Annotated in this window: 48 protein-coding genes; 23 read left to right on the top strand and 25 right to left on the bottom strand. The window is 73.1% G+C overall.

The window, feature by feature from the left end:
• The first annotated feature begins 100 nt into the window (after positions 1-100).
• A complete protein-coding gene (locus Pen02_RS25630; RefSeq protein ID WP_203868650.1) occupies positions 101-619 on the top strand; it encodes a hypothetical protein in 519 nt (172 codons plus the stop codon).
• A 126-nt stretch (positions 620-745) separates the two neighbouring features.
• On the top strand, positions 746-1,288 hold the full coding sequence (locus tag Pen02_RS25625) for a GNAT family N-acetyltransferase (protein ID WP_203868649.1): 543 nt from the start codon (positions 746-748) through the stop codon (positions 1,286-1,288).
• Between the two features lie 61 nt (positions 1,289-1,349).
• On the opposite strand, the gene Pen02_RS25620 is transcribed toward Pen02_RS25625, so the two are convergent.
• Positions 1,350-2,153, bottom strand: coding sequence for an aminoglycoside phosphotransferase/kinase family protein (locus tag Pen02_RS25620; RefSeq protein ID WP_203868648.1), 804 nt, complete (start codon positions 2,151-2,153; stop codon positions 1,350-1,352).
• 408 nt (positions 2,154-2,561) lie between these two features.
• On the opposite strand from Pen02_RS25620, the gene Pen02_RS25615 reads away from it, so the two are divergent.
• On the top strand, positions 2,562-3,272 hold the full coding sequence (locus tag Pen02_RS25615; RefSeq protein ID WP_239141301.1) for an alpha/beta fold hydrolase: 711 nt from the start codon (positions 2,562-2,564) through the stop codon (positions 3,270-3,272).
• Positions 3,273-3,376: 104 nt separating this feature from the next.
• Here Pen02_RS25615 and Pen02_RS25610 read toward each other — a convergent pair whose 3' ends face one another.
• Both Pen02_RS25610 and Pen02_RS25605 read right to left on the bottom strand, forming a co-directional pair.
• Positions 3,377-3,880, bottom strand: a complete 504-nt coding sequence (locus Pen02_RS25610) for an NUDIX hydrolase (RefSeq protein ID WP_203868647.1) — start codon at positions 3,878-3,880, stop codon at positions 3,377-3,379.
• Positions 3,881-3,950: 70 nt separating this feature from the next.
• Positions 3,951-4,451: a hypothetical protein gene (locus tag Pen02_RS25605; protein ID WP_203868646.1), complete on the bottom strand. Its 501-nt coding sequence runs from the start codon at positions 4,449-4,451 to the stop codon at positions 3,951-3,953.
• Between the two features lie 365 nt (positions 4,452-4,816).
• Here Pen02_RS25605 and Pen02_RS25600 point away from each other — a divergent pair, with 365 nt between their 5' ends.
• From Pen02_RS25600 to npdG, 3 genes are all read left to right on the top strand, one after another.
• On the top strand, positions 4,817-5,020 hold the full coding sequence (locus Pen02_RS25600) for a hypothetical protein (RefSeq protein WP_107261704.1): 204 nt from the start codon (positions 4,817-4,819) through the stop codon (positions 5,018-5,020).
• Positions 5,021-5,107: 87 nt separating this feature from the next.
• Positions 5,108-5,806 (top strand): histone, encoded by a 699-nt coding sequence (locus Pen02_RS25595; RefSeq protein ID WP_203868645.1) that lies wholly within the window; start codon positions 5,108-5,110, stop codon positions 5,804-5,806.
• Between the two features lie 113 nt (positions 5,807-5,919).
• The gene (gene npdG, locus Pen02_RS25590; protein WP_203868644.1) at positions 5,920-6,618 is read left to right on the top strand and encodes an NADPH-dependent F420 reductase; all 699 of its coding nucleotides are present in this window, start codon (positions 5,920-5,922) and stop codon (positions 6,616-6,618) included.
• A gap of 104 nt (positions 6,619-6,722) precedes the next feature.
• Here npdG and panB read toward each other — a convergent pair whose 3' ends face one another.
• Positions 6,723-7,580 carry a 3-methyl-2-oxobutanoate hydroxymethyltransferase gene (gene panB, locus Pen02_RS25585; protein WP_372445667.1) on the bottom strand — a complete coding sequence of 286 codons (858 nt, stop codon included), beginning with the start codon at positions 7,578-7,580 and terminating at the stop codon, positions 6,723-6,725.
• 126 nt (positions 7,581-7,706) lie between these two features.
• Positions 7,707-9,491, bottom strand: a complete 1,785-nt coding sequence (locus Pen02_RS25580) for an NAD+ synthase (RefSeq protein ID WP_203868643.1) — start codon at positions 9,489-9,491, stop codon at positions 7,707-7,709.
• 306 nt (positions 9,492-9,797) lie between these two features.
• Between Pen02_RS25580 and glnA (Pen02_RS25575) the strand changes: the two genes are divergently transcribed.
• Both glnA (Pen02_RS25575) and Pen02_RS25570 read left to right on the top strand, forming a co-directional pair.
• The gene (glnA, locus tag Pen02_RS25575; RefSeq protein WP_203868642.1) at positions 9,798-11,150 is read left to right on the top strand and encodes a type I glutamate--ammonia ligase; all 1,353 of its coding nucleotides are present in this window, start codon (positions 9,798-9,800) and stop codon (positions 11,148-11,150) included.
• 240 nt (positions 11,151-11,390) lie between these two features.
• Complete coding sequence (locus Pen02_RS25570; protein ID WP_203868641.1) at positions 11,391-11,816, top strand: DUF350 domain-containing protein; 426 nt, start codon at positions 11,391-11,393, stop codon at positions 11,814-11,816.
• 267 nt (positions 11,817-12,083) lie between these two features.
• On the opposite strand, the gene Pen02_RS25565 is transcribed toward Pen02_RS25570, so the two are convergent.
• Positions 12,084-12,608, bottom strand: a complete 525-nt coding sequence (locus Pen02_RS25565) for a hypothetical protein (RefSeq protein ID WP_203868640.1) — start codon at positions 12,606-12,608, stop codon at positions 12,084-12,086.
• Between the two features lie 277 nt (positions 12,609-12,885).
• On the opposite strand from Pen02_RS25565, the gene Pen02_RS25560 reads away from it, so the two are divergent.
• Positions 12,886-16,212, top strand: coding sequence for an NACHT domain-containing protein (locus Pen02_RS25560; protein ID WP_203868639.1), 3,327 nt, complete (start codon positions 12,886-12,888; stop codon positions 16,210-16,212).
• 42 nt (positions 16,213-16,254) lie between these two features.
• Here the strand turns inward: Pen02_RS25560 and Pen02_RS25555 are convergent, their stop codons facing one another.
• On the bottom strand, positions 16,255-17,184 hold the full coding sequence (locus Pen02_RS25555; RefSeq protein WP_203868638.1) for a S66 peptidase family protein: 930 nt from the start codon (positions 17,182-17,184) through the stop codon (positions 16,255-16,257).
• Positions 17,185-17,254: 70 nt separating this feature from the next.
• On the opposite strand from Pen02_RS25555, the gene Pen02_RS25550 reads away from it, so the two are divergent.
• From Pen02_RS25550 to Pen02_RS25530, 5 genes are all read left to right on the top strand, one after another.
• On the top strand, positions 17,255-18,070 hold the full coding sequence (locus Pen02_RS25550) for a type 1 glutamine amidotransferase (RefSeq protein WP_203868637.1): 816 nt from the start codon (positions 17,255-17,257) through the stop codon (positions 18,068-18,070).
• Positions 18,071-18,281: 211 nt separating this feature from the next.
• The gene (locus Pen02_RS25545; RefSeq protein WP_203868636.1) at positions 18,282-21,470 is read left to right on the top strand and encodes a bifunctional [glutamine synthetase] adenylyltransferase/[glutamine synthetase]-adenylyl-L-tyrosine phosphorylase; all 3,189 of its coding nucleotides are present in this window, start codon (positions 18,282-18,284) and stop codon (positions 21,468-21,470) included.
• On the top strand, positions 21,463-23,373 hold the full coding sequence (locus Pen02_RS25540; protein WP_203868635.1) for a hypothetical protein: 1,911 nt from the start codon (positions 21,463-21,465) through the stop codon (positions 23,371-23,373). Before Pen02_RS25545 ends, Pen02_RS25540 begins: the two co-directional genes overlap by 8 nt.
• 261 nt (positions 23,374-23,634) lie before the next feature.
• On the top strand, positions 23,635-24,855 hold the full coding sequence (locus tag Pen02_RS25535; protein ID WP_203868634.1) for an asparagine synthase-related protein: 1,221 nt from the start codon (positions 23,635-23,637) through the stop codon (positions 24,853-24,855).
• A 218-nt stretch (positions 24,856-25,073) separates the two neighbouring features.
• The gene (locus Pen02_RS25530) at positions 25,074-26,564 is read left to right on the top strand and encodes a pyridoxal phosphate-dependent decarboxylase family protein (RefSeq protein ID WP_203868633.1); all 1,491 of its coding nucleotides are present in this window, start codon (positions 25,074-25,076) and stop codon (positions 26,562-26,564) included.
• Positions 26,565-26,612: 48 nt separating this feature from the next.
• Here the strand turns inward: Pen02_RS25530 and Pen02_RS25525 are convergent, their stop codons facing one another.
• The 3 genes from Pen02_RS25525 to glnA (Pen02_RS25515) form a co-directional block, all read right to left on the bottom strand.
• Positions 26,613-27,794, bottom strand: coding sequence for a serine/threonine-protein kinase (locus tag Pen02_RS25525; protein ID WP_239141282.1), 1,182 nt, complete (start codon positions 27,792-27,794; stop codon positions 26,613-26,615).
• Positions 27,791-28,210, bottom strand: coding sequence for a PadR family transcriptional regulator (locus Pen02_RS25520; RefSeq protein WP_203868632.1), 420 nt, complete (start codon positions 28,208-28,210; stop codon positions 27,791-27,793). Before Pen02_RS25520 ends, Pen02_RS25525 begins: the two co-directional genes overlap by 4 nt.
• Before the next feature lie 198 nt (positions 28,211-28,408).
• Positions 28,409-29,833 (bottom strand): type I glutamate--ammonia ligase, encoded by a 1,425-nt coding sequence (glnA, locus tag Pen02_RS25515; RefSeq protein ID WP_203868631.1) that lies wholly within the window; start codon positions 29,831-29,833, stop codon positions 28,409-28,411.
• Between the two features lie 311 nt (positions 29,834-30,144).
• On the opposite strand from glnA (Pen02_RS25515), the gene Pen02_RS25510 reads away from it, so the two are divergent.
• The 3 genes from Pen02_RS25510 (at position 30,145) to Pen02_RS25500 (ending at position 31,959) form a co-directional block, all read left to right on the top strand.
• Positions 30,145-30,564 carry an RDD family protein gene (locus Pen02_RS25510; protein ID WP_372445666.1) on the top strand — a complete coding sequence of 140 codons (420 nt, stop codon included), beginning with the start codon at positions 30,145-30,147 and terminating at the stop codon, positions 30,562-30,564.
• A 97-nt stretch (positions 30,565-30,661) separates the two neighbouring features.
• Positions 30,662-31,735: a LacI family DNA-binding transcriptional regulator gene (locus Pen02_RS25505; RefSeq protein WP_203868629.1), complete on the top strand. Its 1,074-nt coding sequence runs from the start codon at positions 30,662-30,664 to the stop codon at positions 31,733-31,735.
• A 2-nt stretch (positions 31,736-31,737) separates the two neighbouring features.
• Positions 31,738-31,959 carry a hypothetical protein gene (locus Pen02_RS25500; RefSeq protein ID WP_203868628.1) on the top strand — a complete coding sequence of 74 codons (222 nt, stop codon included), beginning with the start codon at positions 31,738-31,740 and terminating at the stop codon, positions 31,957-31,959.
• 35 nt (positions 31,960-31,994) lie between these two features.
• On the opposite strand, the gene Pen02_RS25495 is transcribed toward Pen02_RS25500, so the two are convergent.
• Positions 31,995-32,687 carry a DUF4191 domain-containing protein gene (locus Pen02_RS25495; RefSeq protein WP_203868627.1) on the bottom strand — a complete coding sequence of 231 codons (693 nt, stop codon included), beginning with the start codon at positions 32,685-32,687 and terminating at the stop codon, positions 31,995-31,997.
• Between the two features lie 278 nt (positions 32,688-32,965).
• Here Pen02_RS25495 and Pen02_RS25490 point away from each other — a divergent pair, with 278 nt between their 5' ends.
• A complete protein-coding gene (locus tag Pen02_RS25490) occupies positions 32,966-33,151 on the top strand; it encodes a hypothetical protein (RefSeq protein WP_203868626.1) in 186 nt (61 codons plus the stop codon).
• A gap of 170 nt (positions 33,152-33,321) precedes the next feature.
• On the top strand, positions 33,322-36,261 hold the full coding sequence (locus Pen02_RS25485; protein WP_239141280.1) for a helix-turn-helix transcriptional regulator: 2,940 nt from the start codon (positions 33,322-33,324) through the stop codon (positions 36,259-36,261).
• A gap of 9 nt (positions 36,262-36,270) precedes the next feature.
• Here the strand turns inward: Pen02_RS25485 and Pen02_RS25480 are convergent, their stop codons facing one another.
• From Pen02_RS25480 to Pen02_RS25465, 4 genes are all read right to left on the bottom strand, one after another.
• The gene (locus Pen02_RS25480; protein WP_203868625.1) at positions 36,271-37,746 is read right to left on the bottom strand and encodes an NAD(P)/FAD-dependent oxidoreductase; all 1,476 of its coding nucleotides are present in this window, start codon (positions 37,744-37,746) and stop codon (positions 36,271-36,273) included.
• 201 nt (positions 37,747-37,947) lie between these two features.
• Complete coding sequence (locus Pen02_RS25475) at positions 37,948-39,027, bottom strand: lipoyl synthase (RefSeq protein ID WP_372445665.1); 1,080 nt, start codon at positions 39,025-39,027, stop codon at positions 37,948-37,950.
• A 225-nt stretch (positions 39,028-39,252) separates the two neighbouring features.
• Entirely contained in the window at positions 39,253-39,909 is a 657-nt protein-coding gene (lipB, locus tag Pen02_RS25470) for a lipoyl(octanoyl) transferase LipB (RefSeq protein WP_203868623.1), read from the bottom strand.
• A 170-nt stretch (positions 39,910-40,079) separates the two neighbouring features.
• Positions 40,080-41,912, bottom strand: a complete 1,833-nt coding sequence (locus tag Pen02_RS25465) for a DUF6311 domain-containing protein (protein ID WP_203868622.1) — start codon at positions 41,910-41,912, stop codon at positions 40,080-40,082.
• A gap of 118 nt (positions 41,913-42,030) precedes the next feature.
• Here Pen02_RS25465 and Pen02_RS25460 point away from each other — a divergent pair, with 118 nt between their 5' ends.
• Together Pen02_RS25460 and Pen02_RS25455 are read left to right on the top strand one after the other, a co-directional pair.
• Entirely contained in the window at positions 42,031-43,008 is a 978-nt protein-coding gene (locus Pen02_RS25460; RefSeq protein WP_203868621.1) for an ATP-binding protein, read from the top strand.
• A gap of 200 nt (positions 43,009-43,208) precedes the next feature.
• The gene (locus Pen02_RS25455) at positions 43,209-43,601 is read left to right on the top strand and encodes an SCO5389 family protein (protein ID WP_203868620.1); all 393 of its coding nucleotides are present in this window, start codon (positions 43,209-43,211) and stop codon (positions 43,599-43,601) included.
• Positions 43,602-43,817: 216 nt separating this feature from the next.
• Here the strand turns inward: Pen02_RS25455 and Pen02_RS25450 are convergent, their stop codons facing one another.
• The 6 genes from Pen02_RS25450 to lpdA form a co-directional block, all read right to left on the bottom strand.
• On the bottom strand, positions 43,818-44,246 hold the full coding sequence (locus Pen02_RS25450; protein ID WP_203868719.1) for a hypothetical protein: 429 nt from the start codon (positions 44,244-44,246) through the stop codon (positions 43,818-43,820).
• Positions 44,247-44,398: 152 nt separating this feature from the next.
• Positions 44,399-45,424: a hypothetical protein gene (locus tag Pen02_RS25445; RefSeq protein ID WP_203868619.1), complete on the bottom strand. Its 1,026-nt coding sequence runs from the start codon at positions 45,422-45,424 to the stop codon at positions 44,399-44,401.
• A 16-nt stretch (positions 45,425-45,440) separates the two neighbouring features.
• Complete coding sequence (locus Pen02_RS25440) at positions 45,441-45,986, bottom strand: hypothetical protein (protein ID WP_203868618.1); 546 nt, start codon at positions 45,984-45,986, stop codon at positions 45,441-45,443.
• Positions 45,987-46,124: 138 nt separating this feature from the next.
• Positions 46,125-47,033: a TIGR01777 family oxidoreductase gene (locus Pen02_RS25435; protein WP_203868617.1), complete on the bottom strand. Its 909-nt coding sequence runs from the start codon at positions 47,031-47,033 to the stop codon at positions 46,125-46,127.
• A 148-nt stretch (positions 47,034-47,181) separates the two neighbouring features.
• Positions 47,182-49,014: a 2-oxoglutarate dehydrogenase, E2 component, dihydrolipoamide succinyltransferase gene (gene sucB / locus Pen02_RS25430; RefSeq protein ID WP_203868616.1), complete on the bottom strand. Its 1,833-nt coding sequence runs from the start codon at positions 49,012-49,014 to the stop codon at positions 47,182-47,184.
• A gap of 72 nt (positions 49,015-49,086) precedes the next feature.
• On the bottom strand, positions 49,087-50,475 hold the full coding sequence (gene lpdA, locus Pen02_RS25425; RefSeq protein ID WP_203868615.1) for a dihydrolipoyl dehydrogenase: 1,389 nt from the start codon (positions 50,473-50,475) through the stop codon (positions 49,087-49,089).
• Positions 50,476-50,740: 265 nt separating this feature from the next.
• Here lpdA and Pen02_RS25420 point away from each other — a divergent pair, with 265 nt between their 5' ends.
• Positions 50,741-51,064, top strand: coding sequence for a hypothetical protein (locus Pen02_RS25420; protein ID WP_203868614.1), 324 nt, complete (start codon positions 50,741-50,743; stop codon positions 51,062-51,064).
• A 133-nt stretch (positions 51,065-51,197) separates the two neighbouring features.
• Here Pen02_RS25420 and Pen02_RS25415 read toward each other — a convergent pair whose 3' ends face one another.
• The gene (locus Pen02_RS25415; protein ID WP_203868613.1) at positions 51,198-52,787 is read right to left on the bottom strand and encodes a leucyl aminopeptidase; all 1,590 of its coding nucleotides are present in this window, start codon (positions 52,785-52,787) and stop codon (positions 51,198-51,200) included.
• A 163-nt stretch (positions 52,788-52,950) separates the two neighbouring features.
• Between Pen02_RS25415 and gcvT the strand changes: the two genes are divergently transcribed.
• Positions 52,951-54,138 carry a glycine cleavage system aminomethyltransferase GcvT gene (gcvT, locus tag Pen02_RS25410; RefSeq protein WP_203868612.1) on the top strand — a complete coding sequence of 396 codons (1,188 nt, stop codon included), beginning with the start codon at positions 52,951-52,953 and terminating at the stop codon, positions 54,136-54,138.
• A gap of 88 nt (positions 54,139-54,226) precedes the next feature.
• Here gcvT and Pen02_RS25405 read toward each other — a convergent pair whose 3' ends face one another.
• From Pen02_RS25405 to cobS, 3 genes are all read right to left on the bottom strand, one after another.
• Positions 54,227-55,027 carry an aminoglycoside adenylyltransferase domain-containing protein gene (locus Pen02_RS25405; RefSeq protein ID WP_203868611.1) on the bottom strand — a complete coding sequence of 267 codons (801 nt, stop codon included), beginning with the start codon at positions 55,025-55,027 and terminating at the stop codon, positions 54,227-54,229.
• Positions 55,028-55,157: 130 nt separating this feature from the next.
• The gene (locus Pen02_RS25400; protein WP_203868610.1) at positions 55,158-56,450 is read right to left on the bottom strand and encodes a DUF2314 domain-containing protein; all 1,293 of its coding nucleotides are present in this window, start codon (positions 56,448-56,450) and stop codon (positions 55,158-55,160) included.
• Positions 56,451-56,594: 144 nt separating this feature from the next.
• Positions 56,595-57,365 (bottom strand): adenosylcobinamide-GDP ribazoletransferase, encoded by a 771-nt coding sequence (cobS, locus tag Pen02_RS25395; protein WP_203868609.1) that lies wholly within the window; start codon positions 57,363-57,365, stop codon positions 56,595-56,597.
• Positions 57,366-57,449: the final 84 nt, after the last annotated feature.

The following is a 57,449-nucleotide window of genomic DNA, read 5'->3' as shown; positions in this document are numbered from 1 at the left end:
AGACGCAGCGGTCGGCTACTCACGTCTTCCTCACACCACCCTCCCTATGGTCGTCACGCGATGTCCGGAACAGACAGCGGGGGCGGTCATGGGCAGAGGAATGCTGACGCGCCTGGTCGGGCTGGCCGCGACGGTGGCGCTGGGCGCGGCCTGCGTGGTCGGAGTGCGGCTGGTGCAGGAACTGTCCGAGCCGCCGGGCCGCCCGGTCTGCGCGGCCGAGGAGCGGGCGTTCGCGGCGGCGCTCGCGGCGGACCCGCTGATGACCCGGGCGCCGGCCGGAATGGAGTTGGAATCGACCCGGTACGCCGAGCCGTGCGAGAGCCTCGGCGCCGGCGACTGGCACGGCGGTGCCGTCAGCATCTGGGGATATCCGGCCGGCTCGGAACCTCCCCGCCAGGAGATCGAGCAGTTCTACCGCGAGCTGGCCGGGCGGCACGGTTGGCCGGTCGGCGACGGCAGGGTCTCGACGGGCCCCTGGACCAGAATGGTCGACGGCCGGCGGGTCGAGTTCGGGCTCAGCCCGGACCACCGGCACGACGGCCGGACCGTGCTGCGGGTGTCGATGACGTATCGGATCGGGCCTCGGGACGGTGCCGACGGGGGCGCGGAGCGGGGCTGATTGAATGGCGCACCGGACGCACTGCGCACCCCCGCGAGGCAGGCAACGACGGGCGCACCTGCGACGAGGGCAATGACGGGCGCACCTGCGAAGAGAGCCGTGACCGGAGCATCGGCGAGGAGGGGCATGGCGCTGACCAGTCGGCTCGCCCGGCGGGCGGACCTGCCGGAGTTGCTGCCGCTGATCGACGCCGCGATCGGCGAGTTGCAGAAGGGCTTCCTCGACGAGGCGCAGATCGCGTCCAGCCGCTCGATCATGGGCATCGACACCCAACTCGTCGACGACGGGACCTACTTCGTGGTCGAGTCGGCCGGCAGCCTGGCCGGCTGCGGCGGCTGGAGTCGTCGGGCCACCCTCTACGGCGGTGACCACTCCCAGGGCCGCGACCCGGCCCTGCTCGACCCGGCCCGGGACCCGGCGAAGGTACGGGGCATGTACACCCACCCGAGCTTCGTCCGTCGGGGCGTCGGCCGGCTGATCCTGGCCCGCTGCGAGAAAGCCGCCGCCGCCGAGGGCTTCCGGATGCTCGAACTGATGTCGACGCTCGCCGGCCGACCACTCTACGAGGCCGCCGGGTTCGTACCGGTCGAGCAGGTCGAGGACCCGGCCGGCGGCGTACCCGTGCGACTGGTCCGGATGCGCAAGCCGATCGCGGCCCCGGCGAGCTGAACAAGGACTGCGGGCCGGGGCCGCCGACGCGCGCGGAACGCGCCGGCGGCCCCGGTGTCGTTCAGCCGCCCGTGACGGCGCGGTCGAGCAGGGTACGGTGCCGGATCATCCACCCGGCGGCCCGAGCTCGCCAGGCGATGGCCCACAACGGTGCCGGATCGGTCGAGTCCGGGGTGATCCCGGCCCGGGTCGCCTCGGCGGCGCAGTCCCGTACCGCGAACTCGATCATCCGACCGACCAGGCCGGCACGGTCCGCCGCCGGCAACTCGTAGCCGTCCAGGAACAGCCGAAGCTGCCGGGCCCGGTCGGCGGGCGCAGGCAGGTGATGCCGTGCCGCGATGTCGTCGTCGTGCAACTGGGCGTTCCACCACGCGGTGGCGACCACCTCGTCGAGCCGGTCGACCGGGCCGGCCAGGGTCCAGTCGATGAACGCCACCGGTCGACCGGCCCGGGCCACGACGTGCCACGGGCCGGCGTCGCAGTGTCCGATCACCGAGTCGGGTCCTGCCCGGTGCATCCACCACGGCTGCCACCGCGCGTCCGGCGGTGGCCGGAAACTCGCGGTGGCGGCGTGCAGGTCGCGCAGCAGCCGGCCGACCTGCCAGATTCCCTCGTCCGTCCAGGCCCGGGGATGGCCGATGTCGCCCTCGACGTACGTCAGCATCTCGTTGCCGTTGCCGTCGATGCCGGTACCGACCACCCACGGTGAGCCGGGAAACCCGACCTCCTCCAGGTGGTGCAGCAGGGCGTGCACGGTACGGGTCCAGGGCCGTGCGGCGCGCCGCACGATCTGACCGGTACGGATTACCTGACTTGGTCCGCCCTCGGCCGCAGTCAGCGGCGCGAAGGATGTCGCGGAGTCCACAAATTCTCCTCGGTTCAGCGCAATCAGCGGTGCGAACGGCGCCGGATCCGTGGCGCCAACGGCTGGCGGCACGGAGAAGACTTCCGTGGCCAGCGGGGACCGCTACGACGCGAGGAGACGGACGGCGCACCGGCCGAGGGCCGGCGGGAGCCGGTGGAGCGAGTGTCCGGAGCCGGAGGTCAGCTCGGGGCGTTGCCGCGCGTCGTGGCGGTGGCGGCTACTGCGCCGATATCCATGATCGCCATGTGGTCGACCTCCTCGAAGAGTCGGGCGCGGCGAGAGTACGACATCGTTCCGAACATCGCCACCGGATTTCACCGGCCAGTGCCGTGCCCCGGACGGGTGTGGGCGGGAGCGAGCCGGCGCCGGCTGTCACAGGTACGCCATAGAGTCCGTGCCGTGGACCAGATGATGCCCCCGACCTACGTACTCATCCACGGTGCCGCTGCCGACTCGTGGTGCTGGCACCTGCTGGTCGCCGAGTTGCGGGCCCGGGGACACGACGTGGTGCCGGTCGACCTGCCCTGCGACGACGACACCGCCGGCCTGTCGGAGTACGCCGACGCCGTGCTGACGGCCGTCGGCGACCGGACCGGGCTGGCGGTGGTCGCGCACTCGTTCGGCGCCTTCACCGCCCCGGTCGTCTGCGACCGGATACCGGTGGAGCTGCTGGTGCTGCTGGGACCGCAGATACCGCGGCCCGGCGAGGCGCCCGGCGACTGGTGGGCCAACACCGGGTACGCACAGGCACGGCAGGAGCAGGACGCCCGCGACGGCCGGGCCGAGGACGACATGGCGGGCCTGTTCACCAACGACCTGCCACCGGCGTTGGCGGCCGAGGTGTTCCAGCGCACCCGGCACCAGGCCGAGAAGCCGTTCGGCGACCCGGTGCCGGTGGCGGCGTGGCCCGAGGTGCCGACCCGGGTGCTGCTACACCGGGACGACCGGTTCCTGCCCGCCGACTTTGTCCGGCGTACGGCGCGGGAGCGGCTCGGCATCGAGCCGGACGAGATGCCGGGGGACCATCTCGGCATGCTCGGTCACCCGATCGAGTTGGCCGACCGGCTCGACACGTACTGGGCGGAGCGGCCGGGGGCGGCTGCCGCCGGTCGGGACTGACGACCGGTCAGGGGCGCATACCGCTCGGAGCGCCGATCTGTAGTGGACCGGACAGCACCCGGTACTCGGTGATCAGCGCCAAGCAGGCCGGCGGCCGGGGCGGGTCAGGCCGGGGCGCTCCAGGAGAAGACGGAGGAGTCCGGGGCGAACCAGCTCGCGGCGGTCGCCGGGGCGAGCGCGTGCGTGATGGTGGTCCGGGCGTGTTCGTCGAGCGGCGGCAGCCGGTCCGGGGCGAACCAGCCGACGGCGAGCGACTCGTCGTCGTTGACCCGGGCGACACCGTCGACGAGTCGGCAGCGGAACCCGATGTTGAGGAACTGACACTGGTCCCCGTTGGGATAGGTGTGCGGCTGCGCGAGCACGCTCGACACCCGCTCCGGCGCCACCCGTACGCCGGTCTCCTCCAGGACCTCCCGGACCAGTGCCTCGGCGGGCTGCTCGTCGGGTTCGACCAGGCCGCTGACGACCGACCAGCGACCGTCGTCGGCACGTTGGCCGAGCAGCAGCTCTCCGGCGTCGTTGCAGACCACGGCACTCACGCTGGGCAGCCAGAGCAGTTCGTGCCCGACGAGCTTGCGGATCCGCGCGACGTACTCCGGGACAGCCATGCCGAGGACCCTAACCAAGCCGGCCCTCGGCCGGATTGTCCGGCCCGGAGGAGTCGGTCGACGGCTGCGTTCAGCGGCCCGGTCCGGCGGCCGGGGTGGGCACCTCGACCGGGGCGGTGCCGGGCGCCGGTGCCGGCTGGCCCGCCGGTTGGCTCGGTACCGCCGTCGGCGTCATGCCGGGCAGCAGGGTGTCCGGGCATGGCACCTCCATGCGGGAGAAGTCCGCGCGCTCCCGGTCGACGACCTGCCGGAAACAGATCCGCACCTCGGTCTGCCTACGGCCGGCCATTCCCGGCCGGGACATCGTCACGTGCACCCGGAACACCAGTCGTACGCCGGGGGAGTGGCGCCGGTCGGTGCCGTCGACACTGAGTACGTCGACCCGTCCGCTCCGCCCGGCGGTCTCGCCGAGTGCGGCGGCACTGTCGCCGATCCCGTGCACCAGTGCGTCACCGATGACGGCCGCCTGGCGTACCGCTTCCTGTCGGGCCCGTTCCTCGATCGAGGGCTCGGTCGCGATACGCATAATGGTGTGCCCGGCGCTGCCGACGAGCAGCAGCAGAATGGCCAACGCGACGATTGACAGGACACGGCCGAGCCGTCCTGTCCCCGCTACCTGTCGCACGCCACCCACACCGCGAATTGTGCTCCATTCCGCGCCGCGAAGTGGCAGGTCAGGGCGATGAAGGCGGGTACGGGGCGGACTGGCGGGGCTTCGGCGTGGAAATTTTTCCGCGCCCGTACGCGGCCGACCGGCACCACGTACGCGGGCCGCTGACAGCGGTGAATCCCTTGGCACAGAATGCCTTTCCCCCGTACGGCGGCAGTTTGCCGTTTACCCGGTGACGGTTATCGGATGGGGTCTACTGTGGAAGTCTCGCTGTCATTTTGCGCGAAACGGTAGCGCTTGGTCGGTTTGCCGTGCACAGTTACCCCATGAGCGACAGCGGGAGTGATGTGCAGTACTTCTGGTGCATCCGTCATCACCGGGTCGAGACCGGTGCCGACGTATGCCCGGCGAGGTACGTGCTCGGTCCGTATGCCTCGGGAGCCGACGCGGAGCAGGCGCTGCAACGAGTGCAGCAGCGCAACGAAGCGTGGGACGCCGAGGATGCCCGCTGGGCCGGGGAGGAGCGCTAGACCGGCGCGGCGACAGTCCGCGTCGAGAAACTCCGTGGTGCTCCGCGAGGAGACCCCCGAGAGCATGTCCCGCAAGGAGGAACACAGATGGCCGAAGCAACCAGGGCCACCCGTTCGGTAGCGAGAAGCGCTGCCGGCAAGAAGACCGCGGCGCGCAGCCGGACCGTAGGTGCCAGCAAGGGCACCCCGGCCCGGAAGGCCGCCAGTTCGTCGGTAGCCAAGCAGGCCCCGGCGAAGAAGGCCCCGGCCAAGCGCGCGACGGCGGCGAAGAAGGCGCCGGCGAAGAAGGCACCGGCCAAGCGGGCGCCGGCGAAGAAGGCCACCGCGAAGACCACCACGCGGGCGGCGGCGGGTCGCGCCGGCGCGGCGAAGCGTACGACGGGCGCGAAGACCACCGGCGCGGCGAAGCGGACCACGGCGGCCGGTAAGAAGACCACCGCCGCGGCGCGGAAGACGACCACGGCGGCGAAGCGGACCACCACTGCGGCGGCGAAGAAGGTCACCGCCCGGAAGGCACCCGCGAAGAAGGCCCCCGCCAAGCGGGCGACCGCGAAGAAGGCGCCGGCGAAGCGGGTGACCGCGAAGAAGGCCCCGGCCAAGCGGGCGACGGCCAAGAAGGCCCCGGCGAAGCGGGCGAGTACGGCGACGAAGCGGACCACCGCCGCGTCGGCGAAGAAGGTCACCGCCCGGAAGGCGCCCGGCAAGCAGGCCGCGGCGCGGAAGGCTCCGGCCAAGGCGCCGGCGCGGAAGGCCACCAGGTCGACCGCGCGGGAGATGATCGGTTGAGTTCGCACCGGGACGTCCTCCGGGGCGTTCCGGTGCGCCGCCACCCCTCGGGTACGACACCGTGACCCGGCCCGGTGCCGCCGGTGTGCCGCACGGTCTGCGAGGATTCCGGCATGGCATATGACGCGAGTGTGCTGCCGGACGTCAGCGGACTGACCGTCGGCATCATCGGCGGCACCGGCGACCAGGGACGGGGCCTGGCCTACCGGCTGGCCCGGGCGGGTCAGCGAATCCTGATCGGCTCCCGCACTGCGGCCCGTGCCGAACAGGCGGCGGCGGAACTGCGTACCCTGCCCGGGATGCCGACCGACGCGGACGTTGCCGGCGGCGACAACGCCGAGGTGGCCGCCCGGTCGGACGTGGTCGTCATCGCGGTGCCGTGGGACGGCCACCGGGACACGGTCGCCGCACTGCGCGAGCCGCTCGCCGGCAAGGTGGTCGTCGACTGCGTCAACCCGCTCGGCTTCGACAAGCAGGGCCCGTACCCGTTGCGGGTCGAGGAGGGCAGTGCCGTGCAGCAGGCGGCGGCGCTGCTGCCGGAATCCCGGGTCTGCGCGGCCTTCAACCACGTCAGCGCGCCGCTGCTGGCCGACCCGGAGATCGACCGGATCGAGCTGGACGTGCTGATCTGCACCGAGGAGCGGGAGCTGGTCGGCATCGTCGGCGCGCTCGCCGCCCGGATTCCCGGGATGCGCGGCGTCTACGCCGGCCGGCTACGCAACGCGCACCAGGTCGAGGCGTTCACCGCCAACCTGATCGCTATCAACAAGCGCTACAAGGCCCACGCGGGCATCCGGGTCACCGACGTCTGAGGGTCGCCCGCCTGTCGGCCATCCGTTCCCCGGCGGTCGGTCCGGCCCGGCGGGAGGGCCACCCGTACGCCGGGCAGCGCGGCCCTCCCACCCGGCCGGCGATCTCAGAAGGTGTGTTCGGCGGTGGGGAACTCGCCGCCCCGCACCTCGGCGGCGAACCGCCGGGTCGCCTCGGTGAGCGTGCCGTGCAGGTCGGCGTAGCGCTTCACGAACCTCGGCATCCGGCCGGACCGCAGCCCGGCCATGTCCTGCCAGACCAGCACCTGGGCGTCGGTGTCCGGGCCGGCCCCGATGCCGATGGTCGGAATCGTCAGCTCGTGCGTGATCCGCTTGGCCACCTCGCCCGGCACCATCTCCAGGACGACCGAGAACGCCCCCGCCTCGGCGACCGCCCGCGCGTCCGCCACCACCTCGTCGGCGGCGTCGCCCCGGCCCTGCACCCGGTAACCGCCGATGGTGTGCTCCCGCTGCGGGGTGAACCCGATGTGCGCCATCACCGGGATGCCGGCATCGCTGATCGCCCGGATCTGCTCGGCCACCTGCCGGCCGCCCTCCAGCTTCACCGCGTGGCAGCCGCCCTCCTTCATGAACCGTACGGCGGTGCGCAGCGCCTGGGTCGGCCCCTCCTCGTACGAGCCGAACGGGAGGTCGCCGACGACCAGCGGGTAGCTGGTGGCGCGTACCACGGCACGGACCAGGGGGAGCAGGTCCTCGACGGTGACCGGCACGGTCGTGGGGTAGCCGAAGACGTTGTTCGCGGCCGAGTCGCCGACCAGCAGTACCGGGATTCCGGCCTCTTCGAAGATCGCCGCCGTGTACTGGTCGTACGAGGTGAGCATCGGCCACCGCTCACCGCGCTCCTTGGCGGCGACGAGGTCACGGGCGCGTACCCGTCGGGTCGCCGGACCGCCGTACAGTGTCGCCACCTCGGCCTGGGCGGACGCCATCTCCTGCTCGGACATCGCTGTCTCCTCTCGCCTCGAGGCCGCGTTCGCGGTCCCCGGGTCTGTGCCGATCGTCCCACCGCACGGGGCGGCTCCGGCAGGGAAGAGTGCAGGTTTTCACACCCGGGAGGAGGGTCCGGCGAATCAGCTCCGTTCCCGCCAGCGGTTGGTGATCGGCAGCCGGCGGTCCCGGCCGAACGCCTTGATCGAGATCTTCGGACCGGGCGCGGACTGCCGGCGCTTGTACTCCGCGATGTCCACCATCCGGAGCACCCGGTCCACCACCTCCGGGTCGTGCCCGGCGGCGACGAGGTCGTCCCGGCCCTGGTCGCCGTCGACGTAGCCGACCAGGATCGCGTCGAGTACGGAGTAGTCCGGCAGGGTGTCGCTGTCGAGCTGGCCGGGGCTCAGTTCGGCGCTCGGTGGCTTGCGGATCGAGGATTCCGGGATCGGCGGCGTCTCGCCGCGCCGGACCGCCTCCGCGTTGCGCCAGTTCGCCAGCTTCCAGACCAGGCTCTTCCAGACGTCCTTGAGCGGGTTGAACCCGCCGACCGAGTCGCCGTAGAGCGTGGAGTAGCCGACCGCGAGTTCGCTCTTGTTGCCGGTGGTGAGCACGAGGTGGCCCTCCTGGTTCGACAGCGCCATCAGCAGCACCCCGCGTACCCGGGCCTGGAGGTTCTCCACCGACATGCCGGAGAGCGACAGGTTGGCCAGGAAGCCGTCGACCATCGGCTGGATCGGCTCGACCCGGTAGTCCAGCCCGGTCCGCTTGGCCAACTCGGCGGCGTCGTCCCGGGAGTGCTCCGACGAGTGCTGGCTGGGCATCGAGACCCCGGCCACCCGCTCCGGGCCGAGCGCGTCCACCGCGATCGCGGCGACCAGCGAGGAGTCGATGCCGCCGGAGAGGCCGAGTACCACCGAGCGGAAGCCGTTCTTGTCGACGTAGTCGCGCAGTCCGACCACCAGGGCCTGCCACACCTCACCCTCGTCGACCACCGGCTCGGTGACGCCGCCGGTGGCCCGGGGGCCGGTCGGGGCGGGCAGGCCGTCGCTGACCCGTACCCGGGTGATGGCCATGTCCTCCGGTGCGCCGGCCGGGACCGGGTTGGCCGGTTCGGTGCCGGTGGGCGTGTCGGCGCGGGCGTCGGGCAGGTCGAGGTCGTGCAGCAGCAGGTGTTCGACGAACTGCGGGGCGCGGGCCAGCAGCGTGCCGTCGGCCGCAACGATCATCGAGTCGCCGTCGAAGACCAGTTCGTCCTGGCCGCCGACGGTGTTGACGTACGCGACCGTCGCCTCGGCCTCGGCGGCCCGGCGGCGGACCAGCGGCAGGCGTACGTCGTCCTTGTTCAGCTCGTACGGCGAGCCGTTGATGTTGACGACCAGCCCGACCCCGGCGCGGCGGGCGACAGTGAACGGGCCGCCGGCCTGCCACAGGTCCTCGCAGATGGTCAGCGCGACGTCGACGCCGCCGATCCGGACCACGGTCAGGGTGTCGCCCGGCACGAAGTAGCGGTCCTCGTCGAAGACTCCGTAGTTCGGCAGGTGGTGCTTGAAGTAGCGGGCCACCACCCGCCCACCGTGCAGTACGCCGAGCGCGTTGCGCGGCCCCCGGCTCGGGGTGGCCTCGGCGTTGGCGCTGGCCGGGCCGTCGGCGTCGAGGTAGCCGACCAGCACCGGCAGCCCGCCGAGGCCGTCGGCGTCGAGGTCGGCGGCGAGCCGGTCCAGCGTGGCCCGGGAGGCGGCGACGAACGAGTCCCGGAAGACCAGGTCCTCCACCGGATAGCCGGTCAGCACCATCTCCGGGAAGACGGCCAGGTGCGCGCCGGCCGTGGTGGCCTGCCGGGACCGTTCCCGGATCAGGGCCGCATTGCCGGCCAGATCGCCGACGGTGGGGTTGACCTGGGCCAGGGCGATGCGCAAGCTCGGCATGACTCCATCTTGCCGCAGCCGGTCCGGTCCGGCCCGGCGCACCGGAGCGCGACGGCCGTGGTGGCGCTCACCCTCGTCGCGTCCAGCCGCTCCGCCAGCCGACCAGCCGCCTGGCCCGCTCGGCGGACAGCCGAGCCGGTCCGGGTTATGTTTGGGACGAACAGCCAGTAAGCACGCAGGCCGTGCCACCCCGCGCATCGGTTCCGGTCTAGTTCACGTAACGTCTGCGTAACGGAACCGGTGAAGACTGGACCGCTAGGCCGTGCGCCGGCTGGGCCGGTCCGAGAGAGTGTGCGAGGGGTTGAGGTGGACCGTCAGCAGGAGTTCGTGCTCCGTACGCTGGAAGAGCGTGACATCCGTTTCGTCCGGTTGTGGTTCACCGACGTACTCGGCACCCTGAAGAGCGTTTCGGTGGCTCCGGCGGAGCTGGAGGCAGCCTTCGACGAGGGGATCGGTTTCGACGGCTCGGCCATCGAGGGCTTCGCCCGGGTCTTCGAGTCGGACATGGTGGCCATGCCCGACCCGACCACCTTCCAGGTCTTCCCGTTCGAGGGCGGGGTCAGCGGCGAGAGCGCCCGGATGTTCTGCGACATCCTGCTGCCCGACGGCAGCCCGTCCTGGGCGGACCCCCGGCACGTGCTGCGCCGCGCGCTGTCCCGGGCAGCCGAGAAGGGCTTTACCTTCTACACCCACCCCGAGATCGAGTTCTTCCTGCTGGAGAACGGCCCCAACGACGGCTCGCTGCCGGTTCCGGTCGACGACGGCGGCTACTTCGAGCACACCACCCACGCGGTGGCCCGGGACTTCCGTCGGCAGGCGGTACTGGCCCTGGAGCGGATCGGCATCTCGGTCGAGTTCAGCCACCACGAGGTCGCACCCGGACAGCAGGAGATCGACCTGCGGTACGCGGACGCGCTCACCACCGCCGACAACATCATGACCTTCCGGCACATGGTCAAGGAGGTCGCGCTCTCCACCGGGGTACGGGCCAGCTTCATGCCCAAGCCCTTCACCGACCAGCCCGGCAGCGGGATGCACACCCACCTGTCGCTGTTCGAGGGGGAGCGCAACGCGTTCCACGACGCCAGCGACCCGATGAAGCTCTCCAAGGTCGGCCGCGCCTTCATCGCCGGGCTGCTGGTGCACGCCCGGGAGTACACGGCGGTCACCAACCAGTGGGTCAACTCGTACAAGCGGCTCTTCCCGCAGGCGCTGCCGGACCGGATCACCGAGTCCCCGGCGTACGTCTGCTGGGGGCACCTGAACCGCTCCGCGCTGGTCCGGGTGCCGGCGTACGGCAAGCCGAACTCGGCCCGGGTCGAGGTCCGCTCGCCGGACTCGGCGACAAACCCCTACCTGGCGTTCGCGGTGCTGCTCGGCGCCGGGCTGAAGGGCATCGAGGAGGGTTACGAGCTGCCGCCGGGTGCCGAGGACGACGTCTGGTCGCTGTCCAACGCCGAGCGCAAGGCGATGGGGTACGAGTCCCTTCCGGAGAACCTCGCCGAGGCGATCGACGTGATGTCCGGCTCGGAGTTGGTGGCCGAGGTGCTCGGCGAGCACGTCTTCGACTTCTTCCTGCGCAACAAGCGCGCCGAGTGGGAGCAGTACCGCCGCGAGGTCACCCCGTACGAGCGCCAGCGCTACCTCGGCCTGCTCTGACACCTGCTCTCTGTCGGCTGTTCTGGCGCCCTGCTGTGGCGCTCGCGCTGCCGGCCTGCCGAGGGCGGTCTGCCCGGGGCCTCTTCCCGACCGGGGAGGGGCCCCGCGTCATGTCTGGGCGGGCCGCGCCAGGTCCGGGGTTCGCGGGGCTGTCCGGTGTTGCCGGGGCACGCTATCGTCCTGACGACGCGGCCGGCGAACCCCTTCCGACGGCCGCTTACGCCTGACGGGAGGCAGTCGGTGGTCGAGGATCTGCTCGCGGGAGCCTGGCAGAGCATCGTGTTCGGTGCCGTCGGGATAGCGCTGATGGCGGCCGGCTTCCTGCTGGTCGACGCCCTCACCCCGGGCAAGCTGCGCGAGCTGATCTGGATCCAGCGCAACAGCAACGCGTCGCTGCTGCTGCTGGCCAACCAGCTCGGCATCGCCGCGATCGTCTTCACCGCGATCCTGACCAGCTACACCGACTTCGCCAAAGGGCTCGCCTCGACCGTCCTGTTCGGAGTGATCGGGCTCGGCATCATGGCCCTGGCGTTCCTGGTGCTCGACTGGCTCACCCCGGGCAAGCTCGGCGAGGTGATCTGCGCCGAGCAGCCGCACCCGGCCGCCCGGGTCAGCGCCGCGACGCACTTCGGGGCCGCGCTGATCGTCTGCGCCTGCATCGCCTGACCGGGATCGGCCTTCATCGCCTGATCCGGATCGCCCTTCATCGCTTGGCCCGCCGCCTGCATCGCTTGGCCCGCCGCCTGCATCGTCTGACCGGGACGCGGGTCGCCCCGGCGGGCTGAGGGCCGGCGCCCCGGGTACGACGGGCGACCCGGGCCGCGCCGGAGGAGCGGCGCGACCCGGGTCCGGGAAACAGGTCGTGTGGTGGTTGTGCGTTCCGGGACCGGAGCGTCGGCCGGGCCGCCGTGCTCCGGTCCCGGTCGTCCGGTGCTACTTGGTGGCCGGAGCGTCGGCCGGGCCGCCGTGCTTCGGGCCGCCCCAACCGCCGTGTTCGGCACCCCAGGCCGGGAAGACGCCGGCCTTGGCCGCCGCGAGGATCGCGTCGGCCTGCTCCTGGGTCAGCTTGCCGTCGGCGACCGCCTTGTCGAGCCGCTCCTTCAGCATGGCCTCCCGATCGGCCTTCGACTGCGCGTCGGGCCTGCCCTGCTCCTTCTGCCCGGCCCGGTCCTTCCACTCGGCCCGGTGCTGCTCCTTGATCTTCGCCAGCGCCGCGTCGACCTTCTCCTGCGGCACGCCGAGTTCCTTGGCGAGTTGCTCGGCCAGCTTGTCGCCCTGCTCCGCCCAGCGCTTGCCGTGCTCCGGAGCGGGTTTGCCGCTGTCCGTCGAGGCCGACGGCGTCGGGGTGGGCGTGGCGTCCTCGGCGAACGCCACGGCCGGCGCCGCGAGACCCACCGTGAGTACCCCGGCGGCCACCAGGCCACCGACGACCCGCTTCCGGGTAAACAGACTGCTCATGCTGATCTCCCCTCCCTGGGTGCGTACGCTGCTACGGCGCGTGCTGCTGCTCCGTCCGCCCCACCATGCGACACCACGCTGTGTGGTCCTTCGGAGGTGGCTGGCAGCCGGCTGGGAATCACCGCAGCCGCTGACAATCCGCTGAGAGCCGTACCCCCGACCGACGGTCTTCCGCGCCGCTTTGCGTTCCTTCCCGACGGTCGCCGCCCACTTCCGCCGGTTGTCCGCTACCGCCAAGCTTGTACCCGGACAGATCCCGACGGACAGGAGCCGCCGAATGCCCCGGACGCTGAGTTACGCCGACGCCGCCCGGTTGCTCGGCGGCGCCCGTAGCCCGGTGGTGACCGCACTGGACAAGCTCACCGGAGGTGCGCTGCTCGGCGCGGCGGTGGCGGTGCCGGCCGTACTGGCACTCTTCGACGCCAAGGCCGAGTTCGTCCGACTCAGCCACGAACTCGTCGGCGGGCTGGCCGAGCGACGCTCCGGGCTGTCCCGGTACGGCCGGACGGAGCGGCTGGCGGCGGCGCACCGAATACTCGTGGTCACCGCCTTCTTCGAGGCGCTGGCCGAGGCGGACCTGCCGTTCCGGTTCGAGGACCTGGAGTTGACCGAGCGGGAGCAGGTCGCGGTGGCCGGGGCGCACGGCGCCGACCACGGCTCGCTGCTGTCAGCGTTCTTCGGCGAGGACGTTCCCGCGCCCGGCCCGGAGCAGTCGTACCAGAGCTTCCAGGCGGTGCTGGGCGGCTACTACCGCGGCGTCGTCGAGCGGTTGCGCCGGTTCGTGGTCGGACTGGCCGCCTGGGACTGGTTGGACGTCGGCCAGCATCGGCGGTTCGACGCCGTGCTTGCGGCGGTGCCCGTCGACTCCGTCGGCCGGCACCAGGAACTGCTCGGCCGGCTGGCCGGGGAGTTCGCCGAGGTGGCCTTCTGGGCCGGGCTACGCGAGCACGCCGCGACCAGGTACGAAGTCGGCCGGCTCGCGGCCGCGCTCGCCGACGTCGAGCGGCTGCTCCAGGGCATCTCCACCGGCCGCCCGCCGGACGAGCGGCGGAAAGCGCTGGCCCGTGCGTGCACGGCGGAGCTGGGCCGGCCGATCGTCGAGTCCGGGGACGTACCGGCCGGAATCCGGGTGCCGACCCTCGGCGGGGCGTACGTCACGCCTCGTTGCCGGGTGGCCGCACTTGGCCCGGCGGCCCGGCCCAGCGACGAGTCGTGGTGGCTGGACCAGCCCGTTCGGGACGACCTCTCCGGTTTCCTCGTCGGTCACCTGACCACCCCCGGCGCGGTCGAGGCGCCCCTGTTGGTGCTCGGGCAGCCCGGCTCCGGGAAGTCTGTCCTCACCCGGGTTCTGGCGGCCCGGCTGCCGGCGGCCGACTTCCTGCCGGTCCGGGTGGAACTCCGGGCCGTGCCGGCCGCCGCCGACCTACAGGACCAGATCGAGTACGCGATCCGGGCGGCGACCGGCGAGCGACTGGAGTGGCCGTCGCTGGCCCGGTCGGCCGGCGACGCCCTGCCGGTGGTGCTGCTCGACGGCTTCGACGAGTTGCTCCAGGCGACCGGCGTCAGCCAGACCGACTACCTGGCCAAGGTCGCCGCGTTCCAACGGCGCGAGGCCGAACAGGGCCGCCCGGTGGTGGTCGTGGTGACCAGCCGGACCAGTGTCGCCGACCGGTCCCGACCGCCGGAGGGCACGGTCGCGCTCCGGCTGGAACCGTTCGACGAGCCGCGGGTCGCCCGCTGGCTGGCCACCTGGAACGCGGTGAACGCCGCCGAGTTCGCCGCCCGGGGCGTGGTTCCCCTGGAGTTGCCGACCGTGCTGGCCCACCGGGAACTCGCCGAGCAGCCGCTGCTGCTGTTGATGCTGGCGCTCTACGACGCCGACGACAACGGGCTGCGTTCGGCCGGCGAGCTGCGCTCGGAAGAGCTGTACGAGCGGCTGCTGCGCCAGTTCGCCCGCCGCGAGGTGGTCAAGCACCGGCCGGGGCTGCCCGAGCGGGAGCTGGACCTCGCGGTCGAGGACGAGCTGCGCCGGCTCTCCGTGGTCGCCTTCGCGATGTTCAACCGCACCGCCCAGTGGGTCAACGAGGCCGAGCTGGAGGCAGACCTGACCGCGCTCTTCGGCCCGGCCCCGGCGACCGGAACGGGTACCGAGCTGCGGGCGCCGCTGCGCCGGGCCGAACTCGTACTGGGCCGCTTCTTCTTCGTACACCGGTCGCGGGCGCTGCGCGACGACGAGCGGTTGGAGACGTACGAGTTCCTGCACGCGACCTTCGGCGAGTTCCTGGTCGCCCGGTTCACCTGGCAGGTACTCCTGGACGTGGCCGCACGGGAGGCCGCCGCCACCATGCCGCTCGGCGGGGGACCGGTCGACGACGACCTGTTGCAGGCCGTGCTGTCGTACGCCGCGTTGAGCGGGCGGGCGCCGATCCTCGGGTTCCTGCGCGGGTTGATGTCGACCGTGCACCGCGAGCGGCGGGAGGTGCTGGTGGACCTGCTGGTCCGGCTCTACCGGGCGGCCCACCACACCCGACCGGCCCGCCGGTTCGATCTGTACCAGCCGCGCGGGCTGCCGGTGCCGGCCCGGCACGCCGCGTACAGCGTCAACCTGCTGCTGCTCGCGGTCTGCGCCGCCGGTACCCTGCACGGCAGCCGCCTCTACCCCGACCGGAACGTGGTGCCGGTCTGGCACCGGGAGACGCTGCTGTGGCAGTCCCAGCTCGGTTCCGACGACTGGGCCGGCCTGGTGGAGGTGCTGGCGCTGGAACGGATCCGGGCCGAGGACGGCAGTCGGGACATTGTGCTGCGGGTCGTCGCGGATCCGGCCGAGGCTCCCGTGCCGCCGATCGACCTGCTGTGGACCTACGATCTCCGGCCGGAGGAATTCACGGGACGTTCCCCCTGGTTCCGGGCGCCGGACCAGCAGTTGCCGAGGCTGGCTCGCGGGGCTAACCTCCGGTGCGCCATCGACGACGACGTGCTGGTACACGCGTTGGAACCCACCACAGCGGTGCTTCCGGACGGGACCAGCGAGTTCTACGCGCCGCTGTCGACAGCGCCGACTTCAACGCTGCACGGGCTGCTGGCGTTCCTGGCGATGTGGCCGACGCCCGGCCCGGACGAGAGCCGGCGCGGCTACCTGCGCTTTGCCGGGATGTTGCGAGATGGGGTAACCAGTCTCCAACCCCGCCGCTGGCTCGCCGGGCTCGTCCTGGAGCGGCTCGCCGCCGACGGGGACCTGCCGGCGGAACTGGCAGCCGAGGTGGTCGGGGCGGTCCACTCGATCTGCTTCCGGAGCAGCCACGGGCTGGCGGAGAGGCTGGTCCGCTGCTGCCTGACCCACTTCGGCCGGCAGCGGACCGTTGACGAGCGGTTGGGGTGGTACATGGCGACGTCCCTGGACGCGGTCGCGCCCAGTGAGCCACGGTTCGCGGCCGAGACTCTCGTTCGGCTCGCCGAGGCCGGCGTCCAGGTCGCCGGTGCGGCTCCGCTGCCCGAACCGGCCAACCTCCTCCGCAGCTATCCGGAACTGGCGGCACGCTACCAGCGGGCTGTCGACGTGAGCGGGGAGCGTTTGGCCCGTCCGGGCGAGCCAGACGCTACGTGATCAGGTGCCTCCGGTGAGGGCGGGTGGGGAGGCGTGGCCGGGTCAGCGTACGGCGGGGGAGACGGTCAGAGTGCCGGCGTCGGCGTCCAGCGTCGCCGGTACGCCGACCGGCACGGTCAACTGCCCGACCCCGTGCCCGATCGGCAGCCCGCCGAGCACCGGTACCCCCAGATCGCCGAGGCGTTCGGCGAGCACCTCGGCCACCCCGATCGACCAGTCGTCGGCGCAGTTGGTGAACTGCCCCACCGCGACCCCGGCCAGCCCGGCCAGTGCGCCGGCCCGGCGCAGGTGGGTGAGCATCCGGTCGACCTTGTACGGCACCTCCGCGACGTCCTCGACCAGCAGGATCGCGCCGGTCAGGTCCGGCATGTCCGGGGTGCCGAGGGAGTGTGTGAGCAGGCAGAGGTTGCCGCCGATCAGCCGACCGGTGGCCGTGCCGGGGACCAGCACGGCGGCGGTCTCCTCGGTCGGTACCCGGTGCACCACCACCGGTTCGGCGCACATCAGCGCGGCGCGCAGCGACTCGGCCGAGGCCGGCGGGGTGCGCTCGTCCAGCCAGGCGGCTCCCGGGCCGTGCACGGTGGCCAGCCGGGCGCCCCGCCAGAGCGCGAGTTGCAGCGCGGTGATGTCGGAGAACCCGGCCACCACCTTCGGGTCCCGGCGCACCGCCGACATGTCGATCGCGTCGACCACCCGCTGCGTGCCGTACCCGCCCCGGGTGCAGAGCACGCCGCGTACCGACGGGTCGGCGAAGGCGGTGTTGAGGTCGGCGGCCCGCAACGCGTCGTCCCCGGCGAGGTAGCCGCGTCGGGCGTACGCGTTCGGGGCGAGGACCGGACGAAGGCCCCAATCGGTGAGCAGTTCCAGTCCCCGGGCCACCCGGTCCGGCCGGGTCGGCCCGGACGGCGACACCAGCAGCACCGTGTCGCCGGGTCGCAGCGCCGGTGGGCGTACCGCCTGATCGTCGGACACTCGGTCTCCTTCCCCCGCTCGGCCCTGAGCCTATCGGTGGGCGTCCGGCGCACCGGATAGCCTCGACACCGTGGCAACCGAGACCGGAACCGAGAACGACACCGGCAGCGTGGACGGCACCGCGACCGCGCTGGTGATCGAGAACGACCCGACGGACGACGCCCGCCGGTTGGGGGACTGGCTCACCGAGGCCGGTCTCGACCTGACGGTGCTCCGGCCGTACGCCGGGGACGCGCTGCCCGAGGAGCTGACCGGGTACGCCGCGCTGGTCGTACTCGGCGGCTACCAGCATCCGTACCCGGGACCCGACGGCAGCCCCGGCGCGCCCTGGTTTCCGGCGCTGGAAGGGCTGCTCCGCAAGGCGGTCCGGCACCGGCTGCCGACGCTGGCGATCTGCCTCGGCGCCCAACTGCTGGCCACGGCGCACGCGGGTACCGTCGAGCGGAGCGCGGCCGGCCCGGAGGTCGGCCCGACCGTCGTCGGCAAGCGGGACGCCGCCGAACACGACCCGCTGTTCCGGTACGTGCCGATGATCCCGGACGTGCTCCAGTGGCATGTCGACGAGATCACCGAGCTGCCGCACGGCGCCACCCTGCTGGCCGCCTCGACCCGCTATCCGCACCAGGCGTTCCGGCTCGGCGACCGGGCCTGGGGGCTCCAGTTCCACATCGAGTGCGACGAGGCGATGATCGCGGACTGGGCGGCCGACTCGGCGGTACTGGCCGAGCTGGACTACGACCCCGAGTTGGTGGTGGCCGCCTGCGCCAACGTGCTGGCCGACGTGGAGGAGGTGTGGCAGCCGTTCGCGGCCCGGTTCGCGGCACTGGCCCAGGGCCGGCTCGACGGCGCGCCGCCCCGGCCCACCCTGCCGCTGCTCGGACACTAGGAGCCGGCCGTGACGACGAAGAACCAGGGGCCGGCCGCGATGACGGACACCAGGGGCCGCCGCCGATGACGGACGCGAGGGGCCGTTGCCGATGACCGACAGCGCGGGCCGGCGATGACCGGCACCGGAGGGCCGGCGATGACCGGCACCGGAGGGCCGGCGATGACCGGCACCGGAGGCCGGCAGTGATCGACAGCGGAGGCTGCCGCCGATGAGCAGACCGACCAGCGCGACCGGCCGGCTCGCCCGGTACGGCTTCGGCCTGGGCGCCGGGGAACGGGCCGGCGGCAACGGTGTCGGCCAGGCCGCAGACCTGCTCGGCCCGGCCGGGCTCGGGCTGTGGGACGTCGACACCCAGGAGCCGGTCGACGACCCGGCCGGCGAACTGCTCACCGCGCTGTCCCGGGCCGCCGACCCGGACCTTGCCCTGCGCCAACTGCACCGCATCGTGGAGGCCGAACGCCGCTCGACCGCCCCGACCGCCCCGACGGGCCCGGCGGCGAGTGCGGATGCCATCCGGGCCGGGTCGGTGAAGGTGGCGGGGGGCGGCGGGTCGGCGGGTGACGCCGGGGAGACGCTGCTCGCCGCCCTGCACGCCGATCCGGGGCTGCGTCGGCGGGTGGTCGCCGTGCTGGGTGCCTCGTCGGCGCTCGGCGACCACCTGGTGGCCAACCCGGAGCAGTGGCGGGCGCTGCGTACCGGAGTCGACGGGCTGCCGCCGAACGCCGAGGGGCTGCTGCACCCGGACTCCGCCGGACCGGGCGACGGTTCCGACGGGCTGCCGGTGGTGGCGGCGCTGCGGCAGGCGTACCGGCTGGCGCTGCTGCGGATCGCGGCGGCCGACCTGACCGGCGGGCGCGGCCTGGAGCAGACAATGGCGGCGCTCTCCGCGCTGGCCGACGCCACCCTCGCCGACGCGTACGCGATCGCGGTCGGCGAGCTGCCGGACGGTACTCCGGAGCCCCGGCTGGCGGTGGTGGCGATGGGCAAGTGCGGTGGCGGCGAACTGAACTACGTCTCCGACGTCGACGTCATCTTCGTCGCCGCGACCGACGAGGACCTGCCGGCGGCCACCCAGGTGGCGACCCGACTGATCCAGATCTGCGGACTGGTGGCCTGGCCGGTCGACGCCGCACTGCGGCCGGAGGGCAACCGGGGGCCGCTGGTGCGTACCCTCGCCAGCCACCTCGCCTACTACCGACGCTGGGCCCGCACCTGGGAGTTCCAGGCGCTGCTCAAGGCTCGTCCGGCGACCGGGGACATCGGGCTGGCCCAGGAGTGGATCGACGCGCTCGCCCCGCTGGTGTGGCGGGCCGCCGAACGGCCGGAGGCGGTCGAGGACGTCCGGGCGATGCGCCGGAAGATCATCGACAACATCCCACCGCGCGAGCTGGAACGGGAGATCAAGCGCGGGCCGGGCGGGCTGCGGGACATCGAGTTCGCGGTGCAGCTCCTCCAACTCGTGCACGGCCGGGTCGACGAGTCGCTGCGTGCCCCGGGCACCATTCCGGCGCTGCGGGCCCTGGTCGCCGGCGGCTACGTCGGGCGGGCCGACGGGGAGGCGCTGCTGCGCGGGTACCGGTTCCTGCGCGGGGTCGAGCACCGGCTCCAGTTGCAGGCGCTGCGGCGTACCCACACCGTGCCGGCGGAGCGGCCGGCGCTGCGTTGGCTGGCCCACTCGCTCGGCTACACCGCGCTGCCCGGCCGGGACGCCGTCGAGGCGTTCCGGGCCGACTGGGTCGGGCACGCCACCGAGGTACGCCGGCTGCACGCCAAACTGCTCTACCGTCCGCTGCTGGAGGCGGTCGCCCGGGTACCCGCCGACGGGCTTCGGCTCACCCCGGAGGCGGCCCGGAACCGGCTGGAGATCCTCGGTTTCGCCGACCCGACCCGGGCACTGCGGCACCTGGAGGCGCTGACCGGCGGGGTGACCCGGACGTCGGCGATCCAGCGCACCCTGCTGCCGGTGCTGCTCCAGGAGTTCGCCGACGCGCCCGAGCCGGACCGGGGCCTGCTCAACTACCGCCAGGTCTCCGACAAGCTCGGCGGCACCCCGTGGTATCTGCGGCTGCTCCGCGACGAGGGTCCGGTGGCCCGCCGACTCGCCCGTACCCTGGCCGTCTCCCGCTATGTCGCGGACCTGCTGGCCCGGGATCCGGAAGCGCTCCGGCTGCTCGCCGACGACGCCGAGCTGACGCCCCGGGACGCCGAGGTGCTCCGGGACGGCTTCGCCGCCGCCGCCGACCGCTACCTCGTCGGCCGGGGGCCGCAGCCGGCCGACCCGACCGAGGCGATCCGGTCGGTCCGCGCGCTGCGCGGCCGGGAACTGATCCGGGTCGCCTGCGCGGACGTGCTGTACCGGGCCGGCTCGCTGGCCCCGGCCGGCTCGACCGGGATGGCCGCGACCGTCGCGCCGGAGGCGGCCCCGGCCGGTGTGATCGGCGACTCCGACGTGCACACCGTCGGCGCGGCGCTCTCCGCCGTCACCGACGCCACACTCGGCGCGGCACTGCGGGTGGCCCGGGCGACCCAGCCGGCGATGCCCGGACTGCGGTTCGCGGTGATCGGGATGGGCCGGCTCGGCGGGTACGAGATGAACTACCTCTCCGACGCCGACGTGCTCTTCGTCTACGACCCGCCGCCCGGTGCGGCCGAGGACGCGGCCAGCGCGGCGGCCCGGGCGATCGCCGAGGAGATGCGCCGGCTGCTCGGCATGCCGGCCGCCGACCCGCCGCTCGGGGTCGACGCCGACCTGCGCCCGGAGGGCCGGCAGGGACCACTGGTACGCAGCCTGGGCGCGTACGCGCAGTACTACGCCCGCTGGTCGAAGGTGTGGGAGGCGCAGGCGCTGCTCCGGGCCAGGTACGTCTGTGGCGACGCCGACCTCGGCCGGGAGTTCGAGGCGGTGGCCGATCCGGTGCGCTATCCCGAGCAGGGACTGAGCCGGGAACAGGTGGTGGAGATCCGGCGGATCAAGGCCCGGGTGGAGACCGAGCGGCTGCCCCGGAACGCCGACCCGGCCACCCACACGAAACTCGGTCGGGGTGGACTGGCCGACGTGGAGTGGGCGGTGCAGCTCACCCAGCTCCGGCACGCCGGACGGCTGCCCGAACTGCGCTGCACCCGTACCCTCGACGCGCTGGCCGCCGCCCGGGAGGCCGGAGTGGTCGACGGCGCCGACGCGGTCGCGATGGCCACCGGCTGGAGCCTGGCCGCCCAGGTCCGCAACGCGCTGATGCTGGTACGCGGCCGGGCCGGCGACCAGCTTCCCCGGCACGGGGTGGAACTCGCCGGAGTCGTACGCCTGCTCGGCGGCCACGACCCGGGCGAGTTCCTGGACCACTACCTGCGGACGGCGCGCCGGTCCCGGGCTGCGGCGGAGCGCGTGCTGGATGCCTGACCGGCGCCGGGTACGGCAGGTCCTGTCCGGCACGATCGGCCTGGCCGGCGTGCTGGCGGTCGCGTTCCTGCTCGCCCCGCCGCTCGGCACCGACCTGTCCGCCCAGGTCGCCCGGGCGAACTTCTTCGGCCGGCACGGCTGGGCCGCCCTGGACCTCGGCTGGTACGCCGGGATCTCACCGCACGGCTACAGCCCCCTCACCCCGTTGCTGATGCACTGGCTCGGCGGCGACCCGCTCGGCCCCCGGCTGGCCGGCGCGTTCGCGCTGGTGGGGTCGGCGGTGGCGCTGGCGTTGCTGATGGTGCGGACCGGTGCGCGCCGGCCGCTGCTCGGCGGGCTGGTCGGCGCCGCCTGCGTGGCCGGCAACCTCGTCTCCGGCCGGATCACCTACGCGGTCGGCGTCGCGTTCGGACTGGTCGCGCTGCTGCTGCTGACCAGCGGGTTACGGCCGGCGTTGCGGTGGGGCGCGGCCGGGGTCGCCGCCGCGCTGGCCGGTGCGGCCAGCCCGGTCGCCGGACTCTTCGTCGGCCTCGCCGGAGTCGCCCTCGCCCTGGCGGCGCGTTTCCCGACGGTGCCCGAGCGCGATGCCGGCCGCTCGTCGGTGCCGGAGCCGGAGGCCGCCTTGCCGAAGGCGCCGAGGCCGGATGCTCTTCTCTCTGCCGTTCCGGAGTCGGAGGCTGCCGTCCCGGCGGTGCCGGGGCGGGACGGTGGGCGGAGTGGGGGAGGGACGGGCCGGCGGCGGTGGCGGCCGGGTGTGACCGACGGGGCGGTGCTGGCGGTCGGGGCCGGGGTGCCGGTGGCAGGGCTGGGGTTCGGCTTTGGCGCGGGTGGCTGGATGAACATCAGCCTCACCGACACGCTCACGGCGGCGGTGGCGAGCACGCTGGTCGCGCTGCTGGTGCCGAGGCGCGCGCTCCGGATCGGTGCCGTGCTGGCCACCCTCGGGGTGCTGGCGGCGTTCGCGGTCCGGACACCGGTCGGGTTGAACGCCACCCGGCTGGCCGCGATGTTCGCACTGCCGGTGCTGGTGGGCTACGGGACACTTCCGACCCGACTCACCCGGGGTCGGTCCCGCCGGCCGGCCGGATTCGCGCTGGCCGCGATCGTGGCGCTGGTCGCCGTCGTGGAGCCCTCGGTCTCGGTGGCAGACCTGCGGGCGGCCGGTGATCCGACCGCGTCCCGGGGCTACTTCCAGCCGCTGCTGACCGAGCTGACCCACCGGCCGCCCGGCCGGATCGAGGTGGTGCCGACGGCGAACTACTGGGAGGCGGCGTACGTCCCGGAGGCTGCGCCGCTGGCCCGGGGCTGGCTGCGCCAGGCCGACCAGGCGCACAATCGGCTCTTCCTGGACGGCAGCGTCGACGTGGAGTCGTACGGCGACTGGCTGCGGGACAACGGGGTGGCGTACGTGGCACTGGCCGGGGCGGAGCCGTCCTGGGTCGGCCGCCGGGAGGCGGAGCTGATCCGGGGCGGGCTGCCGTACCTGACGCCGATCTGGCAACACCCGGACTGGACCCTGTACGCGGTGACCGGCCCACCGTCCATCGTGGAGGCATTCGGGCCGGGGCAAGGGCCGAGCGCTGGCGACCCGCCGAGCGGTGGCGATCTGCCGGACGGTGGCGATCTGCCGGACGGGGCGGAGGGACGGGATGGTGTCGAGGGGCCGGGGCCTGGGATTCCGGGCGTGGAGCTGGTGCGGGCCACGTCGGCGGAGTTGACTGTCGACGTACCGGCCGCCGGGGAGACGCTGGTCCGGCTGCGCTGGTCGCGTTGGCTGCGGGTGACGGGGGCGGGCGCCTGCCTGGCCCCGTACGGCGACTGGACGCTGCTCCGGGTGTCGGGTCCCGGTCGGTACTCGATCACGGGAAGCCTGACCGGCACCGGGCCGCGCTGTCCGGACTGATCGTCGTCGCACCGTTACTCGACTCGACGCGTCGTTGCGGGGGCGCGGCCGGCGCGGCGGTATCCTCTGCCTGTCCCTTTACTCCCATCTTGAATGAAAGGCACTTTTTGTGAACCACATTCGGGATGAGTCGTCCGAGCGGCCGCAGGCCGATCCAGCCGGCAGCCACAACTTCTCCGCGCCGCCCCCGCAGTCGGCCTGAAGCTGATGGTCCCGCTTGGTGCCGCCGGCCGCCGGCCCAGCCGCCCGGGACACTGACCAGTGGCAGAGCTGCCGACCCCGCGGCTGACCCGACGTGAGATCGCCTCGGGAGTGGTGCTCGGACACGTACCAGAACCGCCGGCCCGCCGCCCCCGCCCGGCGCGCTGGTCACTCGGCTGGACGCCGCCGGCCGTCCCGGTCCCGGAGCGTGCGGTGACCCCGCTCGGCGCCCTCGAACAGGCGGTACTGCCCGCGCTGCGCCGACCGCCGTGCCTGGTCAGCTTCTCCGGCGGGCTGGACTCGTCACTGGTCCTCGCGGTCGCCCTGCGGGTGGCCCGGCGGGAGGGGCTGCCGCACCCGGTACCGGTCACCTGGCGGTTCACCGGAGCGCCCCGGGCCGACGAGTCGCGGTGGCAGGACCGGGTCGTCCAGGCGCTGGGCATCGGCGACTGGCAACTGCTCCAGGCCGACGACGACCTCGACCTGGTCGGTCCGACGGCTGGGCGACTGCTCCGCCGGCACGGTCTGCGGCATCCGGTCAACCTGCACCTGCACCTGCCGATCGTCGAGCTGGCGACCGGCGGGTCGATGCTGACCGGCGCGGGCGGCGGCCAGGTGCTCGGGGGTTGGCGCCGCGCCCGGTCCGGCCTGTTCCGGGTACGCCTGCGCCGGACCGCCGGCCATCTCCGGACGGTACTGCGGACGCGGCGGTCGAGTCCGGACATGTTCCCGTGGCTGCGGCCGGAGGTGTCGGCCGAGATCTACCGCGCGTTCCGGGCCGACCGGCGACGGGAGCCCCGCCGGCTCGACCATCGGATCGCCTGGCACGCGCGTCGGCGTGACCTCGGGCTGACCTGTGCCAGCCTCGCCGACCTGGGCGCGACCCGTGCGGTGGCGGTGGTGAACCCGCTTCTCGATCCCGGATTCCTGACCGTGTTGACCGGACCGGCCGGCCGGCGCCGGTGCCCGCCCCGGGACCGGTTGATCGCCGAGATCGCCGCCGGGGTACTGCCGGAGGTGGTCACCGCGCCCCGGCCCAAGGCACGGTTCCTGGAGGTCTTCCTCCGGGGGCCGACCCGCCGGTTCGTGCAGCGGTGGGACGGCAGCGGCGTCGACGAGGAGATCGTGGACGTGGCCGCGCTGCGGGCGCTGTGGTCCCGGTGGCCGATCCCCGGCGGTACGGCCGGACTGGTCCAGGAGGTCTGGCTCGCCACCACGTCGGACGGGGCGGCCGGCCCACCCGCGCCCCGACCGCCCGAACGACCCGAACCGCACAGGTGACCGGGCCGGCACGGTCGGCCTAACCTGGAGCGACCCGCCCGGTACGCCCGCGCCTGGGTTCTCCGACTGATCCGCCCCAGCCCCAGCCCCAGCCTCGGCGATGGCTCCGATCCTGCTCCGGTTTCCGGGCTTTGTGCCCATGGGGGTGGACGGCGTACCGATGGTCCGGGGCACAATGGCCGGCGGACCGGGCAACCCTCGGAGCGGAGGAGAACCGCGTGGACGACCCGTTGCACGACCGGGACTCGGCGGCGGCGGTACTCCGCCAGGTGTACGCCGCCGCCGGCCCCTACCTGGACTCGCTCGCCGACCGTCCGGTGCACGACTCGGCCGCCGAGGCGCTGCTGGCCGAACTCTCCAGGCTGAGTGAGCAGGACGGGGAGTCGTCCGACGGACGGCTGCCGGAGCGGGGCGTCGGATCGGTGGCCGCGCTGGACCGGCTGCTCCGGATCGGCACCGCCGCCGCGACCCACTCCACCGGTCCACGGTTCTTCCACTTCGTCGTCGGCGGTGCCACCCCGGCCGCCCTCGCCGCTGACTGGACCGCCGCGCTGCTGGACCAGAACGCCGCCTTCCGGGCCTCCTCCCCGCTGGCCGCCGAGTTGGAGGCGGTCGCGCTGCGCTGGCTGCGCGAGCTGTTCGGGCTGCCCGACCGGTACGGCGGCGCGCTGGTCGCCAGTGCCACCTTCGCGAACTTCACCTCGCTGGCCGTTGCCACGCACTGGTGGGCCGAGCAGCACGGCGTGGACGTGGCGGCGGACGGACTTGTCACGCTGCCCCGGATGCCGGTGCTCTCCGGCGGGTACGTGCACGCCAGTGCCCGTAAGGCGTTGCAGATGCTCGGCCACGGCCGGGACACCGTCGAGGTGTACGCCCGGGACCGGGTGGGCCGGGTCGACCTGCCGGCGATCGAGCGGCGGCTTGCCGAGCTGGACGGGCCGGCGGTACTGATCGCCAACGCCGGTGAGGTGAACGCGGGCGACTTCGATCCGGTCGACGTACTCGCCGACATCGCCGAGCGGTACGGCGCCTGGTTGCACGTGGACGCCGCGTTCGGGATGTTCGCCGCGCTCTCGCCCCGGTCGGCCGGGCTGCTGCGCGGAATCGAGCGGGCCGACTCGATCGCCTGCGACGGGCACAAGTGGCTCAACGTGCCGTACGAGAGCGGGTTCGCCTTCCTGCGCGAGCCCGCCCGGCTACCGGTCGCGTTCGGGATGCCGGGTACGACGTACCTGCCGGGACCGGGGAGTCCACTGTGGTCGGGGCAGCCCGGTCCGGTCGACTACGCCCTGCACGGGCCGGAGTCGTCCCGCCGGGCCAGGTCGATGCCGATCTGGGCGACGCTGGCCGCGTACGGGCGGGACGGCCACCGGGCGATGGTGGAGCGGCAGCTCGATCTGGCCCAGCGCCTCGCCCGGCTGGTGGACGAGGCGCCCGACCTGGAACGGCTGGCCGAGGTACCACTCTGCATCGTCTGTTTCCGGGCCGCACCCGGCAGCGTGCCGGCGGACGAACTCAACGACCTCAACCGGCGGCTCGGCGCGGCGCTGCTGCACGACGGCCGGGTCTTCGTCGGCACCACCGTCTACGACGGCCGGGTCGCACTCCGCCCGGCGATCGTGAACTGGCGTACCACCGAGGCCGAGATCGACCTCCTGGTCGAGGTGGTACGCGAACTGCTCGCCGGGCTGGTCGACCCGCCGGCCTGACCGGACCGGTCCCGTCGCTGACGGGAGTCGGCGACGGGCCGGACGGGGTCAGGAGACAGTGTCCGGGCTTGCCGCGCCGGACGACCGGGCGACCTCGGACACGTGCCCGCACATCGGGCACGGTCCGGCGCCCAACCGTCGGCGGGTCGCCCGGTGCCGGGCACCCTGCACTGCGACCGCCGCGAGCAGCGTACCCACGCCGAACAGTGTCAGCGCCCCGGCGGTCGCGGCGAGCTGCGGAAACTCCGTTCGCCACCAGTACGCCTCGGTGAGCTGCCGGACGCCGAGCAGGCCGACCGGGGTGAGCAGCAGCAGGAAGGCCCAGAGAGCGTCGCCGTTCCCGGTGAGCGCGCGGACGAGCCCCAGCGCCAGGACGAGCCCGAGGACCAGTCCGCTCGCCATGACCAGGACTTCCTGCGTCGAGTAGTAGCTGGTGAACCAGTCCCCGCCAGACTCGGCAAGCTGGAAGAGCACGGCCACCCCGGCACCGGCCAGCACGCCGAGTACCGGCGGGGTCCGGCCGGACCAGCCGGGCCGGTCGGGCAGCGCCAGCGCGGTCAGGCCGAGCGCGAGCGTCGGCAGGAGTACGAACAGCGGCGGCCGGGGCAGCCCGGTCAGCGCGGACGCCAGCGGTGTGGCGAGGGTGAGCAGCACGGCGACGCCGACCGCCCAGCGGGCCCAGCGGGCCGGCAGCACCGCCGTGGCCAGCCCGGCCAGCAGCCAACCGATCCAGACGAACACGCCGAGGGTCTGCGCCCGACCGACCTGCGGCCAGACGACACCGTCCGGCACGGGCGTGAACTCGACCTGGTGGAGCAGGAACACCGCCAGCGCGGTCAGGGTGCCCAGCGCGGTGACGGCGGCGATCGGCAGGCCGGCGATCAGCCCGGAGGCGCCCTGCTCGCGGAGTCGCTGGCGCAACCCGCCGCGCAGCACGTCGGCGGTGTCCGCCGGGGACGGCCAGCGCCGCTGGGGATCGGCAAGTTCGAGGTACGTCCCGACGAGCTCGTCGCTCCGCTCTGCCCGGTAGCCGGCCGGGTAGAGGTGCAGCAGGCGCCGGTAGCGGCGCTCCAGCAGAATTCCCTGTTCGGTAGGGGTGCCGGGATCTGCCAGGTTGGCGTCGGTCGGGGTGCTGAGGTCCATCGGGTTGGCGTCGGTCGGGGTGCCGGGGTTCGTCGGGTTGGCGTCCGTACCGTCGGATCCGTCGACCGGATCGGGGTGCCGGGTCATGCCGGACCTCCCGCCGGTCGGAGGGTTGGCCGGAGGGCCGGTCGGAGCGCGGAGCCGCGCGCCGTCGCGGCGGAGCCCGGTGCCGCGCTGCCGGCCCGCGCCCGGAGGCGCCGGCTCGCGGCCTCGACGTTGCGGCGCAAGCGTTCGGTCTCGGCGGCCAGCACCGTGCCCCCGGTGTCGGTGAGCCGGTAGTAGCGGCGGAGTCGGCCGCCCACGATCTCCTCCCGGTCCGGCTCGACCAGGCCCTCGTCGGTGAGTCGGTCGAGGGCGCCGTAGAGGGTGCCGGGTCGCAGCGTCAGCCGGCCGTCGGAGAGCGCGGCGACCTCGGTGATGATGCCGTAGCCGTGCATCGGCTCCGGGGCGAGCGCGGTGAGGATCAGGAACGTCGGTTCCCGCAACGGAACGGGTGTGGTCATACGGCGAGTATATCGGTGACCAAGCTATAACGGTGGCAAAGCTATGGGTCGGCGTGCCATGGGTAAACATGGGCGCCCCACAACGCGGCGCGCCGCCGACCGGACCCCTCGCGGGGTGGTCGACGGCGCGCCGTACGTGCCTGGTGTCGCCGTGCCTCGGGTCATGCGGGTGGCATGAGTCCGGGGCGGTGCTGCGGCCTAGACGTCGAAGTACATCGCGAACTCGTGCGGGGTCGGCCGCAGCCGGACCGGGTCCACCTCGTTGGCGCGCTTCCACTCGACCCAGGTGGAGATCAGGTCGGGGGTGAAGACGCCACCCTCCAGCAGGAAGTCGTGGTCGGCCTCGAGCGAGTCGAGCACCTCCGGGAGCGAGCCGGGGACCTGCTTGACCGAGCCCCACTCCTCCGGCGGGAGGTCGTAGAGGTCCTTGTCGATCGGCTCCGGCGGCTCGATCTTGCTCTTGATGCCGTCCAGGCCGGCCATCATCATCGCCGAGAAGGCGAGGTAGACGTTGGCCGACGGGTCCGGCACCCGGAACTCGACCCGCTTCGCCTTGGCGTTGCTGCCGGTCACCGGGATGCGGGTGCAGGCGGAGCGGTTCCGCTGCGAGTAGACCAGGTTGACCGGGGCCTCGAAGCCCGGCACCAGCCGACGGTACGAGTTGATCGTCGGGTTGGTGAAGGCCAGCAGCGACGGCGCGTGGTGCAGCAGACCGCCGATGTACCAGCGGGCGGTGTCGGAGAGGCCGGCGTAGCCCGTCTCGTCGTAGAACAGCGGCTCGCCGTTCAGCCAGAGGCTCTGGTGGGTGTGCATGCCGGAGCCGTTGTCCCCGAAGAGCGGCTTGGGCATGAAGGTCGCGGTCTTGCCGTTCGCCCAGGCGGTGTTCTTCACGATGTACTTGAAGAGCTGGAGCTGGTCGCCCGCGTGCAGCAGGGTGGAGAACCTGTAGTTGATCTCAGCCTGGCCGGCGGTGCCCACCTCGTGGTGCGAGCGCTCGACGGTGAAGCCGGCGCCGAGCAGCCGCTGCACGATCTGGTCACGCAGGTCGGCGTAGTGGTCGACCGGCGGGACCGGGAAGTAGCCGCCCTTGTACGGCGTCTTGTAGCCCCGGTTGCCGCCCTCTTCCTCGCGACCGGTGTTCCAGGCGCCCTCGATCGAGTCGATGTAGTAGAAGGCCTGGTGCGCCGAGGTCTCGTGCCGGACCGAGTCGAAGATGTAGAACTCGGCCTCCGGGCCGAAGTACGCCGTGTCGGCGATGCCGCTGGCGGCGAGGTACGCCTCCGCCTTCTTCGCCACGTTGCGCGGGTCCCGGGAGTACGCCTCGCGGGTGAACGGGTCGTGGATGAAGAAGTTCAGTGCCAGCGTCTTCTGTGCCCGGAACGGGTCGATGAAGGCGGTCGCGACGTCGGGGAGCAGCAGCATGTCCGACTCGTGGATCGCCTGGAAACCACGGATCGACGATCCGTCGAAGGCGAGACCGTCGGTGAAGACCGATTCGTCGAACGACTCGACCGGCAGGTTGAAGTGCTGCATCACGCCGGGCAGGTCACAAAAACGAACGTCGACGAACCTTACGTCCTCGTTCTTGAGGTATCGCAGGAGTTCCTCGGGGTTGGCGAACACACGTCCTCCTGGCACGTCCACTGATGGCTAGGCTGGTGGCGACGCTATGGCCATGCGATTGCCCGAGCATGTCTCTGATGTTTCTGCCGTGTTACGTCGTCTGCGGAGCGTGATCCCCGCAGGTGATCGGCTCGGGTCTGCTCCGGATGTTACTCCGGTTTGGTCGGTTAGCCGAGTTTGCCACGTTCTGCGCCCGGACGGAAGGTCCCACCGCGCAGCGACGGTCGTCGTGCGCCTGGTGGAGTTGCGCGAGGTGATCCGTGTCCCGCCGGTGGAGTCCACAGGGGGGTGATCGCCGCCGGCCGATACTGTTGACGACCGTGGCAGGACAGCAGAACGGCACCGCTCCGCCCGCCCCGGCGGCCGACCCGACCAGCCCGTCGCCGAGCCTGGCGCGCCGGTTCGTCGCGCTGAGCATCGACTGGGTGCTCTGCCTGCTGGCCACCAACCTCTACGCCGACCCGATCGCCGACAGTTGGGCGCCGGTCCTCACGCTGGTCGTCGTGTACGGCTTCTTCATCGGCCTCTTCGCGCAGACTCCCGGCATGTGGGTGTGCCGGCTGCGCTGCGTGGCGTACGCCGACGGGGGGCGGATCGGTGTGCTCCGGGCGCTGCTCCGGGGTGCCCTGCTCGGCCTGGTGATCCCGGCACTGATCATGGACAACCGCAGCCGTGGCCTGCACGACCGCGCGGCCGGCTCGATCATGGTGTCCGTACCGTCCACCCGCTGAGGGCTTCGACTACTCCGTAAAGGGCTGGCGGGATGCGCTGAGGCGGCGTACTGTATCGATCCAGAAGCGCTACTGGATCGATACAGAAGGCGGACCGGTGAAGCCGACCCTGCAGACCGTGGCCGACGCCGTGGGCGTGTCCCGCAGCACGGTCTCCAACGCCTACAGCCGGCCGGACCAGTTGTCACCGGCACTGCGGGAGAAGATCCACGAGGCGGCCCGCCGGCTGGGCTACCCCGGGCCGGACCCGACCGCCCGATCGCTGCGCCGGGGCCGGGTCGGCGCGATCGGCGTGCTCTTCACCTCGGCACTCTCCTACGCCTTCACCGACCCGTACGCCGTGCTGTTCCTCCGGGGCGTGGCCGAGTCCGCCGAGCGGCACGGCAGCGGACTGCTGCTGGTCCCGCTCTCCGAGGCGGACGAGCAGGCCGGCATCGAGGCGGTCCGGAACGCGGCCGTCGACGGCTTCTGCGTCTACTGCGTACCCGCCTCGCACGCGGCGCTGGACGTGACCCGGTCCCGTGGCCTGCCGCTGGTGGCCGCCGAACGCCCCGTCGAGCCCGGACCGGACAGCATGTACGTGGGCATCGACGAGGCCGCCGCCGCCCGGACCGTCGGCAGCCACCTCGCCCGGCTCGGTCACCGCCGGGTCGCGATCGTCTCCGACCTCCTGGTCGCCGAGCGCCGGACCGGCCCGGTCGCCCTCGACGGGCCGGCCGACATCCGGTACGACGTCGACGTCACCCGGGAACGGCTGCGCGGCTTCGCCGAAGGGCTGGCCGAGGGCGGCGTCGGCTGGAGCGACCTGTTCCTGGTCAACGCCGGTACGAACAGCCGGGCCGAGGGGGCCCGCGCCGCCGGGTACGCCCTCGATCGCGCGGACCGGCCGACGGCGGTGCTCGCCATTACCGACCTGCTGGCGCTCGGTGTGCTCGACGCGCTGGCCACCCGGGGTCTAGGACCCGGCCGGGACGTCTCGGTGACCGGCTTCGACGACATCCCGGAGGCAGCCGCCGCCGGGCTCACCACGATCCGGCAGCCGGCGGTGGAAAAGGGCGCGATCGCCGGCCGGCTGCTGCTGGACCCGCCCGAGGATCCCGCCGCCCGTCAGGTGCTACTCCCCACCGACCTGGTCGTCCGCGCCTCGACCGGTCCCGTCGAAAGGAAGTGACCATGGATCTCGTCGGTTACCACCTCGCGCTGGGTGCCACCGAACGGCACGTCGGCTCCGCCCGCCCGAACGCACCGGTCCGGCCGGACCGGGACCCGTCCTCGGGCGGTGGCCCGGGTCGGCTCCGGCGGAGCACCGCGACGATGCTGCGGCTGGTCGCCGACCGGCTCGCCCCGGCCCCGGCGGCGCGGCCGTCCTCGGCCACCCGGACCTGCACGCCGTAACGCGGAGCGCATCCGCACTCCGCGACGCGGACCAGCTACCGGCCGCGCATCTGCCGGAAGGCCCCCTTGGGCGGGCGCATGTTCTTCGGGATCGCGCCCTTCGGCAGTTGCGGCCGGGCCGCGGAGAGCGCCTTGAGCCGCTTGTCCAGGGCGTTCACGTCCTTGCCCTTGAGGTTCGGCGGCAGCCGCAGCAGGGTCGTCCGGAGCTTGCGGATCGACAGCTCGTCGTCGCCCTGGCCGATCAGGTAGTCGTAGAGCGGCGCGGTCCCGATGACCTTGGCGAGCCGCCGCTTCTCCTGGCCGAGCAGGCCGCGGGTCCGCTGCGGGTTGCCCTCGCCGAGCAGGATCACGCCGGGCTTGCCGACCACCAGGTGCACCATGTCCATCTGGGTGGTGGAACTGACCATCGGGGTGACCCGCCAGTCGCCGCGCATGCTCTCCAGGATCGAGGCGGCGGCGCCCGGCTGCCCCTCCGCAGCGTTCATCATCGCCCGGTTGGAGCGCAGGTTGAGCACGATGAGCACGCCGAGCAGGGCGAGCAGGATGCCGATCGGCAGCCAGAGCCAGCCCCAGCGCAGGACCGCGACCACGGTGAGCGCGGCCGGGACCAGCACCGCGACGACGGCGAGCGGCACGAACCACTTGTCGCGTTTGGCGGTGAACGAGAACACCATCCCGATCTGCTTCAGCCGCTGGCCGAACGACACCTTCTCCTGCGCCTTTGCCATGCCATGAAGTCTAGTGGGCCGGGGCGGCCCGCCCGATCCCCGGCCGGCTCCGGCGCTGGCCCCGGTCGTCCCCGGCGACATCGGTCGACCGGGTGGCCCCGCCGGCACCCCGCCGCCGAGGGGGCGGGGTAAGGACCTTACGGCGCCGAAGTCCCGGTACGGGGTGGAAGTAAGGAGGTGGCGGAGCCGGGAATGAGGCGGTGCACCAATGTGCCCGGGGTGCCTTCCGGCGAAGTGTGGACATCAGCGAAGAGAACCGAAGCGAATGGAGCTCAGCGATGTTCAGCACCGACGCGCACTTCCTGCTCACCCTGCACCGTACCCACGCCGACGAGCTGCGGGCCGAGGCCGACTCCGCCCGACTGGCCCGCTCGGTGACCCGCCGCTCCGGGCGGAACCCGGCCCGGGCCGCGCGGCGGCGCCGGTCCGACCCCGCCGCCTCCCAGGCTCCGGCGGCCAAGTGAGCCGGGACGCGGTGCTCGCCGTCCCGCGACCCGACCGGGTCGACGGGCGGCCCGCACCGCCGACTCCCGGCAGTGATCTTCGGACGGCCGGCCCCGCCCCGACCACGGGCGACGGCGGGGCCGGCGTCCGGATCTTCGAGGATCCGGCCCGGCGTGGCATTCTCGATTCCGTGACCACTCGCGCCGCCAGCACCGTTCTCGTCGGCCGTCAGTCCGAACTCGCCACCCTGCGCGAAGCGCTCAAGCGGGTCCGGGCCGACGAGCCGGCCGCGCTGCTGGTCGGCGGCGAGGCCGGCGTCGGCAAGACCCGGCTGATCGAGGAGTTCGGCCGGTACGCCACCGCCGGAGACAACCAGCTCCTGGTCGGCCAGTGCCTGGAACTTGGCGAGCAGGGGCTGCCGTTCGCGCCGTTCGCCGCCGCGCTGCGCCAACTGCTCCGCCGGGACGGGCCGACGGCCTTCGAGGGGTACGAGCGGGAGTTCGCCAGACTGCTGCCGGAGTTGGACCGGCTCGGGGCCGCGCCGGCCGGCGCCGACCGACAGGCCCCGGCGAGCCCTTCGGGCGGCCCGGGACTCTCCCTGGACCCGCACCGTGGCTACCTCTTCGAGCTGGTCGCCGGGCTCTTCACCCGGCTCGCCGCGCAGCGCCCGCTGATCCTGGTGATCGAGGACCTGCACTGGGCCGACCGGTCGACCCGGGACCTGATCTCCTTCCTGGCCCGCGCGGTCCGGCCGGCCCGGGTACTGCTGATCTGCACCTACCGCTCGGACGAGCTGCACCGGGGGCACCCGCTCCGCCCTTTCCTGGCCGAACTGGACCGGGCCCGGGGCGTCGAGCGGATGGAACTGGACCGACTCGACCGGGAGGGCACCGGCCAGGTACTCGCCGACCTGTTCGGCTTCGAGCCCAGCGACCGGGCCATCGACACCATCCACGGCCGTACCCAGGGCAATCCGTTCTTCGTCGAGGAACTCGCCGCGGCCAGCGACCCGAGCGGCTGCGCCGACCTGCCGGACACCCTGCGCGACCTGCTGCTGGCCCGGGTCGACCGGTTGCCGGAGCCGGCCCAGCGGGTGCTCCGGATCGCCGGTGCCGGGGGCACCCGGATCGCCCACGAACTGCTCGCCGAGGTGGCCGGGGTGCCGGAGACCGAGCTGGAGGAGGCGCTCCGGGCCGCCGTCGCCGCCCAACTCGTGGTCGCCGACCCGGAGGGCGGCTACGAGTTCCGGCACGCGCTGGTCCGGGAGGCGGTACACGAGGACCTGCTGCCCGGCGAGCACGCCCGGCTGCACGCCCGGTACGCCGCCGCGATCGAGGCGCAGCCGCAGCTCGTCGCCGACGGCCGGGCCCCGGCCGAGCTGGCCCACCACTGGTACGCGGCGCACGACTACCCCCGGGCGCTCACCGCCGCCTGGAACGCCGCCGAGGCGGCCCGTTCCCGGTACGCGTACGCCGAGCAGGGGCGGCTGCTGGAGCGGGTACTCGAACTCTGGGAGCAGGTGCCGGACGCGGAGCAGCGGCTCGGCCGCGACCATCTGGCCCTGCTGGAGGCGACCCTCTCGGCGACCTCGGCCGCCGGCGACTACAGCCGGGCGCTGGCGCTGACCCGGGCCATGCTCACCGAACTGGACGGTACGGCCGAGCCGGTCCGGACGTCCCGGGTGCGGCTGCTGCGCGGCCGGCTGCTCCGGATCCTCGGCAAGTCCGACGGTGCCGACGAACTGCGCGGGGCGTACACGCTGCTGGCCGGTGTGGACGGTGGCGTGCAGCGGGTCCGGCTGCTGGCCGACATCGCCTTCCAGGTGGCCCGGGTGGACCGGGCGGAGGGAGCCAGGATCGCCGCCGAGGCGATGGCCGCCGCGACCGAACTCGGCGACGACGACGCCGTACTGAGTGCCACGCTCGCCGCCGGTTGGGTGTGCAGCCGCCAGGTCTCGGCGGAGGCCGGGCTGGCCGGGCTGCGCCGGGCGGCGGAACTGGCCCGGGCGGCCGGTGACCCGGAGTCCCTGGTGACCGCGCTGGTGGTCAGCTCCGACGCGCTCTGCGAGGTCGGCCGGTACGCCGAGTCGGCCGAGGCCGCCGCGACCGGGTACGCCGAGGCGAGGCGGGTCGGGATCAGCCGCTCCACCGGCGCCTTCCTGCTCTCCAACCAGGCCGAGGCAATGATCGCGCTCGGCCGCTGGGACGAGGCCGACGAGTTGTGCGGGCAGGCCGCCCGGCTCGACCTGCCCGGAATCACCGGCTACCACTGGTTGCAGTTGCGGGCCGGGTTGCGGCTGGCCCGGGGACAGGTCGGCGCCGACGATCTGGTGGCCCGGGCGTTGGGTTTCCTTCGCCGGCCGTACCTGCCGCTGGAGTTGCCGCTGCACGAGCTGCGGGTCGAGGCGGCGCTGGCCGGCGGGGACGTCGCGCTGGCGGTGGAGGCTGCCCGGGCCCTGCTCGGCCGCCGGCTCGACATCGATCCCCGGTACGGCTGGCCGGCGCTGGCCGCCGCCGCCCGGGCCGCCGTGACCGCCGACGACCGGGAACTCGTCGCACGGGTACGGTCGGCGGGCGACGGGATCCCCGCCCGTTATCCGGCCGAGGTGGCGTACGCGGCCCAGGTGTCGGCGACGCTCGCCGGCGTGGCCGAGGCGCTGCCGTGCTGGCAGGAGACGGTGGCGGCCTGGCGGGTGGACGGTCAGCGGTACCCGCTCGGCCGGGCGCTGTACCGGCTGGCCGAGGCGGCTGCCGCTGCGGGCGACCGGGCGTTGGCCGCGAGCGCGCTGGAGGAGGTGGCGGCGATCGCCGGTGAGCTGGCGGCCGTACCGTTGCGGGAGCAGGCGGCGACGCTGGCCCGGCGGCTCGGGTTGCGGGCCGCGCCCGGCGCGGCGCCCGGCACCGACCTGCTCACCGCCCGCGAGCGGGAGGTGTTGCGCCTGGTCGCGGAGGGGCACAGCAACAGCCGGATCGCGGAGCGGCTCTACATCTCGCCGAAGACCGCGAGCGTGCACGTCTCGCGGATCATCGCCAAGCTGGACGTGGCGAACCGGATCGAGGCGGCGGCCGTCGCGCACCGGCTGGGCCTGCTCGATCCCCGGACCGGGGACGGCGGCGCCCCGGCCGCCTGACCGGCTGCCTCAGCTCGGCACGGGGTCGCGGGGCAGTACCGGGGCGGCCCGGCCGGTGCCGTGTTCGCCCGGACCCTTCTCCTCGTGGTACTCCTCCTCCACGTTGACCGTCCACACGTCGTGGTCGGTGCCGTCCAGGATGTTCGACACCGACAGCAGCGCGGTCATCATCGAGTGGTCCGCGTTGTTGTAGCGATGCATCCCGTTGCGGCCGACCGGATGCACGTTCGGCACCTCGGCGGCGAGCCAGGCGCGGATGGTGGCGACGTTCTCCTTGTAGGCGAAGTCGTAGAACGGGTAGGCGCGCGGCATGCGTACGACGTAGCCGGTCTCGACCGAGCCGGGCCGGACCAGGCCGAGCCGCTCCAGCTCGGCGGTGCCCAGCGCGACCAGGTCGGCGTCCGGGCTGTTCCACAACTCGTCGCCGATGCTGAGGAAGTATTCCAGCCCCAGGCAGGTACGCCCGTCCTTGACCAGGTACGGCGACCAGGAGCCGAAGTTCTGGATCCGGCCGACCTTCACCTCCGGGGCGTGGATGTAGATCCAGTTGTCCGGAAAGCTGAACTCGGCCGGTACCACCAGCGCCACGGTCAGGAAGTCGCGGTAGAACAGCTCCTTCGCGGCGGTGACCACGGCCGGCGGTGCCGGCGGATCCATCGCCAGCACCAGGTGCGAGATCGGCATCGACGACACCACGTGGTCGGCGTCGACCCGGCGGTGCCCGGCCGGCCCGTCCACGGTGACCGCGACCGCCCGCCCACCCGCCCGGTGTACGGCGGTGACCCCGCTGTTCAGGGTGACCCGGCCGCCGCGCTTCTCCACGTGTTCGGCGCAGCGTTCCCACATCATCCCGGGGCCGTGTTTGGGATAGTTGAACTCCTCGATCAGGCTGGTGATGTCCTTCTGGTTGCGCTTGGGCAGCAGCGCGTTGAGCGCCGCGTTGGAGAGCGACAGGTTCTTGATCCGCTGCGCCGCCCAGTCGGCGGAGAGTTCGTTCGCCGGTACGCCCCACAGCTTCTCGTTGTACGTCTTGAAGAAGTGCTCGAAGAGCCGCCGGCCGAACCGGGCAGTCACCCAGCCGGCGAGGTGGGTCTGGTCCCTCGGTGGCGCGACCTTGGCCCAGAGGTACGAGCCGACGCAGCGCAGCGCCTCGACGATGCCGAGGTTGCGCAGTGCGTTGCCGGCCTTCAGTGGATAGTCGTACAGCTTTCCCCGGTAGTAGATCCGGCTCATCCTGGGTCGGAGCAGGAAGTCCTCGGCGGGCAGGATCTCGTGCCAGAGCGCCTCGACCTGGGGGACCTTGGTGAAGAAGCGATGTCCGCCGATGTCGAAGCGCCAGCCGTCACGTTCGACGGTACGGCTGATCCCGCCCACCACGTCGTCGGCCTCGAAGACGTCGACCGTGGCGTTCCGCTTGGTCAGCTCGTACGCCGCGGTGAGTCCGGCCGGGCCGGCGCCGATGATCACGGTGTGGGGTGCTGTCATGCTTCTATTCATCACCTTCGACGTGTTGCCGGCAAGCACCTCTCGATGGACGGCCGGAATCTAACACGGTGCGACAGGTCGGACCCGGTTCGCCACCGGACGTGAACGGGGCCGGACGAAGGTGGGAAAGCGCAGGCGGGGACCGCTGCGGCGGTGACCGGGCGGGCCGTCGCCGGGGTTACCGGCGGCCCTTCGCCGGAGTTACCGGGCGGCGGAGGCGGCCGGCACCTCGCGGGCCTCGACGGCCTGCTGGTAGAGCCGGCCGGCGCGGTAGGAGGAGCGCACCAGCGGCCCGCTCATCACCCCGGCGAAGCCGATCTCCTCGGCCTCCTCGCGCAACTCGACGAACTCCTCCGGGCGGACCCACCGCTCGACCGGGTGGTGCCGGGGCGTCGGGCGCAGGTACTGCGTGATGGTGACCAGTTCGCAGCCGGCCGCGTGCAGGTCGCGCAGGGCCTGGGAGATCTCGGTACGCTCCTCGCCCAGCCCGAGGATCAGGTTGGACTTGGTCACCAGCCCGGCCGCCCGAGCCTGGGTGAGCACGTCGAGCGACCGCTCGTAGCGGAACGCCGGCCGGATCCGCTTGAAGATCCGGGGCACCGTCTCGACGTTGTGCGCGAGCACCTCCGGACGGGCGCCGAAGACCTCGGCGAGCTGGCCCGGGTTGCCGTTGAAGTCGGGGATCAGCAGCTCCACCCCGCAGTGCGGCAGCCCGTCCAGGGTGCCCTCGGCGGCACCGTCGACAGCCTCCCGACGGGTCAGCGCGTGGATCTGCCGTACCGTCTCGGCGTACAGCCAGGCGCCGCCGTCCGGCAGGTCGTCCCGGGCCACCCCGGTGACGGTGGCGTACCGCAGGCCCATCGCGACCACCGACTCGGCGACCCGGCGCGGCTCGTCCGCGTCGAAGTCGGCCGGCTTACCGGTGTCGATCTGGCAGAAGTCGCAGCGGCGGGTGCACTGGTCACCGCCGATCAGGAAGGTCGCCTCCCGGTCTTCCCAGCACTCGTAGATGTTGGGGCAGCCGGCCTCCTGGCAGACGGTGTGCAGACCCTCCCGGGAGACCAGACCACGGAGCTGCGTGTACTCGGGGCCCATCTTCGCCTTGACCTTGATCCACGGCGGCTTGCGCTCGATCGGCGTCGCCGCGTTGCGGGCCTCGACCCGCAGCAGCCGGCGCCCCTCCGGCGCGACGGGATTGCCGGGGCGGATCTCCGGTGCGGTCACGACGCTCAACCCTCCGGCATCGGCGGCGGAGGATGGCGCGGAGTGCTCGATGGTCACGAATCCGAGCCTACGCGTCACAGGTCGGCCGATCGACCGGAGGCGACCGGACTCACGTACCGGACCAGGTGATACCACTCACGCGACACGCGGATGCCGCAGCCTTCCCCCGTGACCTGTGTCCCGGGCAGGCGCGCTCTTTCCGGGATGTGGTGGCCTCACCGAGGATGCGAAGGGACTACTTCCGGGAAGTAGCGCGATCTTGCCGGGCCTGGCGCGAAAGGGTCAGGGGAGGAGGGTGGGGAGGTGGTGTTCCACCACCGGGAGCACCTCGGCGACGGTGACCGGGTGGCCCAGTTCGGCGGTGAGTGAGGTGACCCCGACGTCGCGCAAGCCGCAGGCGACGATCCGGTCGTACGCGGCCAGGTCGCAGTCGCAGTTGATCGAGAAGCCGTGTTGGGTCACGCCCCGGGCCACCCGGATGCCGATCGCGGCGACCTTGCGTTCCGGCCCGCGCTCGTCGGCCGGTACCCAGACCCCGCTACGCCCCTCGACCAGCATCACGCTGCCCAGCCCCAGCTCGGCACAGACGTCGAGCAGCAGTCGCTCGGTACGCCGGACGAAGGCGACGACGTCCACCGGCATCCCGGTGTCCGCCCCGGGGAGCTTGAGGATCGGATAGCCGACGAGCTGACCCGGACCGTGCCAGGTGATCTTGCCGCCCCGGTCCACGTCGATCACCGGCGTACCGTCCATCGGCCGGTCCCACGGCTCGGTGCGCTTGCCGGCCGTGTAGACGCTCGGATGTTCGAGCAGCAGGACACTGTCCGGCCGCTCCCCGGCGACCACCGCCTCGTGCACCCGACGCTGCTCGTCCCAGGCCGCCAGATAGTCGACGGTCCCGAGCCGGACACTTGTCAACCCGGCAACTGTGCTGGTCACCGCTCCAGCCTAGTTCGCTACCGGTCAGTCGCTCCGCTTCGTGGCCGGAGTCACGAGGCGAGGGCACCGGAGCCGGTCCGGGGCTGGGGGCAGGGGAGAGGACGCCGGGACCGGTCCGTGGGCGGGGGTACGGGGCAGGCAGTGCGTCGGAGCCGGGTCGTGGGTCGGGGTCACGGGGTGAGGCGCCAGAGCCAGACGTCGGCGACCCGCTCCGGCGGGCCGAGGAGTCGGGTGGTGACGTCGAGCAGCGCGTCGGTGTGGATGGGGAACTTCGCCCCGTGCGCCCGGTCGGCCAGCACCACCGCCTCGACCCGCCAGTGCCGCAGGTCGGCCCGGGCGGCGGCCCGGTCGGCATCGGTGATCGTCGGCCGCTCGCCGGTCTCGGCCACCCGCATCAGCAGCGCGTCGGTGGCCCGGGGCACCGGCCCGATCCGGCCCCGGTCGTCCGGCCCGCCGGGGCCGAGAAAGAAGCCGGACGGGATGCGGAACTCGCCCTGCCGGTGACTGAGGGCGTACGCCTGCCAGCGTTGCCCGTCCGGGGCCAGGTCGAGGGTGAGCGGCAGCGGGGTGAGTACGCCGCCGGGGGAGACGTACTGCCGCCAGGTGCCGGCGGTGACGAACTCCGGGATCGGCTCCCGGGCCGTGGTCAGCAGCGGCACCGGCAGCAGCGGCAGCAGGGCCACGGCGAACCCGACCAGCCAGCCGGTCCGGGCCGGGCGGGACGGCGGATCGGCGCGCAGCAGGTCGACGGTGTGTGCGAGCAGCAGCCCGACCAGGGGCGCCACCACCAGGGCCAGCCGGGACGGCAGCGCGGCGTTGAACACCGGCAGGTGGCCGAGCAGGGCGTACGGCAGCGGTACGTCGGTGTGCGCGCCGAAGATCTTCACCCGGGGGCCCCAGGAGAGCACGGCGAAGACCAGCACGGTCACCCCGAGCGCCCGCAGCGTGGCCCGGCGTTCCGGGGCGGACCGCCGCCACAGCACGACGAAGCAGAGTACGGCCAGCACCAGCAGGGGCAGCCCGAGGAAGGAGTTCTCCTCGGTCGGGTTCGGCGCCAGCGAGGTGCCCAGCCCGGCGATCCCGGCCAGGGTCCGCTGCGGGTACGCCCCGTAGGCGGCGATGTCCTCGGCGTGGATCACCGGGTCGAAGCCGGTGCCGTGGAACCGCTGCGGCCCGAGGAAGTGCAGCCACAGCGGGTACGACAGCAGGGCGAACGCGGTCAGCGCGGTGACGCCGAGCCCGCGCAGGAAGTCCGGCAGCACGGCCCGGGCCTCGGCCCGCCGGCCCCGGTCCAGGGCCCAGGTGCCGAAGAAGACGCCGCAGGCCAGTGCGGTGAAGAAGAGTCCCTCGGCGGCGATGGAGAAGGCGACCGCGACCAGTGCCCCGAGCAGCAGTCCGTTGCGTAACCAGCGGCCGGGCCGGCGCAGCCGGAGTACTCCCCAGAGCAGCATCGGGACGACCCAGCCGGCGCTCCAGTTCAGGTGGGCGTTGGCGTGCGCGACGATGCCGGGCGCGAAGCCGATGAACAGTCCGCCGAGGACGGCGGCCGGGGTGCTCCGGACGAGTTGCCGGGAGAGCAGCCAGTACCACCCGAACGCGGTCGCGGCGAGGTTGCCGGTGAGGATCACCAGGAAGGTCGCCGGGGCGCCGATCAGGTAGGTGAGCGGGGCGAAGACGGCGGCGTAGACGGTGACCGAGGTGTTGACGGCCAGGTTGACCCCGTCCGGCACGTTCAGCAGGTCGGTGAAGAACGGGTTCTGCCCGTGGCCGATCGCGTGTGCGCCGTACGCGAGGAGCCACTCGAAGAGTGCCTGGTCGCTGGAGTTGACGGTGATCGCCCGTCCGTCCGGGTCGGGCCAGAGTCCGCTGGTCACCCAGCTTGCCCCGACGATGGCGACCAGCGCGACGAGCAGGTCGGTCCGGCGGCGGCTCCACCGGCCGCCGGTGGGCGCTGGCGACGGCGGCGAGGTCGGCCCGGCGAGCGCGGGCGGGGAGAGCGGCACGGGCCGGAGGTTACCAAGCCGGGGTCGACACGCCGAGGAACCGGGCAGCCTTGACGGATCTGATGGAAATGATTTCCAATTGAATTAACGTCGCAGACCGTACCGGAGGGCCCGTACCGTGAAGATCTCGTTCGTCGGCAAGGGCGGCAGTGGCAAGACCACTCTGGCCGCCCTCTTCGCCCGCCACCTCGCCGCCGTGGGCCCGGCCGACGGTGGCCCGCTTCCGCTGCTCGCCGTCGACGCGGACATCAACCAGCACCTCGGGGCCGCGCTCGGCGCGACCGAGGCGGAGGCGGCCCGGCTGCCGACGCTCGGCGACCACCTACCGCAGATCAAGGAGTACCTGCGCGGCGAGAACCCGCGGATCTCCTCGGCGGCGGCGATGGTCAAGACCACCCCGCCGGGACGCGGCTCCCGGCTGCTCCCGGTCGACGGCGACAACCCGCTGTACGCGGCGGTGGTCCGCGAGGTGGCCGGCGTACGGCTCGCGGTGACCGGCCCGTTCACCGCCGACGACCTCGGGGTCGCCTGCTACCACAGCAAGGTCGGCGCGGTGGAACTGCTGCTCAACCACCTGGTCGACGGCCCGGGGGAGTACGTCGTGGTGGACATGACCGCCGGAGCCGACTCGTTCGCCTCCGGGCTGTTCACCCGGTTCGACGCCACTTTCCTGGTCTGCGAACCGACGCTGCGCAGCGTCGGCGTCTACCGGCAGTACGTCGGCTACGCGCGGGAGTACGGCGTCCGGGTGCACGTGGTCGGCAACAAGGTCGACGACCACGCCGACGTCGAGTTCCTGCGCGAGCACGTCGGCGCCGACCTGCTCACCTGGCTCACCCGCTCCGACTACGTCAAGCGTGCCGAGCGGGGCGTACCCGCGCCGGTGGAGGCACTGGAGCCGGGCAACCGGGCCGTGCTGGAACTGCTCCGGGCCACTGTCGACGCGCAGGCCCAGGACTGGGACACCTTCCGGCGGCACGCGGTGGAGTTCCACCTGCGCAACGCGGTCGCCTGGGCGAACGAGCGGGTCGGCGAGGACCTCGCCGGCCAGGTGGATCCCGACTTCGTACCCGGTCCGCAGGCCCCGGTCCGCTGAGCCCCGCGCCCCCCGGCTCGCGGAGGCGAGTTCTGCTGCCTGGCTCGCGTGGGGTCGAGTTGTGCCGCCCGGCTCGCGGGGGCGAGTTCTGCCGCCCGGCTCCGGCGGGTGCGTTGTGCCGTCGGTGCTGGTGGCGAGTTGTGCCGCCGGTCCGGGCCGTCCGGTCCGGGTCGGATCGAATCCACGACAGGAGGAGAGAGATGTCCCTGGACGTACCCGCCGCACTGCTGGAGCGGGCCGAAGCCGGCCGGGTCGACGACGAGGAGTTCGTCGACTGTGTCCGGCGTTCCCTGCCGTACGCCTGGGCGGTGGTCGCCGAGGTCTCGGCCCGGGTCCACTCGACCACTGCCGACTACGCCGACCACGCCGTACCGCCGCCGAGTGAGGTGGAGCGGGGCCAACTGCTCCGTGCGCTGGCCAGTGACGCCATCCGGGGCGGGCTGGAACGCCACTTCGGGGTACGGCTGGCGTTCCAGAACTGCCACCGGGTGGCGGCGTTCCGGCCGGGGGCGGTGGGCGGCTCGACGTACCGGTCGTTCGTCTCGCCGCTCGCACAGGTCCGCAACCAGTCCCCGGAGTTGCGCGACTGCTGACCCTGCCGGTGCGGGGCCCGTCCGGTCGCCCGGCGGGCCCCGCGTCGCGGTCTCGGGCGGTCGGCCCCGCGTCGCGGTCTCGGGCGCTCGGCTTACGTCACCGGCTTCGGACGGTCGGCCGCGCGCCGCCGGTTTCGGGCGCTCGGCTCAGGTCACCGGCTTCGGACGCGGTCGGCCGCGCGTCGCCGTTTTAGGCGGTCGGCTCGCGTCTCCGGTTCAGGGGGTCGGCCCGGCCTCGTCGGGGCGGCGTGATCTGCGGGCGAGGGCGACGATCAGGCCGCCGGTCAGCACCAGCAGGGCGCCGAGCGCCGGTAGCCAGTTGGGGACCGGGTCACCGCCTCCGGTCACCGGCAGGTGGCCCGACGGCGTCGGCCAGGGTGTGGGCGGCCGGGTGGGCGCCGTCGGCGACGGTGTCGGTGGCGGCGTTGTCGGCGCGGGTACGACCCGGAACGTGACGGTGCCGGGTGCCGCCGGTTCCGGGGCGGCGGCGGCCACGGCGGTGCGGGTCCGGTGGTCCGGCCAACTGGCCGCCGCGACCGTCGTGCCGGTCACCGCCAGGCCGGCGGAGAGGGCGAGTCCGGCGACGACTGCCCGGCGGGGCCGGGGCGGGACGCCCGGTCGGCCGGTCCGGTCCTGGTCGGTCATCGAGCCTCCAGCCTGGCGGCGCCGCTCGCGGCGCGGGTCGCCTTCGCGACCGGACCGGCGGTAACGGCGTCCGGGTACCAGAGGCTTTGTCCGGTACGGAAGGTGAAATTACCTTTACACGCCTCCTCACTTTTGTTGGTTGTTTCCGGTTATCAGTGGGGTGTTGGTGCCGAATGTCGGCCTGTCGGCGCCTCCACCGGAACCCGTCGGCGTCGGCGGCGGCGCCAGCCGAGCAGACCGACGAGCAGCACCAGGGCCAGCCCGATTCCCGGCCCGAAGACCAGCCAGCGGCGGTCGGTGGGTTCCGCCGCCCGAGCCGACCCGTTCAACGTCAGCTCCGCCTCGGCGGTGCGCTTCACCGTCCCGCTGGTCAGTTCCAGCCTGGCTTTCCAGCGGCCCGCCGACAGCGGCTGGTTGACCAGCACGCTGACCTGCCCACGCTGGCCCGGCAGGATGGTCACCCCGTTGGTGACCGGGAACGGGCCGGCCCGGACGGTGCCGGAGGTGCTCGACAGGTGCAGGTTGCCAGCCATGTCGAGGGCCCGTCCGCCGGTGTTCTCCACCCAGGCGGTGACCGCCGGCCAGGTCCCGTCGCCCGGGCCCACAGCCATGCCGTCGACCCGGAAGTCGCTCGGCGGCTCGCCGCCGAGCCCGATGTCGAGGTACATCCGTACGCCCACCCGGTGGATCTGGAGCACGTTGCCGCCGTCCGAGGGCGGGCTGCTGATCTGTGCCCAGATCGCCCCGTACCGTTCACCCGCCGGGGCCGTCTCCGGTACGGCGACCGTGACCCGTACCCGTTTCCGTCCACCCGGCGGCAGATCGACGGAGTTCGACTCCAGCCTCACCCAGCCGCTCAGGTCGTTGCCGCCCCGCCCGTCGGCGGCGGCGAAGACGTTGCCGTCGATCTTCGCCGCACCGGCGTACAGCTCGACGTGCTGGCGGCGCCCGGTGGTGTTGCGCACCTCGACCCGACGCTTGATCGTCGTCCCCGGTCTGACGTGGTCCACGATGTACGCGAGCGCCCGGGGGTCCTTCACCCGGGCAACCGGAATGTCGATGAGTTGCAGCCCGATGCCGGCCCTGTCCGGCGCCCGCCGTGCCGACGTCGTTTGCCCCGCAACGGCCGGTGCCGCCGGCACACCGGTCGCCAGGAGGGCGACGGAGGCCAGCAGCACCAGTCGACGGGTGCGCTCAGAGCACCGAATGTGTCACCGTCCCGGTGTAGATGCCGGCGACGGCGTCCTGCGGGATCGTGACCACCAGGGTCGGGTTCCAGGTGGCGAAGTTGCTGCCGGTGCCGCCGGTGTGCGTGAAGACCGTCCGAGGCACGTTGATGATCACCGCATCGGCGGCACCGGGCTGGCCCGTTGTGAAGGTGCCGCTTCCGGAGGTGGCGATGGGCTGGCCCGACCAGTACCTGACGTTGATGTTCGGGATGGTCTCCTGAGCCGTGCCGCCCCCGGTGGTGAAGTCGGTGGAGATGACCGTCGCGGTCCAGTTCGGGGTCAGTGACGCCCGCTGGTCCAGTACCGTGACCGAGCCGATCTGGCCGGACACCGCGCCGCCCTCGGCGCCGCTTCCGATGTTCGCGGCCTCGGGAGCCGTGATGGTGAGCCCGCCGACCGCGACGACAGTGAGCGTGACAACGGTGGTGTCGTCGGCGGCGGAGGCGGGAGCGGCGAGTCCGAACACCAGCGCGAGACCGGCTAAGCCGGCGGACAACAGAGTCTTTCTCATGGAATCTCCTAATGGCGAAACGACCACGGGTCTGCCTCGGAGATTACTCAGACAAAAGGCATTAACTGCGACGAAAAGGACATTCAGATTTGTTGTCCACCTGCCGGGTTCACCCGGCCTGGATCGTCGTTCCCGGCATCAACCGTGCCGAGTGGCCAACGCCGCCCCGAGCGCGCCGGCCAGGTCCGGATGCCGGTACTCGAAACCGGCCCGGTTCAGCACGCCGGGCAGTACCCGGAGACTGCGCAGCGTCTCGACCGAGAGTTCGCCGAGCAGGGTCCGCAGCGCGATCCCGGGTACCGGCATCACCGTCGGCCGGTGCAGTGCCCGCCCCAGTTCCCTGGTGAACTCGGCGTTGGTCACCGGGGCCGGACCGACGACGTTGACCGGCCCGGCGATGTCCGCACGGTCCAGCAGGAACGTCATCGCGGCCAGCCAGTCGGCCATCGAGATCCACGGAATCCACTGCCGTCCACTGCCGAACTTGCCCGCGATCCCGAGCCGGTACGGCAGCAGTTGCGGCTTGAGCAGGCCGCCGGAGGCGTCCAGCGGCAGGCCGATGCGCAGCCGTACCACCCGTACCCCGGCCTGCTCGGCGGGCGCGGTCGCCGCCTCCCAGACCCGGCACAGGTCCGCCATGAAGCCGTCGCCGGCCGGTGCGTCCTCCTCGACCGGGCGGTCGCCGGTGTCGCCGTACCAGCCGATCGCCGAGCCGTTCAGCAGGGCGCCGGGGCGCTCTCCGGCCGGCAGCGCGGCGATCGCCCGGGCCAGCGTCGCGGTGCTGTCGACCCGGCTGGCCCGGAGCAGCTCCTTGAAGCCGTGGGTCCACCGCCGGTCGCCGATGTTGGCGCCGGCCAGGTTGACCACCGCGCCGGCCCCGGAGAGCGTCGCCGGGTCCAGTTGACCGGCGGCCGGGTCCCACCGCACCTCGTCCGGGGCACCGGCCGGGCGCCGGACCAGCCGTACGACGTCGTGGTCCGCCGCGCGGAGCCGATCGGTCAGACGGGTGCCGAGCCAGCCGGACGCACCGGCGATCACGATACGCATCTCCGTATCTTCGCCTATCCGGATCGTCGCCCGCTCCGGGCGGGGCGCGGGCAGCCGTACCGGGTCGGTGACGGTCGTACCGTCGCCGGAACGGTACGGGGCGCCCGGCCGACGGCCGAGCGCCCCGTACGACGCGCTGGTGCTGGTGTCAGGCGAGCCCGAGCTCGGCCTCGAACTGGCCGGCCTCCAGCCGCTCCTTGATCGCGGTCAGGAACCGGGCGGCGTCCGCGCCGTCGACCAGCCGGTGGTCGTAGGAGAGCGCCAGGTAGACCATCGAGCGCGGCACGATCACCTCGCCGAGCTGCGGGTCGGTGACCACCATCGGACGCTTGACCACCGCGCCGGTGCCGAGCATCGCCGACTGCGGCGCCGGCACGATCGGCGTGTCGAAGAGCGCGCCCCGGCTGCCCGTGTTGGTCAGCGTGAAGGTGGCGCCGGCGATCTCGTCCGGGCTGATCTTGTTGGTCCGGGTCCGCTCGGCGAGGTCGGCGACCCGGCGGGCGATCCCGGCCAGGTTCAGGTCACCGGCATTGTGGATCACCGGCACCATCAGGCCGCGCTCGGTGTCGACGGCGATGCCCAGGTGCTCCGCCTCGGGGTAGGTGATCGTCCCGCCGTCGAGGTCCATCCGGGCGTTGACCACCGGGTACGTCTGCAACGCCTCGACCGCGGCCAACGCGAAGAACGGCAGGAACGACAGCTTGACGCCGTGCCGCTGGAAGAACGTGTCCTTGGCCTTGGCCCGCAGCCGGGCGACCTTGGTGACGTCCACCTCGACGACCGTGGTGAGCTGCGCCATCTCGTGCAGCGACTCCTGCATCCGCCTGGCGATCACCGCGCGGATCCGGGGCAGCTTCTGGGTGCTGCCGCGCAGCGGGCTCGGTGCCGCCTTCGGCGCGGGTGCGCCGGCCGGGGCGGGCTGGGCAGCCGGAGCCTGTGCCGCCGCCTGTGCCGCCGCGCGGGCCTGCTCCGCCGCCGCGAGTACGTCCTGCTTGCGGATCCGGCCACCGACCCCGGTACCGCTGACGGTGGAGAGGTCGACGCCCTGGTCACTGGCGAGCTTGCGGACCAGCGGGGTGACGTACCCGGCGCCGTTCTCGCCGGACGGCGCCGCTGCCGGCGCGGGAGCCGCAGCACGCGCGGGCGCCGGCTGGGCCGCCTGCTCGGTCTTGGTCGGCTGGGTGGACCGCTCGGTCTCCGGCGCCGGCGCCTCGTACGACGCACCGGCCTCCGGTGCGGCGGGCTCGGCCGGCTTGGCGGGCTCGGGCTTCGGCTCGGCTGCCGGCTTCGCCGCCTCGGGGGCGGGCTTCGCCGGCTCGGCGGCCGGTGCGGCCCCGCCGGCTGCACCGATCACCGCCAGGTCGGCGCCGACCGGCGCGGTCTCGTCCTGGCTGACCCGGATCTCCAGCAGCGTGCCGGCGACCGGGGAGGGGATCTCGGTGTCCACCTTGTCAGTGGAGACCTCGACCAGCGGCTCGTCGGCCTCGACGGTGTCGCCGACCTCCTTCAGCCAGCGGGTCACCGTGCCCTCGGTGACGCTCTCGCCCAGGGCCGGCATCTTGAGCACGGTGGAGTCACCGGCCGGGGCGGCCTGCGCGGTGACCGTCTCCGGCTCGGCCTGCTCGGCCTGCTCCGGCTCGCCGGCCGGCTCGGCCGCCTCGGCCGACGGGGCCGCCTCGGCCGGAGCCGGCTGGGCCTCGGCCTGCTGCGGCTGTGCCGGTGCGGTCTCGCCGGCCGACTCGCCGTCGCCGTCGATCACCGCCAGTTCGCTGCCGACCTCGGCGGTCTCGTCCTCGCTCACCACGATCCGGGCCAGCACGCCGGCCGCCGGGGAGGGGATCTCGGTGTCGACCTTGTCGGTGGAAACCTCGAGCAGGGGCTCGTCGACCTCGACCCGGTCGCCCTCCTGCTTCAGCCACCGGGTGACGGTGCCCTCAGTGACGCTCTCGCCCAGCCGGGGCATGGTGACCGATACCGGCATCTTTCAAGACTCCTTCGTGGCCTGTGCGATCCTGGCCCGGTTCGACGCCGGGCGGGCGCGGAGATTCTGTGGTCAGGCGTGTGCGTGCAGCGGCTTGCCGGCCAGGGCCAGATGGGCCTCGCCGAGCGCCTCGCTCTGGGTGGGGTGGGCGTGGATGAGCTGCGCCACCTCGGCCGGGTACGCCTCCCAGTTGAAGATGAGCTGCGCCTCGCCGACCAGCTCGCCGACCCGGGCGCCGACCATGTGTACGCCGACCACGGGACCGTCGTCGACCCGGACCAGCTTGACGAAGCCGGCGGTCTTGAGGATCTGGCTCTTGCCGTTGCCACCGAGGTTGTAGTTGTAGGTCTTCACCTTGTCGGCGCCGTACTGCTCCTTGGCCCGCGCCTCGGTGAGGCCGACCGAGGCCAGCTCCGGGTCGGAGTAGGTGACCCGGGGGATGCCGTTCTCGTCGATCACGGCGGGGTTCTTGCCGGCGATCTCCTCGGCCACGAAGATGCCGTGCTGGAAGCCCCGGTGCGCGAGCTGGAGGCCGGGCACGATGTCGCCGACCGCGTAGACGTTCGGCACGCCGGTGCGCAGCCGCTCGTCGGTGATCACGAAGCCCCGGTCGATCTTGACGCCCTGCTCCTCGTACCCGAGGTTGGCGGTGTTCGGCCCACGGCCGACCGCGACCAGCAGCACCTCGGCCTCGAAGGTCTCGCCGCCCTCGATGGTGACCCGGACGCCCTTCTCGGTGTGCTCCACCTTCTCGAACCGCTTGCCGGTCTTGAAGCCGATGCCGCGCTTGCGGAACGCCCGCTCCAGCGCCTTGGACGACTCCTCGTCCTCGGCCGCGACCAGCCGGGGCAGCGCCTCGATGATCGTGACGTCGACGCCGAAGGACTTCCAGACGCTGGCGAACTCGACGCCGATCACGCCGCCGCCGAGCACGATCGCCGAGGTCGGCACCCGGTCCAGGGTCAGCGCGTGGTCACTGGTGATCACCCGCTCGCCGTCGATCTCCAGACCGGGCAGGGTCCGGGCGTACGAGCCGGTGGCCAGGACGACGTTGCGGCCGGTGTAGCGAGCGCCGTTCACCTCGACGGTGTCGGCGGAGACGAGCTTGCCCTCGCCCTCGACCAGGTTGATCTTGGCGCCCTTGATCATGCCTTGCAGGCCCTTGTAGAGCCGGGAGACCACGCCGTCCTTGTAGGCGTTGACGCCGGCCATGTCGATGCCGACCAGCTCGGCCTTGACGCCGAACTGCGCCGACTCGCGGGTCTGGTCGGCGATCTCGGCCGCGTGCAGCAGCGCCTTGGTCGGGATGCAGCCGTTGTGCAGGCAGGTGCCGCCGAGCTTGCCCTTCTCGATCAGGGCCACCGACAGGCCGAGCTGCACGGCGCGCAGCGCCGTCGCGTACCCGCCGCTGCCACCTCCGAGGATGACGACATCGAACGTTCCGCCGTTCGGCTCGCTCACAGTTAACTCCCAGGTCGCGTCGCTGCTACGAGGGTGATGCCGGTCAACCGGGCATACCGCCACCCCGGTCGGGGTCGTCCGGCCGGTGTGGCGTGGACTTTCTCCGGACAGCCAGTTGGGACCGGGGACCGCCCACCTCGGTCATCTTGTCACTAGTGGAAGCGGGCCGCGTACCGAGGTGCCCAAGGACACGTCGTCGGGACGTACGCTTGCCGGAGTCGCCAGTTTCGGGCGAGGCGGCTGTGCCGGGGAGGAGAGGGTCGGGTTGGCCTGGTTTCGCCGACGCAAGAAGACGGTTGTCACAGCGGGTGATCGTCCCGCCAGCCGCGCGGATCTTGACCATCTTGAACAGTTTGTCCGGTCGAAGCGCGGCGTCGAGGCGTTCATCGAGCCCCGGACGACCGTGACCGAGACCACCGTCATGTTGATCGCCCACGACGGCGAGTGGACCCGACGCCGGATCGACGGCCCGGACGGCGCCCGGCGGTTCGCCCACAAGCTGGCGATCCCGATCTACGACGTCCGGCTGGTCGGCTACCCGCAGCGGATGCGCGACTTCAACGAACGTCGCAAACGCGCGACGGGCTGACCGGTCGACCGCCGACCCCGCCGGGCGGGGTCGGCGGGACACGCCGGACCGAACCTCTCGACCTGAACCGCGCAACGCTCACGCGGCGCCACCGACCTCACGGTCCACCGGACCGCAGGCAGGTGAAGAAGGTTCAGGCGTTGGCGGCGATGTCGTCGACCAGCTCCAGCAGGGTACGCACCGGCACCCCGGTGCCACCCTTGGTCCAGTACCCGGTCGGCTCGCCCGCGTGGTAGCTCGGCCCGGCGATGTCGATGTGCGCCCACGGCACCTCGTCGGCGACGAACTCGCGCAGGAAGACGCCACCCTGGAGCATGTGCCCGGCCCGGTCCATCGACGCGTTGACCTGGGAGATGTCCGCGACCTCGGAGTCCATTCCCTTCCGGACGTCGTCCGGCAGCGGCATCGGCCAGGTCGGCTCGCCGGCCGCGTCACCGGCCTGCTGGACCCGCTGGCACAGGTCGGTGCTGCCCATCACCCCGGCCACCCGCTTGCCCAGCGCGACCACCTGGCCGCCGGTCAGCGTGGAGGTCTCGACCAGGTAGTCGCAGCCGTCCTCGCAGGCCCGGGCCATCGCGTCGCCGAGCACCATCCGGCCCTCGGCGTCGGTGTTGAGCACCTCTACCCGCTTGCCGTTGTACATCGTCACCACGTCGCCCGGCCGGTACGCGGTGGCCGACGGCATGTTCTCCGCCATCGGCAGGTAGGCCGACACCGCGACCGCCGGCTTCAGCTCGGCGATCGCCAGCATGGTGGCGGCGACCGCAGCCGCACCGGCCATGTCGGACTTCATCTCCCACATGCCCTGGGCCGGCTTGATCGAGACACCGCCGGTGTCGAAGGTGATGCCCTTGCCGACCAGTGCGAGCCGCTTCACCGAGCCGTCGGCAGCGGCGATGGCCGGGTCGTAGGAGAGCTTCACCAGCCGGGGCGGCGCCTCCGAGCCCAGCCCGACGGCGAGGATGCCGCCGTACCCGCCGGCCGCCAGCGCCTGCTCGTCGAGGACCTCCACGCCGAGCCCGGCCTCCCGGGCGGCGGTGGCCACCGAGTCGGCGAAGGACGGCGGGCGAAGCTCGTTCGGGGCGGTGTTCACCCAGTCCCGGGTACGGGTGACCGCCCGGGCCACCACCCCGGCCCGGCTGATCTCCGCCTGGGCCCGCTCGTCACCGGCGTCCGGCACGTGCACCGTGATCGCGGCCACCGGCGGGCGCCGGGTCGGCTGCGGCCGGGTCTTGTACCCGGCGAACCGGTACGCCCCGAGCAGCGCACCCTCGGCGGTGGCCCGCAGCGCGGCCGGCCCGTCCTCGTCGTCCGGCAGCGGCAGGGTCAGCGCGACCCGCTCGGCACCGGCCAGCGCCCGGACGGCAGCGGCGGCGGCCCGGCGCAGCGTCTCCGGTGCCGGGGCGGCGCCGGACGGCTCGGGGCCGAGCCCGACGGCGACGACCAGCGGCGCGGTGACGGTACCCAGGGTGGCGAGCTTGATCACCTCGCCCGGGCCGCCGGTGGCGCCCAGCAGCGCCAGGGTCTCCGTCAGCCGGCCGTCGAACGCCGCGGCGATGCTCTCCGCGCCGGTGGCGAGGAGCAGGGTCCCGGCGAAGTCGGCGGCCCGCGCGGGACCCGCCGCGTCCGTCGTCTGACTGTGCAGTCCGATGACGATGGCGTCGACGGCGAGTTCGGCGGGGTCGGTGTCGACCAGGCTGAGGGTGGTGCTGGACGATGTCACTGCGCGGCTCCGGACGGGCGTGGCCGGCCGACTGGTGTGCGGTCCGGCGAAGTGGTCTCCGGCGCAACCTACCCGCCGGACGAATGGGCTGTCCCGCCGACGGTCCGCCGGACGGGTCCCGCCGATGCTAACCAGGAGCCGGATCGCAGGTAGGTTGCGACCCATGACCGACCCGACGCAGGTGACCGGCCAGACCCCGGAACCCCCCGCCGACCAGCCCCGACGCTCGCCGCTGCACGAGCGGCACGCCGCGCTCGGCGCCAAGTTCGCCGCCTTCGGCGGCTGGTCCATGCCGCTGGAGTACGCCGGCGGCGGAGTGCTCCGGGAGCACGACGCGGTGCGTACCGCGGTGGGTGTGTTCGACGTCTCCCACCTGGGCAAGGCCCGGATCACCGGCCCGGGGGCGGCCGACTTCGTCAACGCCTGCCTCAGCAACGACCTGGGCCGGATCGGGCCCGGCCGGGCGCAGTACACGCTCTGCTGCGACGAGGAGACCGGGGGCGTGGTGGACGACATCATCGCCTACCTGTACGGCCCCGAACACGTCTTCCTGATCCCGAACGCCGCCAACACCGCCGAGGTGGTACGCCGGCTCCGCTCCGCCGCCCCGGCCGGGATCACCGTCACCGACGAGCACCGGGCGTACGCCGTACTGGCGGTGCAGGGGCCGCGCTCGGCGGAGGTGCTGGGCACCCTCGGGCTGCCGACCGAACACGGCTACATGAGCTTCTCCACCGCCGAGTTGAGCTTCTCCACCGCCGGGCTGGCCACCCCGGAGGGCGGCCCGGTGTCGCTGGTGGTCTGCCGCACCGGCTACACCGGCGAGCACGGCTACGAGCTGGTGGTACCGGCCGAGGCGGCGAGCGAGGTCTGGGACGCGCTGCTGGCGGCCGGCGAGCCGTACGGGATCCGGGCCTGCGGGTTGGGTGCCCGGGACACCCTGCGGACCGAGATGGGCTATCCGCTGCACGGCCAGGACCTCTCCCCGGAGATCACCCCGGTGCAGGCCCGGCTCGGCTGGGCGGTCGGCTGGGACAAGCCGGCGTTCTGGGGCCGGGAGGTGCTGGCCGCCGAGCGGGCGGCCAAGCCCCGGCGCACCCTGTGGGGGCTGGTGGCGCTGGACCGGGGCATCCCGCGACCGGGCATGACGGTGCTCGCCGCCGACGGTGCCGCCGTCGGTACGGTCACCAGCGGCACCTTCTCGCCGACCCGGAAGGCCGGGATCGCGCTCGCCCTGCTGGACAGCGCCGCCGGGCTGGCCCAGGACGACGAGGTCGAGGTCGACGTCCGGGGCCGACGCGCGGCGATGCGGGTGGTCCGCCCGCCCTTCGTACAGCCGTCCGTGAAGTAGCCGCCACCGATCCCGCCAACCTGTCGCCGGTCCCGCTGGTGCCCGCCGGTCCCGGGGCGGCGGCCGAGGTGGCGGAGGTGCGGGCTGGTCAGCCGATCCGGTGGGCGTCGTCGATGGCCATCGCGACGAAGTCGAGCGCGTCCCGGCGGCGGGCGAACGGGCTGCGGTAGCCGGGACCGCTACCGCCGCCCCGGATCCGCAGGCACTCGTCGACGATCCGCCGCCACCTCGGGTCGAACGTCTCCCGGGCGTACCGGCCGGCGCCGGACTTCGAGGTGATCTCGCCGGTGGCCAGCGTGTAGTGCAGCCGGCTCACCCCGAGCACGCCCCAGGCGGGGCCCTGCGCGGTCAGCCCGGCGAACCCCTGGGCCGAGACGGTCCGGGAGGTGGCGTGCAGCCAGCGCCGCCAGTACTCGTCCAGGTTCCGGTGGGTCCAGGCGGCCAGCGCCCGCCGATCGGTCCAGACCTCGACGTCCTCGCGGCGCGGTCCGCGTACCGGCACGCCGTGCTCGGCCAGGGTGTGCCAGGCCACCGGATCGCCGCCGTCCGGGCCGCGCCGCCGGACCCGGCCCTCGTGCGCGTCCAGCGCGTCGACGGTGGTCGACGGGTCGGCCGCCAGGTCCTGCCAGGTGACGTAGATGCCGTCGAAATGTGGCCGGCGGTGCCGGCGCGCCATCCTGGCATGGGTACGGCCGACCGCCCGCGCCGCGTCCGGCAGCAGCGGCTCGGCGGTCACCGCCACGAAGTCGACGTCGCTGACCCCCGGGCGGAAGTCGTCCAGGGCCACCGAGCCGACCAGGTAGAGCCCTTCGACCCGGCCGGGCAACTCGGCGTCCACGATCGCCAGATAGTCGACGAGAAGCTGCCGTACCAGCGGATGCGGCGTCACGTCGAGCATCCTGCCGGCCCGCTCCCGTTCCCGCTGCCCCTGCCGACGTTCAGCCCTGTCGACGGTCAGCCCTGCCGGCTGTCAGCCCTGCCGACGGTAAGCGCTGCCGGCTGTCAGCCCCTGCGGGCGGTCAGCGTTGCGAGCGGTCGCCCGCGTCGAGTACGGCCTGGGTCCAGCCGCCCTCGATCACCCCGCTGCCGTCGAGCAGCGCCCAGTCGACCACGTCGACGGCGTCCACCACGACGGGCTGGCCGACCCGGACCGCCGGATCCGCCGTGGCGTCGCTGGCGCTGGCCCCGACGATCCGTTCCGGGGTGGCCCACGAGGTGACCCCGGCCCAGACGAACTCCGGCCCCTCGTCGGTCGGCAGGCCGTACTTGACCAGCAACTGCACCCCGTCCGGCAGGGTGCCGGCGAGGAACCGGTCCCGGATGCCGGGCAGCCCGTCCCGGGCGGTCGCGATCGCCCGGGCCATCGCGTCGTCCGGCCGGGCGTACCGGACGTCGGACTGGGCGGCGGCGCCGAACAGCGTGGCACAGACCGCGGCGAAGTACCGCCCGGTCGGGCCGGGATGACCGGACGGCGGCAGCAGGGTCAGGAACGAGTCGGCGTCCGGATCGGTGGCCGGGTCGAGTTCCAGCCGCAGCGCGGCCGGGCCGGTGGTGTCGTGCTGCTGCGGATTGCCGTACGCCACCGCGATGTCGTGCCCGGTGACCGAGGTGACCACCGGCAACTGGACGAAGGCCGGCACCTCGCTGTCGGTCAGCCCGTCCGTCCAGGCCCGGAGCAGCCGCCGGGCCACCCCGGTCATCACCGCGCCCCAGGCCCGGGTCAGGTGCGACGGCACCCCCTGCGCCTGCAACTCCAGCAGCCCGAACCGGCGCAGTCCCTTGGTGGTGAACCAGAGCCCGCCGTCGTCCGAGGAGTACGGCACCAGTACCCAGTCGATCAGGCGTACCCGGCCCTCGGCGTCCGGCAGCGAGCGGAGCGCGGTGGCCGGGTCGAGGAACTGCAACGCGAAGACGTCCACCACGTCGGCACCGAGCGACTCGGCGACGGCGCAGGCCACCGTACGGGCCGCCCACTCGTGCGCGGGCGGCCAGCCGGGCCGGTAGCTGGCCTGGACCACCACCAGTTCGGTCGCCGCGTCCAGCCGGGCCAACTGGGTGTCGGTGGCCCCGAACGCGGTGAGCAGGTCCGGCGGCAGGTGCGGGAACTCGGCGATCGGCCGGGTGTCGACAGTCATCAGCGGGCTGTCCAGCATCTGCCGGGCGAGGTCGTGCACCGGTCCGGAGAGCCGGCCGCCGAGCGCCGCCACCGCCTCGGCCGGGGCCGGGTCGACCGATCCGGTGGTCGGTACCAGGTAGGTCGCGGTCAACGACTCCGGGACCGGCACGGGCAGGAAGTCGTCCGTGATGAGCATTGCGTTCCCCCGCTCGACCGCGTGCTGGTCTGGTGCTCGTGGTGCTGGCCTGGTGCTCGTGGTGCTCGCCTGATGCTCGTGGTGCTGGACTCGTGCTGGTGCTGGCGTCCCTTTCGCGAACGCTACCCGCGTTCGCCGGTCCGGTCAGCCGGTCAGCACGACACCGAGGTAGAACAGCGTGCTGCCGAGTTCGACGGTGGCTCCGAGCACGTCGCCGGTGATGCCGCCGAGCCGGCGTACCACGTGCCGGACCAGCAGCAGCGTGCCGGCCAGCGCCGCCGCGACCGCGACCGGCCCCTGCCAGGGCCGGCCCGGCACCGCCGGCACGGCGAGCAGCGCGACCCCGACCGAGAGCCCGACCAGCGCGACCGGGCCGACCGTACCGGCGACCAGCGCGCCGAGCCCGTCCGGCCGGGCCGCCGGCACGCCGCGCCGGCAGGCCCAGGTCACCGCCAGCCGGCCGGTCGCCGCACCGGCGGCCAGCGCCGCGAGCAGCGCGGTCCACGGCCGGGAGGCCAGCGCCGCGAACGACGCCGCCTGGAGCAGGAGTACGAGGAGCAGCGCGGTCACGCCGAACGGGCCGACGTCCGGCTGCCGCATGATCCGCAGCGCCGCCTCCCCACTGCGGTACGAGCCGAGCGCGTCCACGGTGTCGGCCAGCCCGTCCAGGTGCAGCCCCCGGGTGAGCAGCGCCGCCACCGCCACGGTCACCACCCCGGCCACCAGCGCCGGGGCGACCGCCCCCAGCCCGCCCAGCACCCCGGCCAGGAGTACCCCGAGCAGCGCGCCGACCAGCGGGGCGAGCCGGATCGCCGTACCCGCGACGGCCCGGTCGACCCGGTCGGCCCGCAGCGGCGCGACGGTGAAGAAGGTCAGTGCCAGCCGGCCGCCGGCCGCGAGCCGACCGTCAGACACCCGGCGGCACGGTGGCGCCGTCCCGGCGCCCGCCCTCCGGGCCGTCCACCGGGTCCGCCCCGCCGCCCGGCCGGACGGCCGAGG

Source organism: Plantactinospora endophytica, assembly GCF_016862915.1.
Classification (GTDB): domain Bacteria; phylum Actinomycetota; class Actinomycetes; order Mycobacteriales; family Micromonosporaceae; genus Plantactinospora; species Plantactinospora endophytica.
Note: the sequence above shows the minus strand (reverse complement) of the source record. Positions and strands in the feature narration are given on the sequence as shown.

What these genes read in the sequence shown, in the direction of transcription:
- Pen02_RS25630 (WP_203868650.1), top strand. Translation starts at nt 101, where the DNA reads ATGCTGACGCGCCTGGTCGGGCTGGCCGCGACGGTGGCGCTGGGCGCG.
- Pen02_RS25625 (WP_203868649.1), top strand. Translation starts at nt 746, where the DNA reads ATGGCGCTGACCAGTCGGCTCGCCCGGCGGGCGGACCTGCCGGAGTTG.
- Pen02_RS25615 (WP_239141301.1), top strand. Translation starts at nt 2,562, where the DNA reads ATGATGCCCCCGACCTACGTACTCATCCACGGTGCCGCTGCCGACTCG.
- Pen02_RS25610 (WP_203868647.1), bottom strand. Translation starts at nt 3,880, where the DNA reads ATGGCTGTCCCGGAGTACGTCGCGCGGATCCGCAAGCTCGTCGGGCAC.
- Pen02_RS25600 (WP_107261704.1), top strand. Translation starts at nt 4,817, where the DNA reads ATGAGCGACAGCGGGAGTGATGTGCAGTACTTCTGGTGCATCCGTCAT.
- Pen02_RS25595 (WP_203868645.1), top strand. Translation starts at nt 5,108, where the DNA reads ATGGCCGAAGCAACCAGGGCCACCCGTTCGGTAGCGAGAAGCGCTGCC.
- npdG (WP_203868644.1), top strand. Translation starts at nt 5,920, where the DNA reads ATGGCATATGACGCGAGTGTGCTGCCGGACGTCAGCGGACTGACCGTC.
- panB (WP_372445667.1), bottom strand. Translation starts at nt 7,580, where the DNA reads ATGTCCGAGCAGGAGATGGCGTCCGCCCAGGCCGAGGTGGCGACACTG.
- Pen02_RS25580 (WP_203868643.1), bottom strand. Translation starts at nt 9,491, where the DNA reads ATGCCGAGCTTGCGCATCGCCCTGGCCCAGGTCAACCCCACCGTCGGC.
- Pen02_RS25565 (WP_203868640.1), bottom strand. Translation starts at nt 12,608, where the DNA reads ATGAGCAGTCTGTTTACCCGGAAGCGGGTCGTCGGTGGCCTGGTGGCC.
- Pen02_RS25560 (WP_203868639.1), top strand. Translation starts at nt 12,886, where the DNA reads ATGCCCCGGACGCTGAGTTACGCCGACGCCGCCCGGTTGCTCGGCGGC.
- Pen02_RS25545 (WP_203868636.1), top strand. Translation starts at nt 18,282, where the DNA reads ATGAGCAGACCGACCAGCGCGACCGGCCGGCTCGCCCGGTACGGCTTC.
- Pen02_RS25540 (WP_203868635.1), top strand. Translation starts at nt 21,463, where the DNA reads ATGCCTGACCGGCGCCGGGTACGGCAGGTCCTGTCCGGCACGATCGGC.
- Pen02_RS25525 (WP_239141282.1), bottom strand. Translation starts at nt 27,794, where the DNA reads ATGACCCGGCACCCCGATCCGGTCGACGGATCCGACGGTACGGACGCC.
- Pen02_RS25520 (WP_203868632.1), bottom strand. Translation starts at nt 28,210, where the DNA reads ATGACCACACCCGTTCCGTTGCGGGAACCGACGTTCCTGATCCTCACC.
- Pen02_RS25500 (WP_203868628.1), top strand. Translation starts at nt 31,738, where the DNA reads ATGGATCTCGTCGGTTACCACCTCGCGCTGGGTGCCACCGAACGGCAC.
- Pen02_RS25495 (WP_203868627.1), bottom strand. Translation starts at nt 32,687, where the DNA reads ATGGCAAAGGCGCAGGAGAAGGTGTCGTTCGGCCAGCGGCTGAAGCAG.
- Pen02_RS25490 (WP_203868626.1), top strand. Translation starts at nt 32,966, where the DNA reads ATGTTCAGCACCGACGCGCACTTCCTGCTCACCCTGCACCGTACCCAC.
- Pen02_RS25480 (WP_203868625.1), bottom strand. Translation starts at nt 37,746, where the DNA reads ATGACAGCACCCCACACCGTGATCATCGGCGCCGGCCCGGCCGGACTC.
- Pen02_RS25455 (WP_203868620.1), top strand. Translation starts at nt 43,209, where the DNA reads ATGTCCCTGGACGTACCCGCCGCACTGCTGGAGCGGGCCGAAGCCGGC.
- Pen02_RS25450 (WP_203868719.1), bottom strand. Translation starts at nt 44,246, where the DNA reads ATGACCGACCAGGACCGGACCGGCCGACCGGGCGTCCCGCCCCGGCCC.
- Pen02_RS25440 (WP_203868618.1), bottom strand. Translation starts at nt 45,986, where the DNA reads ATGAGAAAGACTCTGTTGTCCGCCGGCTTAGCCGGTCTCGCGCTGGTG.
- Pen02_RS25435 (WP_203868617.1), bottom strand. Translation starts at nt 47,033, where the DNA reads ATGCGTATCGTGATCGCCGGTGCGTCCGGCTGGCTCGGCACCCGTCTG.
- sucB (WP_203868616.1), bottom strand. Translation starts at nt 49,014, where the DNA reads ATGCCGGTATCGGTCACCATGCCCCGGCTGGGCGAGAGCGTCACTGAG.
- gcvT (WP_203868612.1), top strand. Translation starts at nt 52,951, where the DNA reads ATGACCGACCCGACGCAGGTGACCGGCCAGACCCCGGAACCCCCCGCC.
- Pen02_RS25400 (WP_203868610.1), bottom strand. Translation starts at nt 56,450, where the DNA reads ATGCTCATCACGGACGACTTCCTGCCCGTGCCGGTCCCGGAGTCGTTG.